The organism is Ruegeria sp. CDSC042 (genome assembly GCF_059610745.1).
In genome coordinates, this window is record NZ_JBXWOF010000001.1 from 558,045 (window position 1) to 612,436 (window position 54,392).

The following is a 54,392-nucleotide window of genomic DNA, read 5'->3' on the forward strand; positions in this document are numbered from 1 at the left end:
TTGACCTTCTGAAGGCCCACGGCATCGAAAAGCCGAAGGGAAAGACTGACGATCTGAAGGCTGATCTGAAGCAGATCATGTTTGTGGACGGGTGATGGTCTCTGTCGTCAAAATGGAAGCCCGCTCCGAAGATCGGGACTGTATCGTTTCGATTTTGGAGAACGCGCTTGAAGAAGCACGGCAGGGCCAAATTCTTGATGTAGCTGTCGTGGCTATCAGAAATGATGGCGAAGGTCCGGAAATGGCGATTAACTACTATGCAGAAGCACAATACGCCGCTTTGGTTGGTGCCGTATCTGCGCTTTCCTTTGACCTTCACTATCGACGTTACGAGGAAAGCTGATCCATGGCTCTTGACACCACCATTGGCGGCGCAGCGACCGACAGCTATGCAACGCTGGTAGAATATCAGACCTATGCCGCAAACATGGGCTGGACGTTGCTGGATTTGCACGCCACGCAGGAAGCCAATCTGCGTAGGGCTGCCATCTTCCTTGATCGGGAGTACAAATGGCTTGGCACCAAGGCTGCGCAAACCCAAGCACGTTCATGGCCCAGATTGGTGCCTGTTTTGGATCCTGATGGGTTTGCAATCCCCTCGAACGAGATTCCGCAGGCTATTATCGAAGCGCAGTTTGAGCTGGCCCATATCGAAAACCAAGGCAACGATCTGTTAGCTTTCAGCAGTGGCGCCGAGGTGAAACGAAAGAAAGTCAAAGGTGGGCCTGTTGAGGTGGACACCGAATATACCACGGGTAGCGGTGGCGAGGCCCGTATTCGTGCCATTGAGGGTTTGCTTCGCGGTTATGTTGATGGACCGGTTCCAGGCGCGCAGAGCGCTACAGTTCGGCTGGCACGGGGCTAAGTGATGGTTTCTGTTGCTGACATTGCCAAAGAGGCGTTCGACGCTGTAGCGGCTGAACTACAGGGTGTGATTCACGACGTGGAATTGATCGAGATCACCAGGGGGGCCTTTGACAGCGCCACGGGCACCCATACGTCGGTTCCCGTTTCTCGCGGTACCTGCCGAGCACTCATGGAAACGCAAAAGCCCATTGGTGACGTGTTTCCCGATTATGTGGCCGGGCCTGGTGAGATGCTGTTTTTCCTCGAAGGGATCAGCAACGTGCCGAAAGAAAACTGGATATTGCGCATGACCGGGCAATCCGACCGAACCATAACCAAAGCGCAGGATATTCTGCTGTCTGGTGAGATTGCGTATGTGGTGGTGCGCTGATGGGCAACGCACGCCAGTTCGCGATCGAAATAGACCGGGAATTTGCGGCGGCTCAAGAGCAGTGGCGGCTGATCGTACGTCGAGTGGCGTTGCAGGCGCTGGAGCGTGTGGTTCAAAAAACACCAGTGGACAGCGGCAGGGCGCGCATGAACTGGTATGTACAAATCGGCGGTTCCGGAACAGAGGTCACCACCGAAGTTGATCCATCTGGCTCCGTGGCTATTTCCCGCGGATCTCAGGTTATCGGAAGCTATCAGCAACGAGACGATTTTCCGGTCATCACGCTCTACAACAACCTGCCGTATATCGGGCGTCTGGAAGACGGATACTCGGGGCAGGCACCAGCAGGAATGATAGCTGTGACCATCGCGGAACTCCAAACACAATTCGGGTAGGGCCATGAGCTACGATAACGAGCGCAAGGTTCTGAACAATCACGTTCAGGCTGCAAGTTTCTATGGCATGAGCCCGTTTGCCCTGGATGGTGAGGCGATCAACGTTGAGGATCTGCCTGAAGAGGCCAAGGCGGGCTTTATGGCGATCCTCCCGGGGCAGGGGCGGCAGACCTCAACCGGGGCACCGGGATCGAACCTGCACGAATATGTAGGCGTCCTGTCGTTCACCATCATCACAGAAGGCGGCAAAGGTAGCAGTGAGGGCAAGGCAATAGCCGACACCATCATTGACGACCTGACGGGCCGGAAACTGGACGAGGCTGGCGCCGCGCCTTCAGGGTCGAGCACTGTAGTCATCGACTTCGCCCGCAACGGTCTTGCCCCATACATCTCTTCATCGCGGGGCGACGCCCCTCATCACCGCACTGTCGTCAGTGCCCCCTTCGTCAGAACCGAAAGGAAATAATCATGACTGGCGCAGCTAACGTCGATCTACAGGAAGCCTATGTGAACGAGGTCACCGCAGGCACCACGCCCGCCACTCCGGCCTTCACCAAAACCAGCTTTGACACCTTGTCCCTGACCGCCAACCCGCGGATCAGCGAGTCCTTTTCCCGTGCGGCCGGAGGGCAACGCAGCGGTGTCGGCCGCAACGGCATTGCTGTCTCGGGCAGTGCGCAGGGGAAATTGATCTATGGAGTTTACGATGATTTCTGGGCGTCCCTGTTCCAAGCGGACTGGGCTTCAGACGTTTTGGTCAATGCGCAAGCGCAGAACGCGATGACGATCGAGCAAGCCATCCCGCAGGGCGCAGGCGGGGCGTTTGCCTATACCCGGTTCCTCGGTGTTGAGGCTGTCACCGGCCAGCTGGCCCTGACAGCTGCGCAAGACGCGACGGTTTCCATGGACCTGATCGGCTCAGGGTCCGAGGATGCCACTCCCACGGCCATAGCAGGCGCAACCTATGCCGACCCGAGCAACACTAATATTATCGGCTCCGGTTCCGACATCGGTACCATCACCATGTCGGGCCTGACGCCTCTCGACTGCATGGAAAGCTGTACAGTGGACTTCGGCGTAACTGACAAGACCGAACAACCGCGCCTGTCCTCGGACGACGCCTGTGGCATCAACCGCGGGGCTATGCGGCCCACGGTCACCGGGCGGTTCTACATCGAAGACAATTTCATTGCCGTCTATAACGCTTCCCGCAACGGTACTGCCTTTGCTCTGACCATCCCTATCGGTCAGGTAGCCAACGAGAAATACGAACTGTTCTTTCCGGCCTGTGAATTCAGCGAAAGCCCGCTGCAGACCGGCGAGACCGGCCCTGCCTTCCAGACTTTCACCATCCTGCCGAAATACGACTCTGGTATCGGCGGAACCTGCCGTCTGACACGAGCGATTGCATGATGAAGAGCAAGGGATTCTCCATCAACAAAGACGGGCATAAGCAGAAGTTCCCGCCCCGTACCGACGTCTCGGACGAGATGATCGAAGAATTCGACTTGGTCACGAAAGGCCTGGTTGAAGGTGATCCGGAGGCGCCAGGCGGTCCTGCCTCCGGATCGCGCAAGCGCAAACCAAAAACCGCCGAATAACTCTCATAAGGACCGCCACACATGCTAAATCTCGACGGTGCCGCTCTGCACATGGACGGCAAGGAATTCACCTACGACATTCCCGCTCCATTTGGGCCAAAGCGAGGCCCGGCCACACTCAAGATCATCGCCAAGCCCGCTGCTTCGGTTAATATTGAGTTTCGCGCAGGGCTAGAAGCAATCATGCACGAAGCTAAGGTTCAGGACCTGAGGTCGGAAAAGGCATACAAAGCGAACGGCGACGAAGACGCGTTTGTCAAAGCGCGGACAGAAGGCGCCAAATGGGTGCAGAAATCCATTGCGAGTTTGAATTTCGATCACTGCATAGTGTCTTGGGAAACCACTATTCAGAACGCGGGGTCTAATCTTCAACCAACCCGGGAAAACTTCGTGGGTTTGGCGGAATTCGAACACCCCGTTATTGAAGGCCTTTTTGCCAAGATTCAGACCGACCTGACCGACCATGAAAAGTTCAGTCTCGATGCCGCCAAGGACGCACAGGAGCAAGAGGTGGGAAACTCGTAAAAGCCCTGCAATCTCATCTGAGATTCAGCAAGGGCAACGCAGATTACGAATACCTCAAGCGCAAAGCGGAGGCGGGCAGTGCGGCTGCCCTCGTAGACTTGTCTAAAATAACCCAGCCGGAAAACCAGCTGTTCTGGGACGCATTCTCCTACCTGAGCCGAACGCGATCGACCGGGTTTGGTGGGGCAGAACCGATCCAGCCCGGCGCGATACGCGACTATTGCGATCTATTTTGCATCACCAGCCAGGCACAGCGACTTAGATTGGTTCTTGCAATCGAGAAGATGGACGCAGCACTCCTGGAATGGGCAAGGGAGGATGGTTAGGGAGGTGAAAGGAGTTACCTAACTCAGTATGGGAGAACGAGTGCTAAGCTCGATCGAGAAAGCAAATACCTTGCTCTTCGTCCGGGCCCTCGACTTTCTCGTAAATAAGTACCCAACCTTCTTCCTGTCCGTTCTTGCCCCAATAGCGGACTTTCCCGAACTCTCCCACTTGAGCAAGCAATGTCGCAGTATCACCGGCCATCAGGCTGCTAATTTGTGTTCCACCGCGTTCCGGATCTGGCAGGACCTTGAGCCCACTGGTTGTGCCCACAATTTTGACCTGAACAGGAGCCGGGTCCACTTGCTGGAAAGCATCAATACCCTGACAAACTGAAGATTCTATTGCCGGGGGCGGAGTTGAATAGCCAGGATTGTAGCGTTCGTAGAGTTCAACCCCTCCATTTACGGCCGTTACACTTGCAGCCAAATAAATGGAAATTTTGCCTAACAATCGGCAAAGAGCCAAAACTACTTTCTTAGGCGGCTTACGTTGTTTTTTGGTTTGGTCGCTCTTTTCTATTGGCGCAAGATGTTGGTCGGTAAACGCAACCGTGCGATCATAGGCTTGGCGGGGCCCTGTTGCTGGTGCGCGTCTGAGTTCTTCAGTCAAAAAATGTTGCATCACCGGGCTAAGCGAGAGCATGTCCCGGACAGTTTTTGCATCTTCAGAGATTTCGAGGGAGAACCTGTGGGTAGCCGAATAGGGATCGTCGTTTGTAACTGAACGCACTGTTAGTTCAGGGGGAGTGCCTGAACTAGCGCTTGATCCAACAGCAGTTCCAGAGCCAGCAACAGCTGGAACTGCTCTGTCAGAAAATGCCAAAGCTATCTTCGCGGCTACACGCTGAGCGGCTTTAGCTGGGCGCGCAGCAGGATCAAGAAACTTTCTTCGCGCCATGACCAGAAAGGGTAGGGGGTGACTTTTGGGGACGCTGGAGGCGTCCCACGCTTGCGCAACAGCGGCCAGAAGTAAGGCTTCATTTGCTTCTGATAGAATTGGAAGTCTCGCGAGAGCAGGAACATCCGGGAATGCGCGGATCATATCCGCGCGAAAAGATTCTAAAGAAATATCCACGCTAATCACCCAACAAAAATACAGTGTTGGTAGTATAGCACAGCTGGGTTGAGTGAACCAAAAGTGGCCGGAATTTGCATTCCGGCCTTCAATACCAATACATGCTTCCGGAGGAACAGGCCCTACTTTAAGTCTTCGCCTACTGACAAGTCAGTCGTCAGGTTTGGGCAGCTTCTTCTGCTCTTCTGCTCTTCGGGTGCTTCGATCTGAATTATATGTACGTCTTGCATCGAAGCGTGGTTCCAGGGAGTCGAGATTCGTTTGGGTTTTGCAAAAGAAGATCAGGGAATTGGGTGGCAACCCGCCTGCTTGGTAGCAAGGTGAACCATTCCAGTCGGCAGAAAATCACCTCAATGGTTGGTACATATTTCCGCCCCAAATCAGAACATCGAATTTGGCCTGAAATTTTGATTCCAAATCAAGGGATCGCTGGTAGATTTCTTGGTTGGCCACGCCTTTTGCGCGTGGATCAGATATCTTGTCAACTGAACCAACCATTTCGACTAGCTCAACGGCATCGCGTATGGCCGTTCTGGCGCAAACCCACGCGCTTGCAGAATTGTCGTTAAGAGAAGCGCAGGCATCAGCGATTTCCGCTCCTGCAGCCCCAAACAGATCGTCTGAACCAATAGCGGCTAACATTCTGATGCCAACATCAGTTTCAGGAAGGCAATCTTTCACCTTCGGGAAATCGCTGAATCTGGCCTGACACTCGGCTAAGGCTTCATCGCTAACCGTCTGAGCCGCGACGGCACCCGCGCAGAACGCGAACAATACCATAAATCGAAACATCTGTCCTCCAATCGGTTCAAAGCAATGAGCCGATAAAGACGGATGTTCTCTTCGTGAGTCAACAGGAGGCTAGATGGCCTTACTTGAACTGAACATGAAGCCTGTTGGTCAGCGGGATGTTGACCAGGCGACTACATCACTTGATCGCATGAAGCGTTCGGCAGGCGGAACCGAGAAGGCGCTTGGCAGCTATGTCGATGCGTCTGGTAGGGTGCGTACTGCCAATGGTCGTCTTGTGAGCGCTCAGGATCAGGTAACGCAATCTCTGGGTCGGAGTGTAAAAGGATACACTGCGGTGTCGCGGGCGGCGGCTGTGGCTACGGCTGCAGTTCTGGCGACAGCAAGTGCTTTCGGCGCCAGAAGCGTTGGGGCATATCGTGAGCACAGCAAGGCTTTGTCCGAAGTATCGACGCTGATTACTGGTACTGCTGAAGAACTGGATGCGATCGACAAAGCTGCAAAAAGGTTTTCAGCCACGTTCGGCGGGTCGGCTACTCAACAGGTAAATGCCTTTTATCAAGCGATAAGTTCTGGCGCTGGTAGCGTTCAGGAGGCAACTGAATTCCTGGATGCGGCCAACCTGTTGGCGGTGGGTGGTGTCACCGATATTCGCACAGCTGTTGATGGTTTGACCACGGTTACAAATGCCTATCAGGCATCAGGTTTGAAGGCGGCTCAAGCCGCGGATATTCTCTTCACCGGCGTGAAAGCAGGTAAGACAACCGTTGATGAATTGTCTGGGGCGCTTGGCAGAATTGTTCCCATCACGTCTTCGGTCGGAATCTCCTTCGAAGAAACTGTTGCTGGCGTCGCTGCGCTCACCACACAGGGGCAGTCGACGGCTGAGGCAGTCACTGGTCTTAGGGCTGCCATCGCCGCGACCTTGAAGCCAAGCACAGAAGCTCAAAAACTGGCCAAATCTCTGGGGATCGAATTCACCACCGGCGCGCTGGCCTCTAAAGGGTTCGCCGAGTTTATCGGAGACATAGAGGAAAAAACCGGCGGGTCTCAGGAGGCCCTGACCACACTCTTTGGATCGATCGAGTCCATGCCGGCGGTAATGGCACTGGCTGGTGCTGCAGGTGACAAGTACACCGCTACAATGTCACTGATGGCAACCGCCTCCGGTGCGGCTCAGCAGGCGGCTGACAAGGTTGGTGCTAGTCTAGAAAACCGTCTCTCCAAACAGCTCGCTATTCTCAGCAATATTGGCCTCAAGGTGGGAGAGGCGCTTTTGACTGTGATTGTACCGGCCATGGAGTTCGCAACCTCCCGAACAGAAGAGTTCGGTATTGCGCTGGCCGGAATAGGGGCAGCAGTTTCCTTTGTCTTTCCGGTCATCGGCGCGGTTACTGCGCTTGCGGGTGCCGTGGTCTACGTATCGTCGCGTTGGGAACATTTTCAAGCTGTGGGAGAAGTTGCACTTGATAAAATATCTCGCGCAACCGGCATCACAACACAGGATATTTCTAAGGCGTGGGATGTGGCTACCAGTGTGATCTCAGGAGCCTGGGAAGTTCTTCAAGAGTCCGTCAGCTTTGTCATCAACAAGCTGATCGGTTCGGCCAAGGCGGCGCACACAGTCTTTACCGAGCTATTCCCACAGTTGCCTAAGGTCGTGGGATCGGCGGTCATTGAAGCTGTTAATTCAGTAATTGAGGGCGTTGAACGTATGATCAATGCCGCTGTCGAAGGTCTCAATAAAATTGTCACAGGAATAAATTCGGCAGGTGATTTCTTCGGAATTGAAAACCCGCTGACCCCCATTCCACCCGCTGATCTCGGAGGTATTCCAAACCCGCTTCAAGGCGCCGTGGAGGACTCCAAAAGCGTAATTGACACAGCTGTTGCTCAACTTGGTGAGGACTATGTTGGCGAGTTCTTCGAAGGGTTCGACAGGGCCGTACAGCGACGCAAGGGTCAAAACGCAGATTTACTGGACCCGCGAAACGGTCAGTTTGTACCCTCTGGTGCATCCGGTTCGACCGGCAGTGTTGATGTAGAAGTTCCTAGCGTCTCATCGGACATACAGAAAGTCCTAGAAAGCCTTGGAAACTCCGCAGCCGGTGGTAGCAATGGCGCCGCAAAGAAGGTCGATAAGCTCCGCGGTGCCTTTGACAGCCTCGTTGCCAGCATGGACCCGGCCTATGAGCGGTCCCTGCGTCTGAAGAACGGTTTGGAGACCATCAAAGAGGCATTGGACGCTGGCGTTATCAGCACGGAAGAGGCTGCCAGGGCGACAGACCTTTTGCGCGAGAAGGTTGGTGCGATTGATCTGTCCGAGGCACAGAGTGGGTTTACAGGGTTCTTCAAGAGCATCCTGAATGGCTCGAAATCCGCCATCGGGGCTCTTGGCGATCTGGCTGCAACTATAGCTGATCGGAGGCTCACAGAAGGCCTTGATCAGCTTTTCGCGCAGCTGTCGAACTCGGGTTCGGCTGGCAGTGGTGGACTTATATCCAGCCTTCTCGGGTTCTTGTTCTCGGCCAACGGCAACGTCTTTAACAACGGCTCGCTGGTTTCTTCCGCCAACGGCAACGTTTTTGACTCAGGTAATGTTGTGCCTTTCGCAACCGGCACAGTAGTCAGCAGCCCGACCTTTTTTCCTTTGCGTGACGGTCGTACCGGCCTGATGGGTGAGGCTGGGCCAGAAGCAATCATGCCGCTCAAGCGCGGATCTGATGGCAAGTTGGGCGTGGAGTCTGGCGGTCAACAGCAATCTCCGCCGGCATTGGGTGTGTTTCTTGACGAGGGGTTGTTTGAAACATGGATCAGGCGCAATCGCGCGCAGTCCATGATTATTCGGACTATGGAAGAGGCGGGGTTCCGTCGTGCCTGACCTGTGGCCTTTCATGCCTGAGCATCAGATCACTGAAGAACTGGTTTGGGCGACAAACATCCAGCAATCGCAAACAGGCGAATACCGGAATTCACTTTCCGAGGGGCGGCAATATCTGAACAAGAGCTATCGGATGAACGCCAATGAATTGACTATTGCAGAGGCGCTGATCGAGGCAAACCCGACGTTAGAGTGGTATGTGCCGCTTTGGTTCGAGGAAAGTCTGGGTGAGGTCATTTCGTCAACAGACACGAACGTAATCTGTGACACGAATGGTTCCTATAGGGCCGGTGGAAAAGCGGTTATCTATCAGAACCGTGAAACCTTCACTGTGGTAGAAATCGACACTGTCAATGTGGGGTCGATTGATTTGGCAACCCAGGTCGGCGCCAATTACACAAATCCGGTGATTGCGCCCATTGTAACGGCATTTACTTTGACCGGGCTTGAGTTTGACCGCTTGTTCCATGACGCAGTGGCAAATTCGGTGCGGTGGCAGGTTCGGGATAGAGACCAGACAGCTAACAGCCCATTCAGTCAATTCAACGGGCTGGACGTGGTGACCGATGTTTCTCTGGCGATACAGTCGGTAAAGGGCGGCGTTCGCTTTGAGGTAGATGTTCTGGATAACGGCTTCGGTGTGGTCGAATTCGAGCCAATCCGGGATATTCCCGAAAAGACTTACGAGATGAATTTCCAAGATGAAGGGCTGGCAGCCAAAATGCGTCGCCGCGAATGGCTGAATGCAGTCCGGGGCCGCGACCAGGCTTTTTACATGTCGACCAGATCACGGGAAATCATTGCCGCAAACCCAGTCGGCGCCGCAGATGGCGTAATCTCGGTAAAGCCTGTGCTGCCGAACATTGCTGACTATGTCGGTCGGTCGATATCCATAGGGGGAGCGATCTATCGAACAATCACGGGCGCGGCCGTCAACGGCACCAATCATGATTTAACGATTACCGCCACAGGCGAAGCCTTCAGTGACCCGGAGATATCTTTCCTGCGCAAGTTTCGCTTTGATCAGGATGACATTTCAATAGAGCACACGGGCACCCGTTCCTTTGGCCAGATAGTGCTTAAAGAGGTTCCCGCATGAGTTTCCCCGAACTTCTCGCATGGATCAGCGGCAAGCAGCCAATATTCTTCTATCGCATCAGGCTAGGCACTAAAGAGGAATTCCTGGTCTCGCGCGCAAGCGACTTTAGCACTGTTCCGGATTTCTTTGATCGTGCGGATTTCTTCGGTGAAGAAGACTTCTTTTCACGGACATGGAAAGGTTCACCTGCGCGGCACACGCTGATCCGGGAAACGGCTGCGACAGAGCGTGCAGAAACGCGATTGATAGTGAGCAGAAACAGCAACATTGCTCAGGCCATTTCTGCCGACGCGGGGTTTTCGGAAACCGAAGTGACCATCTATCGCGCCTTTGCCAACGATCCGGATGAAGAACTTGTGCGTGTGTTTGTCGGACGCGTTTCCGGTGTCGAACGCAAGTGGATCAGATATGAGTTGATCTGTGAGAATGAGTTCACGGCTTTCAACGCCAAGGCGCAAAATCAGGTGGCGCAAAGACCGTGCCGATGGGCGCACTATCACAAGGGGTGCGGTTTGAACCTGGCTGAGTGGCAGGTTGCTGGTACCGCAACCGCATTCGCCGACAATGTGCTGACTGTAACCGAGGCAGCGGCAGAAGTGGATGGCCACTATTCTGGTGGGATCGTTCAATATGGTTCTGCCATGGCAATGATCCGATCCCACACAGGTGACCAGCTTCTGATTTCCGGGCTGTTGCCGGGATTGGAGGCACAGATCGTTAGCAGTGGGTCCGAAGCTGTTTTTATAGCACCCGGCTGCGATCTTTCCCCGTCAGATTGCGCGGGCAAGTTCAGTAATCTGTTGAATTACGGGGGCTTTGAACGCCTCAACGAAAACCCATTTGATGGCCGGAGAATAGACTGATGCCGATACTGATTAACTTGGCTATTGGCCTGATCTTTTCGGTAATTGCGTCTTACTTCGTGTCCCAGCCTGAAGGTCCAAAGCCGCAGGACTTCGATAAAAACAGCGTCAGAAAGGAAGAGGGCGCGGATATTCCTTACATAGTGGGCACGGCATGGCACTCTGTGCAGCCCCATTGGGATGGTCATGGTCGTCGTTCGGAAATCAAATCCAAAACAGGCAAGAAATGACTCTGATCAGGTTCTGTGATTTCCGAACCGTGGGTATCTGCAAGGATGCGCGTGTGATGTTTTTTGAGCGCCATGCTGACAAGCTGGGGATCACCTGGCGTGAATTCGTACTGCATGGGGCGACGGCGGAAGATCTACGCAAGGCGGGCGACCAACTCGACCAAATAGATGAGTTGGAGCGGGCAGCAAAGAAACGGGGGGCTGAACGTGGGCGGTAAAGATTCCGAACAGACGATTGGCTTTAAGCACTACCGTGGGTTTCACTTCATCGGCCCGACTGATTGCGATGCACTGCTTGCAATCCGTATGGATGACAAGATGGTCTGGCAAGGTGTGCAGGGGCAGGGGCGTCTAAGGATAAATCGTCCCTACATCTTTGGCGGAGACGATAAGGAAGGCGGCTTTTCCGGTAACATCGACGTTCTTCTGGGCGGTGACACGCAAATGGAAAACGGTTACCTCCAGCGGGTCTGGAAGACGGACTCGATCCCCGCATTTCGGGGCGTTGTGTCTTATGTCTGGCGGCGGGTGTATATCGGAAACAGGCCCATTCTGAAGCCATTGCGCCACAAGTCGGTCGCGATCAACTCGAAATACGACAACTGGTATCCGGAAAAAGCGCGCCTGAACGCCGAAGGGCGCATCCGTAATACCGCGATCTATATTGCCATGGATGGGTCGTTTTCGATGAACGGCACGCGGATGCAGACGCAAAAAGCCGCCGTCCAGAACTTTCTGGAGTCGCTCAAAGGGTATCGGAACGATGTCCGTATTGTTCTTTGGTCAGGTTCGGTGATGAGTTCCATCCAGCGACTTGATGCAGGGAATGCCGACTATAACGATCTGAAGGATTGGGTTGCTGCTCTGTCAGATGAGCCAAGCGGCAACGGCACGGATTTTGACGCTGCGGTTTCGCAAGCAGCCTCGTTCTTTAATGTTGCGGATGGTTCAGATCAGTATGTTCCAAACTCCTTTAGCGGCTTGGTTACGCAGCTTGGAGTGGGTTCCGCCACGGTGGGTAAAGACCGGGTTTTGATCTTTGTCACGGATGGTGAGCCTGCGCCTATTTCATCGGCGACTGATGCTGCGGCGACCCTGGCGGCTATTTCGAACGTGTCTGTCTACTGTTTCAACATTGACCTTGATGATACGACCTACACGGATCTGCTCGACAACACGTCGATTGACGGAATACCCATCGTTTCAGGATCAAACCCCAACGACCTGAGCGCAGCCATGGCCAACGCGTTTGCATATTGGGCCGATATCAATCCCGCGCATGCATTCCGCGCGCTTGTGGTTGACCCAAAGATTGGCGGGAACGACGATCCAGAATCCATCGGGGACAGCTTCAAAACAGCGGCAGACATGTTCGTCTCCGAAGGGATGGGCGTAAACTTCAACTGGAGTGGTGGTACTCGGGCTGATTACAGGCGCCAACTGGAAGAGCACACAAACACGATCCTCTATCGCAGCCGTCAAACCGGAAAGTGGGAACTTTACCCAATTCGCGCTAACTATGTGAAGTCGGAATTGCCGGTCTTTGATAAGTCGATCATCGCCAAAGGGGATTGGTTGGATGGTCCAGTCAAGCCGTGGCAGAGGGAATTGCCCAACCAGGTGACGTTGCAATACACGCGGCGCAGCAATGGCGAATTGGACTCAATAACAAAGCACAACATTGCGGGCATCCAGATGACCGGCAAAGTGGTTCCGGTGACAGTTGAAATGAAAGGCTTCAGCTATCCACCGCTGGCAACCCAGATTTGTGAGCGGGAACTGAACGCAAGGACCGTTCCGGGCATCCGTGGTGCGTTCAGAGTGGCCTATCTTGATCCCAGCCTGCATCGTGGATCTCCGATTGTTGTCAATGAGCCGCAACTCGGCATCGACAATGTCGTGTTTCGGATTAAGGAGATCGAAGGGGACCAACTGGATGACTATTCCGTCGTGCTTCGCGTGGAGCAAGACAGGTTCGACCAGCTCACAGATGTTCCGGTTCCTGACCTGCCGGATACGCCTGATGCCGAATATGCTGAAGCATCAGAAACGCGGCTTGTTGAGGAAATCCCGTACTATGTCCTGGTTCAAGATCAGGGGCAGGGCGCGGTAGACGATGAGCTGACGCGTGAACCAGATCTTGGCCTGTTCCATGCCACCGGAAACCAACCGACCGACGATCACACGGATATCGATATAGCTGTCGACAGCGGGGCGGGATGGGTTCAGGGGGGCAACGCCTTCTATTCACCCGTTTGCAAGACCCTGACGCCTCTAAAGCGTGATGCCGATGATATTGTTCTGGATATTGAATGGTCCGATGGGCTTGAAGACGTTGCCCCGGGATCTCTGGCTTATATCGGCAGGGAATACATCCGGATTGACGACATGACGCGTGTCGATGATGTCGTGACCGTCACTGTTGGGCGGGCATGTCTGGACACTGTGCCAGCAGAGCACCCGGCGGGCACGCAGATGATCTTCTGGCATTCCAACGCCGGGTCGGACGAAATCCAGTACCTTGTTGCCGAAGAAATTGACATCCGGTTGCTTGGCAAGATTTCGAGTGATGTCTTGAATCTGAGTTCTGCGCCAACTGATGAGATTACCTTTGCCAGTCGCGCGGTGCGACCTTATCCCATCGGCCAGTTGAAGGTTGAGGGGAGTTACGCGCCATCGGCGATCATCCCGGCGATTTCAACCATCACCTGGGCACATCGGGACCGGCGGCAGCAAACCACCGGAAACATTGAGGATCACACGCACGGTTCAATCGGTCCTGAAGCTGGTGTGACCTATGATGTTGAGGTGCGGGCGGTTCTGCCGAAAGACGATTTCTTTGCAGCGCCCGACTTCTTTGCCGAAAAAGACTTCTTCTTGCAGGACGGGCCAGGGGTTCTTGTGCACACGGAAAACGTGGGGGCCGTCGACACCTGGGCATATGACGAAACAGCACCGGACTTTTTCAGCTTTGATAATTTCTTTGCACGGCCGGATTTCTTTGGGGTCGTGGGTGGTCGTGCTGCCCGGGTGGAACTTGGGGTCAAGGCCACAAGGGATGGCTATGAAAACTGGCAGACACCAAGTGTCCGTGCCCGGTATCTGGCCGCGCCTGGCAATTTGACGGGGGAGGGCTTCTAATGGGGGTTCGGTTGAAATGGTCGCCTCGTGTCATCGGTGATAGCCAGAAAATCTATCGCGACACGGCTCCGTTTTCGGCTTCGAACTTGCCATCCGTTCTTGCGACAGTTGCGGCGGATGCGGGGCGCTACGAAGACGAAACCACAACGGAAGATGTCGAGTACCACTATGCCGTCAGTGTCGTCTCTGGCGGGCGCGAAGCTTTGTCGGAAGTGATCAGTGTAAAGGCTGGGGCAACAGTCGTTCAGCCAGCTTACCCACCGCTTGATATTTTTGCTGGTGGCGAAGATGGATTCCTGCTGGATTTCAGCGACACGGCAACGTTGTGGCAGGATACCGGCAAGACAACGCCTGTCGTGTCGGACGGCCAGACCATTGCGTCGGCAGACGACAAAACGGACAACGGATATACGTTCGATGGTAACCAGGCAGGAACTTGGGGATCGCCGGACAAGTTGATTGTTGACGGCGTGAATGATGCCTATGACGCCACGGGCGGTGGTGTTTTGATGCCAGCAGGCGCGGGAACCTATGCTGCCCGCGTACGCGCCTCTCTCAGCTCTTCCGGAACAAATACAATAGTTGGTGCAACGCTGTCGGGCAGCGCAACGGCGCGAAACTGGATGAGTTTTACCAACGGCAAGCTGTCGATGGGGATTGGCACTCTGGGCAGTAACAGCTTCCAGGATTCAGTAGATCGCAGGTCGGCCACAGATTTTGTCAATGTCGCCGCTGTCTATGACAATGGGGATTGCGAGCTTTTCGTAAACGGGGCCTCTGTCGCCACATCGACCTATGGCGGGACACCGGTTTCGACCACGCCAGTTGCAGTCGGTTGTCGTTTGATCTCGGGAACCTTCAGAGATTTGTTCTGGCAGGGCGATATCAAGCACGTTCTGGCGATTGATCGTGCACTGACTCCAACGGAAATTGCCGACCTTCACAGTTTCTGGGCCAGCTAAGCGGCCAACTTCCACTGAAAGGAGAATAAGATGTCTCAACCCACCACGTGGGGTGTGCCGCGCATTGCGGATGCCCCGGTAGATCCAGAGGCTTATGCTGATCGGGATGACGCCAGCCTTGATGCGCTGCTGGACAGCCACTCAGGGGCTGCACGTCCCACTTATGCTGTTGCCGGTACTGTCTGGCGCGACACTGATACCAACCGTTGGTACATGTATGACGGCACCGATGATCACGAAATCCCGATCCTTTCGCGGTCGCCTGCTGTCCTTGGTTCGGTTTCCGGTGCGGACACCATTACCGCCGCGCTAACCCCCGCTCTGACGGCTTATACCGAATTGGTTGAGGTGCTGTTTGTTACTGCCGGGGCCAATACAGGCGCTGTGACCCTCAATATCGACAGTCTCGGAGCAAAGTCCGTGGTGAAGGCAGCAGGCACCGCCCTGGCGGCGTCTGATCTTGCGTCGGGTGAAGCCGTCAAGCTCTGGTACGACGCCGGGAACGATCGGTTCCAGGTCATAGGAAAATAACGGCGTCTCTGCGCCCTGCATTTGCCCCCGCTTTCAAGGTGCAGGGCGCAAATGCGCTGAAAGCAACGACCATAAGCTGGTGAGTTGAGGCCAAACAGCGGCCTGTTCTTGATCGGGAATACGATGACAAAGCAACAATTAAAGAGCCAGGCGCAGCGCTTTGGTGAGTGGATGGAGTATGCCCGGAAGGTGCTGCAAGCCACTCTCCTGATTGGCGGTCTCTTCATATCTCTCTGGGCTCAGTTTCTCGGGCCGGGCATTAAAACCGGGGTGCAGAACTTCGTTGGCATCACGGAAATTGTGGATCGGCTGGAATATGTTGAGCAGAACATGCCGCCGCCAGATGTGGTCGAGTGGAATGAGCGCATTGCCCGACAAGTGGGGGCCTGCAGCTCGTCCGGCTGTCTGTATGTCCTGAGCGGTGCCAAAACACGATATGGCGAGAACTGCGGTGCGTCGGCTTCGATGGTCCCTTTTGTGCGCACTTCAGCGGGCCAGAACATACAGGCTTCCTTTGACCTCAACCAAATGACGCCTGTGGAACTGACCAGATCCCCAACCAATTTCACGGTCTACCTGCGCATCCCAAGTTATCTGCCCGATGGCGACCATAGCTGGCGGGCCAAAGTGATCTATCCGGGCTGTCCGGGGATCGGTGAGCCCGTGCCACGCTGGACGCCCTGGTTCCCGCTCAAGGTCACAACACCAAGCGATTGAAAGGTTTAATCAAGGGTGAAGCTGATGAATTTCAAAGGTGAAGCTAAGCGGCTGGATGATATTGATCTGTCTCGCATCGGTGCCGTAATCGGCGTTGGTGAAGACGAGATTCACGCGGTTCTGGATGTGGAAACCCGAGGTGGTGGCTTCTTTAAGGACGGGCGTCTAAAGATGCTTCCAGAGCGCCACATCTTCTATCGCGAACTTGGGCCGGGTGCAGAGCGCGACGCGGCAGTGCGCCGTGGTTTGGCCTATCGCAGGTGGGGAACCAAGCCTTACCCGAAATCGACCGAGGCGCGCTATCAGCTTCTCGCGGAGATGATGAGTATCAATAAAGACGCGGCACTGCGCAGCGTTTCATGGGGTCTGGGCCAAATCATGGGTTTCAACCACCGACTGGCCGGATATCCAAGCGCCCGGGCCATGGTTGAGGCCTTTGTCGATGATGAAGAAACTCACCTGCGCGCCATGGTGAAATTCATCGTTTCAGCGGGGCTGGATGATGAACTTCGGAACCACGATTGGCCGGGGTTCGCCAGAGGATACAACGGCTCAGGCTACGCCAAGCATGGATATCACACCAAGTTGGCCGCAGCGTTTCGCAAATGGAAGGCAATCCCGGACACGCCTTTCGACATCGATCGCACGGAGCCCGAACAGGTCACCGACACAAAGGCGGTCAAACGCAAGGACCAAGTCAGGGATGGCGCGGCAGCAGGGGTCGGTCTGGCCGTCGTTGCAGCAATCAAGTGGTGGGAACAGATTCAGTCGGCAGTCTCGTCCAAGGCCTGTTCCATCAGTTTCATAAACGATCTGTTTTGTGGGGGAGTGAACCTATGAATATTCTCAAGGGGTGGCGCACCATACTCGCTAATATTGCTTTGGCTGGCCCGATTGTCTGGGACCTGTTTTGGCAGATTTTGCAGACGCCCGAGTTTCACGCGGTGATCCCAGCCGAATATCTTCCGTTCTATTCTCTCGGCATGGTCATCGTGAACATGTGGCTGCGCAAGATCACCACAACGCCTGTGGGGCAGCGCTTCTGATGTTTGCCGCAATCGCTTCTTGGTTCATAGGTGGTGGCGCGAACGGTCTGGCCTCTCAGCTCCGCGGCGCCTATGCGGATCGACTGGCGGCGAAAAACGATGAGCAGCGGATTGCGTTGGACGAGAAGATTGCAACCCTGACCGCCCGCGTTGAGGCTCAGACACGAGGGGCGGGGTCGTTCTGGCCAAAGGTGGTTCGGGCAGCCTTTGCGCTTCCATTCATCATCTACAACGCCAAGCTGATTGTCTGGGATAAGGTCTTGGGGTGGGAAGCAACCGACCCGCTCAGCCCTTATCTGGAAGGGATCGCGTGGACGATCATCACCTTCTATTTCTTGGATAACACCATCCGATATCTGCGCTCTTAGGTCGGGCGTAAATCGACTGACGAACCGTCGGTGACCCATTGCAATCCCTGCGCCGGGGTGCGGCGCGTATCTTAACTGAAAAGGAGTTCGATCAACTTGTCTGGGCTCCCTCGCCCTAAGGCTTACTCAGCCCGGCCCCTGTGGTCGGGCTTTTTTGTTTCTGGGCTGTCGCTGTTTGGGGAGTAAAAAAGGGGCCCCGCTATGCGATGGGGCCCTTCTTTGTTGCGAACTAGTTAACGTCTTAAGGCTCGTGAGAATGCAGCAACTGCGAAACGCGGGGCCATAGGTGGGCGTAAACGTACATCAAGGCAAGTACCAACGGTACGAGCAGTGACATCATTACGAATACCAGGCCCGCCTTGGAGAGTAGAACTCCAATGATCTCCATCGACATTTCCTCTTTTCTGCTACTGTAAAGAACGGCTCGGGTCTCTCTTGTAGATAAGAGCTCGAAAGAAAGCTCCAACCATCAATGGTATGGTAAAGTGTGGGTCATTTGCGATCTCAAACCAGTTCTTAACCATCGACATGATTATTTTACTACCGACTTCACCATTTTGACCAGAGAACTTTAGGCTTTCGTTAAGCGCAAACAAGTCAGGGGCGCGTGAGATTAGAAAAATATATGCCCCGATAACAAGCACTTGCGCGAACACGATACGCCATGCTCGGCCGAACCTGAAATCCTGGTTGTCGCCTTTTGCATTTGGATTCAATGGCTTGGACATAATAGCTATTGTCTGAGTGTTTTCCATCCACCGGATCAAAGACTCCGCGGCTACACCTATCCAAAAAGTGACAATGAACAACAGGGGAGTTGTCTCAACATCCATCACCCATGTCACCATAAAGAAAGTAAAAAACCAAATTCCTACCCAGAATAAGCTCAGTATAAGAGCTGCAAACCACGTAGAAAGCCTGGGAAAGTTACATGAGATAGAATGTACAAAGCCATGAAAAGGTGTCATTTTTAACTTTTTAATAAGATTGTTCTGAACTCGCAATTTCTGAAAAGTTAGTTTGAAAATCAATGCTTTGTCAACTTTTTACCACCCACAAGTGTCAGGGTGATCCTTCAAAAGTTGTCGGCAATAAACCGCTTGCTGGGGTGCATTCAAGGACTCTACAACGCAGGCGCATTCTACATTGTTGGTCGAACCGCTGGTTGCGTTATGATCAAGGGTATGACAGCCGGTGCACTGATGGCCGAGGCCAACGCCGCCGATCCTGACGCCAAGCCGGTGAAGAACACCGAAAGCGTTCGTCGGTGGCTAAGGGCGGGGGCTAAGGGCTTGGAGTATTCGATTGGCGAGCAGGAGTAATTTCGTTTGTGTTGGATTGCAGAAGGCATTGCGTGGGTTAACAGCTTAGAAGGTTTTTGGGCTGATTTGGTCAAGTCATTGCTGTCAATTTTTGTGGGTGTGTGGATATCAATTCGGGTTGCTCTGAGGAAATTCGTTACCGAAAAATGGTGGGAACGCCGCGCAGACGTCTATGAGGATGTCATCACTGCCACCTATCATGCATTTCGAAAAGTCGATGAAACGCTTCACGCTGAAACTGTTGGACACACCATCTCAGAGGACTTGCAGCGCGAATTGGAGCAGATGAGTAAGCGAGCCCATGAGAAAATTGTAGAGGCGAAAACCATTGGCTCTCTCAAGCTTTCAAGTGATTTCTTGGACAGGTTACACCAGCTTGACAGGGATCTTGAGGAGGCGGGCAACATTCCCGGTGAGACATTTAGTTGGAACGTACGCCTCGCGGAATCACATGACGCTTACAGAAAATGCCTGGATGATTTGAAGACTATCGCCAGAAAAGATTTGAAGATTGTGTAGACGACGAATTGGAGAACCGAAGTGGACGATTGCCAGTATTTTGAGGTCTTTAGAAAGACCATTCAGCGTAAGCCAATTAGTGCTAACCGTCAACGACGCGCGCCGCAACACATTAGGGCGCCGTGGTGCAGCCACCCGAATTCGCCGGTGGACCGCGATATCGCCTTGTCGGCGGGCGGCGGCAGTGCATTGAAATGCGAGGGTGACTTGGATAAGTGCCCCTTAATTGAAGCCGGAAACTTTTTCGTAGACGACAAATAGGAGCCCGGCTTGAGGACCTTTATCCAGTACTTAACGGGGTACGACTACGCAAAGCCCGACGAAAGACGGGAAGTAAACAAGTTGTTCCGGTCTCTTGGATTAGCTGTTCTGTGCCTGATCATATTGATCGTTTTCAAAGATCAGTTTCTGTACCTTGCGAGATTTGAGTATTAACAAATAGGAGCGGCGCATGGGCAAGAATACCAGCAAGGCTGAACGAGTCGCGGCAGTCAAAAAACTAGAAGAAAAATGGCTTTCTCCAGGGGACCTCAAGCTTGTTCGGAAGGGTAAGAAGCCAAAGAAAAAGAAGCCACTTAACAACTCAGCGCCAGGTCAAACTGCAACGTTTGTTCAAGGCGGGAAAGTAAGTCCACGATAAGGAGTGCTTGTGGCCAAGAGTTTCGAACATACCAACCCGAGGGCCCGCAAGCCGGATGAGTTCAGGGGTACGTGGAAAGGGCGGAACTACCGCCGTGGTATATTCAGGGTCTTGGCCGTGAACTTGCTGATTTTCTGCGCGATCCTTGGTTGTGCAATCTATGTTGTTCACCTCAAGGATGAGGCGAGACAGAACCCTAGAGTTTGGACACTGGGTTTACAATAGGAATTTCGATGACCGACGAACTCAAATTTCCGATCAATTTCTTGCGGAACAATGACGTTTTGACGAAGGATGGTGAATTCATCGGAACATGGGATACCGATGAGACCGACGCCTTTTACGAGTTCACGCCGGATGGTGCCTCCGAGCCGCTGTTCAGTGATCCGTTCATGGGCTCACTTGCTGAATCGATCCTGGAGTGGCTCGATTCAGATAGTTCACAATAGGGAGAGAGCATTGAGCAATTCTGGATTTTCACTGAGCGAAGGCGCAAAAAACTTAGTTCTTAGCCGCTCGGACGAAATATTGAAACGAGCGCGTGAACTAATGCAGCGCCATGGCATAAACCCCATTGAGCCGAAGAATGGATTTTCTTTAGATGATTTCGATACAGCGATGGAGGTCATCACCTCTTTGGAAGAAGGTACAGAGGTAGAAGTAACTGAAGAAAACGCTGCGGCAGTTGAAAACTGCCTAACGACTTTGGTTGCCGTTTGCGTATCGGACGTCGATTAGAGTTTCACAATAAGGAGCGGAGAATGACCGAAGAACAGAAGCGTATCTTGGAAATCTATGACGATGTTGAGGACAGGATGCCTGACAAGAGCTTGCTGATGCTTGTGGAATTCACCGCAAACGAAGCAGAAGTCGATTCTGGTGACGTTTGGGTTGCGCTTGAAGCCCGCAGTGGAGCGCAAAACTGAAGTACACAGTATGGAGCATGGCAGATGCCAAAATTACAGATCGATGAGGTTGCGATTGTTGAGTTGGACGCCCAGCAGGCAGCGACCTTGAAGCGTCAATTTGCCAATGCAACGAGGACTTGGGTAAATCGGATCGTGCTAGAACTCAAAGAGCCAGCGGTGGATGTTTCAGGTACGATGGAAGCGCCCAAAGAGTTGTCCTACGAAAACGGCATTGCCACCATTGAAGTGCGCTGGGAATCGATAACCGGTAGTTCACAATAGGGAGGCGCCATGAAGCACCTACTAGCCATCGCCGCCCTTGTTCTCGCCACCGCTGCCCAAGCGGGCGGCACCTATGTTCGGGACGCTGACACCATCGTTGTTGACGGAACACCTGTCCGGCTGAACGGCGTCGATGCACCTGAACTCGGCACTCGATCTGGTCAGAACGCGAAACGGTGGATGGTGAACTATCTGCGCGGCAAGTCCATCGCCTGCGACCTGAACGGCGAACGTACTCACGACCGCTGGGTGGGTGTCTGCTATGCTGACGGACAGGACATAGGCGCGGCAGTCATTGCCGCCGGTCATGCTCTGGACTGCGCCCGATATTCGGGTGGGCGGTACAGGCACTTAGAGACGCGCGCGGCCAGGTCACGGCTCAAGCGGGCAGGGTATTGTAGATCACGATAAGGAGAAGGCATGGGTAACTGGAAGGGTTTCAGGCTGTGGTTAGTGGTTGCGGCCAACTTGGGATACGCAGGTTGGTCGGTAAACACGGGTGATGCCCTGAGTGCAGCTGTTTTTTCTGCTATTGGAGCGTTCTTGGCAGCTATCCTTTTGTCTCGATGGATTTGGGCCATTAGTGACGAAGAAGCGGAGATGCGTTTCGATAGGCTTTGGAGCAATGTCAACAAATAGGAGCCAAGGCCGAATGACGTATGAAGAGTGCTTTCAATCCACGTTCTTTGATTGGCAAGGCTGGACGATAGCATTCGCTGGCTTACTCGGGTCTCTAGCCTTGGCGAAATACGGAAAAAGGCGTCTCGCATTCGCAGCTGTTTGTACTGGCCTAATAGTAGGTGTTGTGTGGGGGTATTTGTACTACGAGATGAACTGCGTTGAAAAGATCCGCCCGTATGGTTTGAGTTTCGCAGCAATTTTTTGATAGTCCACAATAAGGAGGGCGAGCAAATGGGTCGCTACAGGGGAAAGTGCGTGGATTGTGGTTGGACAGCACATCCCAACGCTAGGGCTATCAATACTAAACGCTGCCCAATGTGCGGAGGGGGAGTTTACATCCCCGATGAAGACCGACCCTTGGTTGTTAAGTTTACCCTGTTTGTGGTTTTGTTTTTGCTACTTATCGCGGCTTGGACTTTCAGTCGATAGTTGCAGTACAGCCTGTAGTTCACAAAAAGGAGTGCCTGATGTCGGCTTGGCGGACTTTCCCGTCTTTCGCTGCGGCTGCGCCAATGGCGCCTTTGGATAATGGGCTGGTTCAAAAACCGTCGATTTGGGCCGTTGCTAGAGATACAATCATAGCCTGTTCATTGGATATATTGTGGCCAAGCTGTTTTGTCTGCAATGGTGCCTCCTAGCGCTTGATCGCCAACAAGCCTTCAGATACGAGCTTCCTCACAAGAATTACGTTGCTTTCTAGGTCCAGGGGCCCGGGCAGTTCATTCGCTGAAAGCTCCCGACCGCCGCTCTGACAAATGGCTAATATTGCTTCCTGAGAAATCTCCGGCGCACTGAAAACTTTGCCATTAAAAGTCACATTAATCTTGCCGTGCTCAACGAAGCTAGTTGCAGGAATGTTTTTTCTCAACAATACAGCTGTGTTTGGGCCAATTGAGTTGACGTTAAGAAGGTCAAGGAAGTGGTTCTCCAGATCGGGCTCAATCAGGCATGAGGCATCTTTAAGAACATTTTGGTGGATCTTATCCGGATCAATGCGCTCTCCAATTGACCTCAAAAGCTCTTTCACATGTGCTCCAATCCCACTCGTAGGATCATCGTACTCGAGACACCCGGCCGGTACTGCCTCGCGAAGCGGCGACCACTCCTCCGCAAGCTCATCAATCGAGCCTTTGATGACATCGAACCATGATAACTGACTCAAACCAATCGTTAGATGTACCGAAACTGACTCCTCTGTTACTGCTTCATGAATGTATCCTCTAGGAATATAGACTACTCCACCCGGCTTAAGTGTGAACTCCTGCTGGACCGATCCCGGGTCTGGTTTGTATCTAGAATGCCGTTGACTGGGCAGCGGCAGTTCAATGGGGCTGTCGTATAACGTCCATTTCTTCTCCCCGACGAGCTGCACGACAAACACATCATGCGTATCGTAGTGCCGCGACAGGCCCTGCTCTTCCGGAGGCGTTATGTACGCGTTGACATGGGTTCTGCACGTTAGTTGTCGACTAAGATTCCGGCATAGAGTCTTCAGAGCCTGGTTTCGTTCGTGAATGGCCTGCAGCGCAATTGTGCATCCATCACGGAACGCGCTGAACACATCCTCTACTGCCAATGCACGGCCTCGAGAATTTAGGCTTTCTATATGATACTCTTGGCCGGGTTTCAGCAGCCGAATGGTCGAGTTGACATGTCTTTGACAGGTAATCAGACTATCAACATCCAAATCTTGGATCAGTTGGTCCAATTCTGCGGATGAAGCCTTTTCAATACAAACTGGTTTGACTTGCCAGTAGTCGTCCATAAACGACTTCTTGGGTAACGGATCTAAGATGCTATTTAAATCCATGCCACACACCAAGACGTCTATTCATCCTTATCTGGCTTATCGTCGTCATTGCCGTCTGGCTCGTCTCCCCCACTTCCGTCCCTCTCATCTGACGATCTGATCATCGTACGACCGGCTGAACCTGATGACCTCAGCGGAATTCTCACCTCAGTCTTCACCACGGCGAAATCTCCTTCATCTAAAGACGCTGTAGAAGCTGAGAATTCTTGATCTATTCCACCATTTTCCAAATCTTCGCTAGACATGCTATATCTCCAAGTGTCAGTACTAATTCAGTAAGCGAAATCTGCGCGTCGCAAGGCATTATGACGTGCAGGAACCAGCCTGTTCCGACACTGTCCTACGGATTCGCTCACACTGCAAGAGATTGGGGCAAGATGTGTCGCTCAAGCATTTCTTACAACGAATTTATTAAGTCGCTCAGGTCTGGCTTCGAACGCGAACTTAGCACGTCTGGGCAAATTCGTTCCATCTACATATCAGGCAGCTACGCACTCGGCGACTACATCTACGGGAAGAGCGACCTTGATCTGACCGCGATTGTAGATGGTGAAAATACCAAGCACATACAAGAGCGAGACTTGGAATGCTTGGAGGCCGTGCTCAGGCCTTTTGATCTATCAGTCGACCTAACGGTGAGGCATTTAGACGAGTTGAAGGCAGTTTCATTGGGGCATACATCTCATCGTGCTGAGTGCTTTTGGAGGCTTCGACACGCGAGTCTGCGAGTCTTTGGCGTGGACGATATTGAACAAATGCGCGAGCCGCATTTTCGGTTGTTCCTGAGAGATACCTTGTATGCCCCGTTCTTCTTCATGAAGCGAGCTCGCGATCTGAAGTCGATGCCAACAAAGCTCGAGTACCCTCAGAAGGATTCTATTGGCTTTGGATACTTGCGGACCAAAGGAGGAAACGACCTCCCTACGAAGAATCTTCATTCGATTTTATCTCGGATACTAGTTTCATTATATTGTCATCGAGAGGGCCGTTACATAAGTGACGGCCGCGCTGCCGCAAAATTTTTTCGAAATAATGAGCCGGATCAGTTTTCTGGGATTTCAGATGCGGTTGTGCGGCTCAGAGAAGATTGGAGATATGAGGTCCCGCTTGCCGATGAGGAGGTAATCTTGTTCAATGAGATTTGCCGGATAACGTTATTTTGGGAGAATGCATATCTCGCATTTGTTTATTCGACTGACCTTCGCAGTTGACAAAATTCGCTTTGCAGAAGTCTTGCGACGCTGCGAAGCTCGCGGTGAATTTCTTTCTCTCCTGAAAATCGTTCATCACTGAAAGAGCACCATCTTTCAAAGTTGGACCAAATCCAAACCGTCTTTCAAGCTCGTGTGACAAAATCTGTCCTTCTTGTCACCGGCGGTGGTGCACCCTTAAGCGTTAAAAAATATTGTGCCACAAACCCTTAGCGAAACTCGGTTTGATTTTGTCGCGTTTTTGGCCGCAGCGCGAGGAGCCGACATTGGTACACGGTGCAGCATCGAGTAGCTTGGGCTCAGACCGGTCATCCGACATTTTCAGTAGGACATTGAGCCGGTTCTGAGGGTTTCAAGGTCTGCTATGCGGGACGAAGCAGTCATTGATCTTCGGCTAACCTCTCCGCTGCAAACTCGGCAACACCCTCAGCGGTCCCATCTGTAAACGAGGCCACAGTGATTGGATCAGTAACGTCAGGAAAATGATAGACTGCGTTTACGCTAAACGGTCCACCACCGGAATGCCCTACCGCCTTACCCACACTATTCAAAGCACCAGACATCAGGCCAAGAGCATATCCACATTCTGTCCATGGACGGTTGGGAATAGCACCGCCAAGGATTTTTGCATCTAACATTTGGCGCATGGTAACTGGCTGCAACAGATGACCAGACATAAGCGCGTGCAGTAGCCGCGCGGCATCTGGCGCGTTTCCGATCAAACACCCATGGTAGACCCATTTTGGGTCGTAGTCAGTCGCGGCCTCCCAATGTACCCTCCGAAATTGTTCGCATGTTTCTGCAAGCACAATACTGTTCAGGCCCAACGGCTTGCACACCATATCGGCAATAACCTCACGAAGCGGCGTCTCCAGCGTCGCTTCGATTAGCTCGACTACAAACATGTAGCCTATGTTGGAATAAGACCAACCTTGTACCGGCTCAAACAACATTCCTTTTGCAAGCGCCACATCAAGTAGTTTGTTGCGTGTCCAAGGTGTTTCCTTGGCCGCAACGGCTGAGTGATATTCAGAAAACTGCCCGTAATCTGGGAGACCAGAGGTGTGCTTTAGAAGTTGGCGAAGGGTGTAACGTTCGCCCTTCAGCGTGGCGTCCAGGTCGAGTTTCCCGCGTTCAACCAGTTTCAAAGCACAGATTGAAATTACAGTTTTGGTGAAGCTCCAATAGGGAAAGCAGGCCTCAACCGAACCAGAGAATCCTTCTCGGCCAGAGGCTGTTATCCAATAAGAGTGAACTGTTTGAACGGTCATTTTGCATATGTCTGGCATTGCTTTGCCGGTGTCAATTTGGGCTCTCAGCGGACATTCGAGAGTTCACAATAAGGAGCGGTAAAAATCGAATTGGATAAGTTGGGAATGTTCTCTACATGTTCTCATCATGCCCGCCGCGAATCCGCCGATACGAGAACACCCGGGAAAGCCGTCTCGAAAGATGGTCGACGCGGCCCGTGCGCATCAGTTAATCACGCTGCGCTGTAACCTCTGCCACAAGTGCATGAACTACCTGGCCTCGGATCTGGTTGAGATAGTGGGGCCGGATTGGCCACTGAATCACGCACCTTTTCCTTGCCATAAGCACGGTCGCGAATATCTCGACGTCAAGGTCTGGTCGCCAACGGCTGAGGATCTTGGCCGCGTGGCAATCAGGCGACCGGCCCGGGTTATCCAGACTTGGAAGACTGTGATGTTGGGGGATTGAAAAGATCGAAACAGTTTCCAAAGTCCCTTGTAAGCTATTGATACTTGGTGGCCACCACCAAACTCGGTTTCCAATGCAGGCCTTTGAAAAACAACAATATGCGCATACCTCTCAGGTGCGCCATTTCTTGAATATTTGGGCTCGTATTGAAAATCACCTGCAACAGCCGGTTTGCGCAGGGTTTATGAGGCTGCCTGAGTAGAATAGGCACCTCCACAATGGCAGATAAATCTGCTCATTCAAACGGTTACGTGAGCGACAAAGTTTTCTTGACGACGGGCGGGGCGGATCAACCGCCCCAGCTTCTTACCACACCGCAATCCATATGCACGAAGTTCGAGCGGTGGTATTTGCCAACACCACCAGCACGGCAAGACATCGCCGCTTTGGCCATTTGCGAGACCGAACGAGATGACAGGCGGAGGTCGGCTGCCTGGCCTTTCATGTGCAACGAATTCTTGGCAACACGTCGCGACCGTGACCGCAGCATCGCGTTGGTCTGCGGCGAGCGATAGCCCGACAGCAGCATATAGGGTTCGTTGACATCCAACAGATTATGCGACGCCGCCATGATGTCGATCGTGCGGAGGTCCATATCTTTGGCCTGGTCGGTGCGCCAATCGCGCATGAAGTGGTTCACTTCTTTGACCGCGTCTTTGATGTATTTTCCGTCAACCCAATAGATCATATCGATCCGCTCGCCAGTGCGTCCGGAATACATGCGAATACGGCGAATATCACCACCGCCACGAAGAAATCCTGCTGCATTGGAGTAGGTTGGAGTTGCTACAACTGCTGTAGCTGCGAATGCGCCCAATAAAGCACGCCGGGTCAAACCCGAGGAACTGCTCGTCGTCATTTTGTGTTTCGTCCCGTACTGTTCCTGCCTGCACACGATGTTACGCGCGCTGTATTAATTTATTCCCATCCCAGATGAGGGATTTATGACACAGTCGTGAAGGGCGGCCAAGAAGTCTTTCGAATTCATCTTTTCAAGGGGGAATTTTCGGCAGTTTTTTGCGCAGGTGGTGCAAAATGGCAAAGATCCAACGTCTTAGGCCGTCGCGGAAACCTGTCCGATGCAAACAAGCATCACGCTTGGGTATAAGCACGAAATTGATGCATTTGTGAATAGACAATGGGTTTCAAGCAAAACCATAATTGTTCGGCATTGCCTGAAACGGCGTATTATATAGAAAATTCAAGGGCTCCAAATGTTCTCTGTTCTTCGTGCAAGCACCGGTATTGCTTTGGCCGCATGTTTTCTGACGTCTTCGGCGATGGCGAACACTGAGGCCAAGCCTGAAACCGCATTCCAGATGGCGGTTGCCGAATTTGCACCTTCCGGGTCTGAGATTGCCGATTTCTACCGTGAAAGAGGATTCGTGCCTGTTTGGGTTGGCGACACGGCTGCACATGCTGAACGTCGTCAACGGTTGATTGAGGGGCTTTCTGCGGTCGAATTACACGGGCTACCCGCGAACGCCTATGATGCGCAGGGCTTGGTTGACCGGCTTCAATCAGCAAAATCAGCGCGTCAGCTTGGGGCCGTCGAGGTCGAGTTGACACGCGTTTTTGCAGCCTATGCTCAGGACATGAGGACAGGCCTTTTGCGACCATCCGATATAGACGATGGATTGGTCAGGAAGGTCGAGCCGACCTCGACAGCAGGGCATCTGCGTGGACTGACGACCTCGGAGGATGCAGCCTATTTCGATCAGTTGGCGCCAAGCTCGACCCAGTACCGGGCTTTGATGAAGCAGAAACTTGCGCTAGAAGAATTGGTTCGCCAAGGCGGTTGGGGAACTACTGTTCCACAAGCAAAGCTAGAGCTGGGAAACACGGGACCCGCCGTAATAGCGATGCGTAACAGATTGGTTGAAATGGGTTTTATGAACCCAACCGCCAGTCCGGTTTTTGACGATGCCTTGCTGGCAGGTGTTCAACGGTTTCAGACCGCACATGGTCTTGCCGCAGATGGCGTCGCGGGTCCGGGCACAATTACTGAGCTGAACCGCACTGCCTCGGAACGTCTGAAGGCCGTCTATGTCGCGCTGGAGCGTGAGCGCTGGTTGCCGCGCGAGCGCGGTGAACGCCACATTCTGGTCAATCAGGCTGATTTCTCAGCCAAGATTGTTGATGACGGCTTTATTACCTTTGAAACCCGCGCTGTGATCGGCAAGAACACCCATGATCGTCGGAGCCCCGAGTTTTCCGACAAGATGGAGCATATGGTCATTAACCCCAGCTGGTATGTTCCACGCTCGATCATCACCAAGGAATACTTGCCAAAGCTGCAGTCCAATCCAAATGCCGTCGGGCATATTCAGATTACCGATCGCAGTGGTCGCCAGGTCAATCGCGGGGCAGTAGATTTCACCCAGTTCACCGCAAGAAACTTCCCTTTTGCGATGCGCCAACCGCCCAGCAAAAGCAATGCCCTGGGGCTGGTGAAGTTCATGTTCCCCAACAAGCACAACATTTATCTGCATGATACACCGCAGAAAAGTCTGTTCGCTCGGGAATCCCGTGCCTTCTCGCATGGTTGTATCAGATTGGCGCAGCCTTTCGAATTCGCTTACGCACTGTTGGCGAAGCAAGAAGAAAACCCAAAGGCGTTTTTCCATCGGATTCTCGCGACTGGAAAAGAGACCACAGTGAAGCTTGAGCAGCATGTTCCTGTCCACTTGATTTACCGCACTGCCTTTATTGGCCCGAAAGGTGAGGTACAGTACCGACGCGACGTCTATGGCCGTGATCAGAAAATCTGGAATGCTCTGCAGAAAGCAGGGGTGGTCCTGCCGGACGTTCGGGGGTAATCACCGGGGGCAGGTCCTAGTTCCGGGAAGCCCCACATGAAATATACAGTTCAACAAATCGCAGATGCCCTTGACGCTGAGTTCCAGGGCGACGCCAGCTTGGTCGTACATGCTGCTGCTGAACCGTCGGATGCAACTGCCACTGATCTGGCGATGGCGATGTCGCCGAAATATGCCGAGGATCTGGGATCGGGTTCGGCGCAGGTCGCCATCCTTTGGGAAGGTGCTGACTGGCAGGCGTTGGGACTTAAGGCAGCAATATTCGTTCGACGACCGCGCATGGCGATGGCCGGGATCACCTCCATGCTGGATAAAGGGCAGGGCTTTGGATCAGGGGTTCACCCTTCTGCAGTCATCGACCCAACTGCGGATGTGGCAGATGAGGTCTCAATCGGCCCTCTGGCAGTCATTGGTGCACGGGCCCGGGTCGGCAGAGGGGCGAATATCGGACCGCATTGCGTCATAGGCATGGATGCTGTGTTGGGCGAAGACGCCGTTCTGCGCGAAATGGTCAGCATTGGTGCCCGTGTGCAGATCGGGGATCGTTTTATCGCGCAACCAGGGGCAAGGATCGGTAGCGACGGGTTCAGTTTTGTTACGCCCGAAGTATCGGGGGTAGAGAACGCGCGCAAGACCTTGGGGGATGCAGGAGACGCCAGCGCGCAAAGCTGGCTGCGCATTCATTCACTTGGTTCTGTGGAAATTGGCGACGATGTCGAGATCGGCGCGAATTGTACGATCGACAACGGGACCATTCGTAATACTCGCATCGGGAATGGCACAAAACTGGATAATCAGGTCCATATCGGCCACAACACGCGCGTTGGTAATGACTGTCTGCTGTGTGGTCAGTCTGGTATTTCCGGTTCAGTTGAGCTTGGCAATAACGTGGTTCTGGGTGGGCAATCAGGCGTCTCGGACAATATTTTCGTTGGCGACCGGGTGATTGTCGGCGGTGGTACCAAAATCCTGTCAAACGTACCTGCCGGTCGTGTGTTGATGGGCTACCCGGCTGTGAAGATGGAAACCTTTACTGATGTCTATAAGGCGCAGCGCAGATTGCCGCGGATGCTTCGTGACGTGGAGGCGTTGAAAAAGGCTGTTTCCAAACAGCCTCCGAGCGATTAAATCACATTCAACGTGATAATCAGAGGATCGATATGAGCATCACCGACCGCGTCATTGCCATCATTGCCGAACAAGCCGTGTTGGAGCCTTCGGATGTGACGCCCGAAAGTACGCTCGAAGATCTGGGGATCGACAGCCTTGGGCTGGTCGAGAGTATCTTTGCCATCGAAGAAGAGTTCGACATTACCGTTCCGTTCAATGCCAATGAACCAACGGCCAGTGACTTTGACATCTCAAATGTCGCCGCGATCATTGCTGGGATCGAAAAGCTTGTGGCAGAAAAGGTCTGACCCAAGCAAATGAAACGGGTAGTAATAACCGGGGCAGGCACGATCAATTCGCTTGGTCATTCAGTTCCAGATACGCTTGAGGCGATGCGGGAAGGCCGTTGTGGCATTTCGGAACTTGAATTTCGAGACGTCGACAGGTTGGCGATCAAGATCGGTGGGCAGGTCCGGGGGTTCGAAGCCGAGGGTCGGTTCAACCGCCAACAGATGACTCTGTATGACAGGTTTACACAGTTTACCCTGACCGCGGCCAAAGAGGCCATAGATCAGTCCGGGATCGAATTCCACGGTGAGTTGGCTGCACGATCTGGCGTGGTTCTGGGAACAGCAGGTGGTGGCGTTTCGACCTGGGACGACAACTACCGTTCAGTCTATGAGGACGGGAAGAACAGGGTCCATCCATTTGTTGTACCAAAACTTATGAACAACGCGGCGGCAAGCCACGTATCGATGGAACATAACCTCAAAGGTCCCAGCTTTACCGTATCGACTGCTTGTGCCTCATCGAACCATGCGATGGCGCAAGCCTTTCAGATGGTGCGCAGCGGGGCGGCCCCTGCGATGATCACCGGCGGCTCAGAATCCATGTTGTGCTTTGGTGGCGTTAAGGCCTGGGAAGGGCTGCGGGTGATGTCCAAGGATGCCTGTCGTCCTTTTAGCGCCAACCGAAACGGTATGGTGCAAGGAGAGGGAGCGGGCATCTTCGTGTTCGAGGAATACGAACACGCGAAGGCGCGTGGGGCAGAAATTTTGTGCGAAGTTGTTGGTTTCGCGATGACCTCGGATGCATCAGACATTGTAATGCCCAGCAAGCAGGGCGCTGCCCGTGCGATGTCAGGGGCGTTGTCTGATGCTGGCCTGAATGCCAATCAGGTGGGTTATATCAACGCCCATGGCACAGGTACTGCGGCCAATGACAAAACGGAATGTGCCGCTGTAGCTGGCGTTTTCGGCCCGCATGCGGACGAACTTTTGATCTCATCCACCAAGTCGATGCATGGTCACTTGATTGGCGGAACCGGCGCGGTAGAGCTTTTGGCCTGTATCATGGCCCTGCGAGATGGGGTGATTGCACCGACGATTGGCTACGAAGAACCAGATCCGGAATGTGCTTTGGACGTTGTGCCCAACGAGGCACGCGATGCGAAAGTCGAGGTTGCGCTAAGCAACGCTTTCGCTTTCGGAGGTCTGAACGCAGTACTTGCCTTGAAGCGGGTTTGAGAAAGCCGCTGGGTTAAACGGCTTTCTCGAAATGTAGTCTTCAGTTGGTTGCGACATCAACAATGTCGTAGCCTGCAGTAAACCCGGACAAAGACAGGTCAAGTTCGATCACCTGATCCGGCGCGGGCGCTGGAACGATGGTCAAAGTCGCCTTGCTACCCTGCTTCATTGCGTCGATATCCCCTTGGGTCAGGCCGATTTGGGCAACACAGCCAACAGGGTTACAAAACGAATAGTTGTAGCGTTTGGCAGGCGCCCCGTCGATTGAGAGGGTCAGCTGCGCTTGCAACAGGGTTTCAAGCGGAACCAAGATATTTGCTCCGGCTACAGCCGAACCGCCTTCGGGTAGGCGGAACATGGAAAACTCAGCCATAGGCACATCTTGCGGGCCATTTATGACTTGCAGCAGCGAACACAGATCTTTGCCCGCGTTCATCTTCAAACAGTTCAGGCTCCAGTCGCCGAATTTTTCTTTGTCATAGCGCTGTCCGACCTTGACGGTTTCATCGACCGGCTGCCCCAGGTCGAGACCATTGTCCACCCGCTCGGTCGTAGGGGATTCGGTGGCAGGTTCTGCCGTGTCGGTGGTCTCTTGCGCCAGGGCGGCGCCGTTGAAAAGAAAAGCTGCCGCAACAAGCTTTATCGGTGTCCTGAACATAATTGCCTCGTGATTGTTGATGTGGCTTTTCGCCGGGTCTAGCACCACTGGCGCGCAGTGTCAGGCATTATGCAGCGTAAAAAGACAGAAGTGATCGGAATCTCGCCTGAGGCCCCGTGGGCAACACGTGTGGCCAAGATAAAAGGGAGCCGGTGGAGCGGCTCCCTTTCATGAATTTTTCTCCCCGTCGGACCGGCCGACTTAATTATGAGCAGACGTTACGAGAGGGCGGCGCGGTGGTCAACTGCTAACCTGAAAATTTAATTATGAAGCTATGGTGAAAAAAGGGCCGCGCGTGAACGCGCGGCCAGTCGACAGGGAGGAAGTTTGTTGACCGCGGAATTCTCATACACGAACAACCAGAAAACTATCGCAGCCAAAGGTTAACTTTGTATGCTGGGCGGAGATCGGTAGGAAACAGGGCCTTAAGCATATGAGTGAGAACATATTTCTTGGCGGTGGTGGCGCAGATTACAGCCAACCGCAGACGTTGTCGTTGAAATACGCCAACCGCCACGGCCTGATCGCCGGTGCGACCGGCACTGGCAAGACCGTGACGCTTCAGATCCTGGCCGAGGGGTTTTCCAAGGCCGGGGTGCCGGTGTTTCTGTCTGACGTCAAAGGTGATCTGTCTGGTTTGGCGCTGGCGGGCAGTGAAAGTCACAAGCTACATGGGGCATTTCAGAAGCGTGCCGAAACCATCGGATTCACGGATTACGAATATGCCGCTTGCCCGGTCACTTTCTGGGACCTGTTCGGTCAGCAAGGCCATCCGGTTCGAACCACAGTATCCGAGATGGGACCTTTGTTGTTGTCCAGGCTGATGGACCTGAGCGAAGCACAAGAAGGCATTGTAAACATTGCATTTCGGGTTGCCGATGAAGAAGGTATGCCCCTGTTGGATATGAAAGATCTGCAAGCCCTGTTGGTCTGGATCGGAGAGAACAGAGCAAATCTTTCGCTGCGCTATGGGAATGTCTCAACCGCCTCGATCGGTGCCATCCAGCGACGGTTATTGGTTCTTGAAAATCAAGGGGGCACCAATCTGTTTGGCGAACCTGCCCTGGAACTGGCCGATCTTATGCGCACCGATGCCAACGGGAATGGCATGGTGAACATCCTGGCCTCTGACAAGCTGATGGGATCACCTCGTCTGTATGCGACGTTCCTGTTATGGCTGCTGAGCGAACTGTTTGAAGAGTTGCCCGAAGTCGGCGATCCGGACAAACCCAAGCTGGTATTTTTCTTTGACGAAGCGCATCTGTTGTTCGAAGACGCGCCCAAAGTGCTTGTGGACAAGGTCGAGCAGGTCGCCCGCCTTATCCGATCAAAGGGCGTAGGGGTCTATTTCATCTCGCAAAACCCGGCAGACATCCCAGAAGACATTCTGGGTCAGTTGGGTAACCGGGTACAGCATGCTTTGCGAGCTTTCACCGCCCGAGACAGGAAAAACCTTCGCCTTGCGGCTGAAACCTACCGCGAGAATCCAACCTTTGATACTGAGGCCGCCATCCGTGAGGTTGGCGTGGGCGAGGCGGTTACATCCATGCTGCAAAAGAAAGGGGTTCCGGGCATCGTCGAACGCACTTTGATCCGTCCCCCTGGGTCACAGTTGGGGCCGATTACCGCTGCCGAACGGCAAACGGTAATGAATGCGTCTCCGATGAAAGGCAAATACGAAACCCGCATAGATCGCAGATCAGCCTTTGAGATGCTCCAGGCGCGGACTGATGCCGCAGCACAGGCCGCAGCCGAGGCAGAAGAACAGCTTGAGTCTCAATCGATTGCAGAACGCGAATTTGCCACGGCTCGCCGATACTCAGGTAGCAAAGTATCGCGGTCTTCTTCGCGGATCGTGCGAAAGAAGGACACCTTTGCCACCGCCATGAGCGAGGCCGTCATTAAAGAGCTTAAGGGAACAACCGGGCGCAGGATCGTCCGAGGCATTCTGGGCGGGTTATTTCGTAATCGTTGAATGGCGGGCCGGGCTGATTGCCCGGCCACACAACGGTTACTTCAGGCGGCGTTGGCCTTCTTGTCTGCAATATGCATCAGCCTCGGGGACGGACATTTTTGTTGCCGGAAAGTCGATTGCCCGGTCCCAGTCCACGCGGTTCTGCCGGTAGAGCTGGCATGTCACCACGCCCTTGGGGGTCTGGACCTTGACCGGAGTGGTTTCCAGATCTTTTGGTGACGGAATACATGCGGTCAAAGAGGCAAGAACCGGCAGCAGAATGAGTGTCTTTGTAAGAGTGGTTTTCATCGGTGTTTTCTATTCCCTGCGGGCAAATGGTAGTAGTCTGCACAAAGGCAAATATTTGGTGAACACGACTGTGAAACTTGTCAGGCCGATGATTTGCTCTAGTAAGTTCCTCACTCAAAAGCAAGAAACCGCACCAATTTCTTGACGCGGTTCCATATATTGGAGGTTCTGTGGCCCTATTTCTCGGGGATCAGCCCTCTTGGACTGAATCTAAGAACAATCAGCAGAATCAACCCCATCGTGAACAGTCGCATATGGGCCGCGCTGTCGATCAGATGCGTCTTGAGCGCACTGCCATCGGGCATTCCGGACGTGATCAGGTTCATAATCCACAACCCAATCGGTTCGACCTGGACCCACAGGAACCAGATGAGGAATGCGCCCAGCACAGCACCAAAGTTATTGCCCGATCCGCCCACGATCACCATGACCCAGACCAGAAATGTAAAGCGCAGAGGGTTATAGGTACCCGGCGTCAACTGCCCGTCCAGCGTTGTCATCATCGCGCCCGCGATACCGCAGATGGCAGAGCCCAGAACGAAGATTTGCAAATGGCGGCGGGTGACATCTTTACCCATCGCCTCGGCTGCAACCTCGTTGTCACGGATGGCGCGCATCATGCGGCCCCAGGGGCTGCGCAGCGCCATCTGGGCCATCCACAGCAGGATCAGAAGAACAACCATGAACAGCAGGGAATAGCCCAGCTTGACCGACAGGGTCGAGGCGATGACAGGGTCCAGCCCAAACCAATCGGCACGGGCAATGAAGGATGGATCCTGCTGCAGCTCAACCTCATAGCCGACCACGGGCGAGGGGCGTGGGATGCCGTAGACATTCTTGACACCTCGGGCCAGCCAGTCCTCGTTTTTCATGATTGCGATGATGATTTCGGCAATCCCAAGCGTCGCAATCGCCAGATAGTCCGAGCGCAGGCCAAGGGCTGTTTTGCCGATCAGCCACGCGGCACCGGCGGCTAGCACGCCACCCGCGGGCCAGGCCAACAGAACCGGCAGATTCAACCCGCCAAGGTTGCCCGCAACGGCTGGGTCAATGGCTTCGACACCAGCAACGCTGGGGTCAAACACCGCACGGTAAATGAAAAACCCGGCGATCAGAATCGCGACGATGGCAATCGTCTGTACACGGCCCCTCGGTATTTTTGTTGCCACCAGAACCGCCGCAACGACGGTCGCAGCCCCCAACAGCAACGCAAGGACGATCCCGTATCCTCCGGATGACCACGCGCCGGGTGTCGGCGGGGTTGAGACCAGCACAACTGCCAGCCCGCCCAGCGCAACAAAGCCCATAACACCAACGTTAAACAGGCCCGCAAAGCCCCATTGCAAGTTCACCCCAAGCGCCATGATGGCCGAGATCAACCCCATGTTCAGGATCAGGATTGCTGTGTTCCATCCCTGCACCAAGCCAGTTGCCAGTATTAGAACGGCGACCGCAGCAAAAAGAACCGAGTTTTTCAGCCGCTCGTTGTCCGTTTGCACAGCATATCGGTAAGTCCATCCTAGGGCGACCTCCGCGATTCCGGCAATCAGTCCGACGGTGCCAATAGTTGCTCCGGCGATCAGAGGAATAGCAATCGATGCAATGAGACTTAGGATCATACTGCTTTCCCCTTAAACAGACCTGTGGGCTTAAACAGAAGCACGATAAGCAAGATAACAAAGCTGACCGCGAATTTGTAATCGGTGGATAGGAATTGGACCAACCCCGAGGGCTCCAGATGTTCCGGTGCCAGATAGGTCAGCACCTTTTTCCACGCATAGGTGATCGTCACCTCGGAAAACGCGATGATGAACCCGCCCGCGATAGCGCCCAGCGGGTTGCCGAGGCCGCCGACGATGGCTGAAGCGAAGATTGGCAGCAGAAGCTGGAAATAGACAAAGGGCTTAAAGCTCTTGTCCAACCCGTAAAGCACACCCGCAGTTGTCGCCAGCGCCGCGACAAGGATCCAAGTGATCATCACCACACGTTCCGGGTTGATGCCGGACAGCAGCGCCAGATCCTCGTTATCCGAATAAGCGCGCATCGACTTGCCGGTGCGGGTTTTGTTCAAAAACCAGAACAAAAGTGCCACGGCGACTACGGCCACAACCACGGTGATGCCCTGAGAGGTCTTGATCGCCAACCCCTCACGCAGCCCGGTCATTGCCTTGAATTCCCGCGCTGAAACGATGAACCGCTCACCGTCCGAGAACCTTTGATCATCCGGCCCGATTATGAACCGCACCAGCCCGTTCATGATGAACATCACGCCCATCGAGACGATCACCAGAATGACCGGTTTGGCCTTTTGTTCCCGGTAGAAACGGTAAACCAGCCGATCCGTGATCAGAACCAGAACGATACAGCCCAGAATGGCAAAGGGCAGGGCCAGCAGAGCAGTCGGTAACGGCCCGAAACTGACCCCGGCGGCCTGCAGGCCCCATGTGACCAGCACCGCGATCATCGCACCAAAGGCCATCGTGTCGCCATGGGCAAAGTTCGAGAACCGCAGGATGCCATAAATCAGCGTCACCCCCAACGCGCCCAGCGCTAACTGGCTGCCATAGGCGATTGCGGGAACAAGGACGAAGTTGGAGAGCGCCACAAGGGCGTTGAGGAAGTCCATTATTCAATGACCTCACATGTACCGATGCTGGATTGAACTGAGAGATCACCGAGCGCGTTGTAAATCTGTGTACGTACGCTTCGGCCATCAGGAAACACCGTTATGGTCAATCCTGCAAGTGGCCCCATTGAAGGGACCAGAAAATGCCGTGCCCCGCCAACCCCAATTTGCTCGATTGGGTTGTTCTGAATGGCGGTGTCAAGTTTGATGGGTTTGGAAGACGACGAATAAGCGAGTGTGGGTGTTCCAGAAAGCGTGCCGGCACTTTCGAGCGAATTTTCGTTAGACCAATCACATTCTATTTCGAATACCTGAGGTATAGTGTTTGCTGCTTCGGCCAACGCAAAATTGTCTGTTAGACCGATTGCGCAAGCCATGGCAGTAATCCTAACGATCTGATTCATTGGCTTTTGAACCACGGCAGACCTATGCCAATCAAGTGAACGGGATGTTGAGCTCAAAATTTGCACTGTGCTCATCCCCCCAAGAAACTCTTACGAACTTCGGGATCGGCCAGCAGTTCCTTGCCCGTGCCGGTGTAGGCATTCCGCCCTTGAACCAGCACATATCCCTTGTCCGCGATCTCCAAAGCCTGACGGGCGTTTTGTTCCACCATCAGGATCGGCAACCCGGTGCGGGAAACCTCGATAATCCGGTCGAACAGCTCATCCATAACGATGGGTGAAACACCGGCGGTGGGTTCGTCCAACATCAGCACTTTGGGCTGGGTCATCAATGCGCGGCCCACGGCGACCTGTTGGCGCTGACCGCCCGACAGCTCTCCGGCGGCTTGGTTGCGTTTGTCGCGGAGAATGGGGAAGAGGTCATAGACCTGTTCCATCGTGTCTGAAAAGTCGTCACGACGGATGAAGGCACCCATCTCAAGGTTTTCTTCGACCGTCATCGATGTGAAGATGTTCGAGGTCTGCGGAACAAAGCCCATCCCCTTGATCACCCGATCCTGGGGCGACAGGTTGGTGATGTCTTCTCCGTCCAGTCGCACAGAACCCGCGCGGACATCCAGCATCCCAAACACCGCCTTCATTGCAGTGGATTTACCGGCGCCGTTGGGGCCAACGATTACAGCGATTTCACCGGCATCGACTGAAATCGTGCAATCATGCAGGATATCCGGGCCCTTGCCGTAGCCTCCGGTCATGGTGTCGCCGATCAGGAATGGGCCACCTTCGACGCGGTGTGTCTTTCCGCTTTTGCGATGTGCGGGCGTCATCGTGCCCATGCCTTGGGTGTTGGTGATCGAGGCATCCTTGTTGCCGTGGTCATCCTGATAAGGATTATCGCTCATGCCCCGGCCTCCAGCTTGTCTTTGTTCTTGAGGCCGGTGCCCAGATAGGCTTCGATCACATGCTCATTGGCTTTGATCTCGTCCAGAGTGCCCTGGGCCAGAACCTTGCCCTCGGCCATACAAATGACCGGGTCGCAGATTTTGCCGATGAAATCCATGTCGTGTTCGATGACTACAAACGTATAGCCGCGTTCCTTGTTCAGGCGCAGGATTGTGTCGGCGATGGTCATCAGCAGGGTGCGGTTCACACCCGCGCCGACCTCGTCCAGAAATACGATCTTGGCGTCGACCATCATGGTGCGGCCAAGTTCCAGCAGTTTTTTCTGCCCGCCCGAGACCTGACCGGCCTTGTGATCGGCCAGATGTTCGATGGTAAGAAACTCCAGCACCTCATCGGCCTTAGCCATTAACGCGCGCTCTTCATTAGCGATGCGTTTGCGGCCGAACCAGGTGTTCCAAAGTGATTCCCCGGATTGCGCGCCGGGCACCATCATCAGGTTCTCTCGGCAACTCATCGAGGAAAACTCATGCGCGATCTGAAAAGTGCGCAGCAGACCTTTGTGAAACAGATCGTGTGGTGGCAAGCCGGTTATGTCCTCGCCATCCATGAACACGCGTCCAGAGGTGGGCGGGAGCACACCCGCGATCACGTTGAACAGAGTTGTCTTTCCGGCCCCGTTCGGCCCAATCAGGCCGGTGATCGAACCCTTCTGGATTTCCAGCGATGCCCCATCCACCGCATGAAACCCGCCGAAATGCTTATGCACGTCCTCGACGACGATCATCTTTTCCCCTAGCCGCCGTTTTCGGCGTTCTTGTTTTCACACCCTCATTGAAGAGGTGCGGTCTTTTTTCACTGAAGCAGCCCGGACACAAGGTCCGGGCTGCTTATTTTCAGGTCTTCTTAGGTCAAAATCAACGGAAGTTGACGGTCTTGTTTTCGCCGTCGGTGACTTCGATCTCGCGATACGAACCTGCGCTTTCGCCGGGGCCGATCAGCTCAACGCCGGACGCGCCGACATAGTCGATGTCCTGACCAGCGGCCAACAGTTCCAAACCTTTGGCCAGCTCACCCGGATAGATCTTCTCTCCTGGAGCGTTGGCAACATCTAGGATCTTGCTGCCGTAGTCGGCCGGGTTGGTCGAACCAGCGGCCTGCATCGCCAGCATGAACAGCGCTGCGGCGTCATAGCTTTCAGGCGAATAGGGCGACGATCCGTCAAAACCGGCGGCTTCGGCCATGGCAAAGTACTTTTCAGCACCTTCACCACCTGAACCGGCGATCTGACCGAACGAGCCGTTCAGGTCGGGGCCGACATTTGCGGGTAGCGAGTCACCGATCATGCCGCCGGGCAAGCCGAACGTGTCGAATGCACCGCTGTCCAGCGCCGACTGAATGATGCCCAATCCGCCCTGATCGAGATACCCGGCTACAACCAGAATGTCGCCACCGGCCGAGGCCAGCGCGCCAACTTCGGCCGAGTAGTCCGCTTTGCCATCTTCATGCGCTGCCACGATTGTGACTTCGCCGCCCGATGCCTCGAACGAGGACTGGATCGCGTCTGCCAGACCCTTGCCATAGTCGTTGTTGGTGTAGGTCAGTGCGATTGAAGTGATACCGCGATCATTCAGGATATCTGCCATCACCTGACCTTCACGTGCATCCGACGGGGCGGTGCGGAAGAACAGGCCGTTATCCTCCATGGTCGACAGACCGGGCGAGGTGGCCGAGGGCGAGATCATGACCATCCCGTTCGGGATCGCGACATTCTGCAGGATCGCTCCGGTCACGCCAGAGCAGTCGCCGCCAATGATGCCGGCAACGCCGTCGGCAATCATGCGTTCACCGTTCGAGGTGGACAGGCCGTTGTCGATACAGCCGGTATCAGCGCGCGATGCAGTGACGGTAGAGCCATCCAGCAATTTGCCGGATTTGGTGACTTCGGCCATCGCCATCTCGGCGCCTGAACCCATAGCGGGTGCCAGCGATTCAATCGGTCCGGTAAAGCCGAACAGAACACCCAATGTGACGTCTTCGGCCATAGCTGCGCCCGAAAGAAGGGCGGTTGCTGCAGTTGCTGTAAGCAGCTTTTTCATATGGTTACTCCCAGTTGTGAACGTATTCGTTCTGGGCACGACCCTAGGCAAGCTGTTCGAAAAAGAAAAGTCCTAACGCAAACGTGTTTTTGTGGCGCACAGTTCTAGTTGTTCAGATGTGCCCGGCGCGGTGTTTTCGGTAAGGAGAACGAGATGTTTAGACTAGCTTTGATCTTCATCTTTTCTGTTGTTTCAGGGTTGGCAGGGGCAGAATCGCTAACTACCAACTCCGGATCGGCGCGTGTGACGGCGATGGTGAAGGGGCTCGATACGCCCTGGGCAATCGGCATCCTGCCTGACATGTCTTTTCTGGTAACTGAGCGCGAAGGTGAACTTCTGTTTGTGTCGGAGGGAAACATAGTTCGCGTCAAAGGCACTCCCAATGTGGTTGCAAAGGGGCAAGGCGGTTTGCTGGACGTAACCGTTGCCAGGGATTTTTCGCAAAGCCGTGAGGTTTTCCTGACCTATTCCAAGCCTCAACCAAAGGGGGCAGGCACTGCACTTGCGATTGCGCGCCTGTCCGAAGACGGATCAGAGCTGACCGATCTGCGCACGATTTTCGAAGCTGAAAATGGTGGGGATTCTGGGCGTCATTTTGGCTCTCGTATTGTCGAGGCAAAGGACGGGACATTACTTGTCACTATCGGCGATCGTGGTGATCGCCCGACCGCACAGGATCAATCGAGTCACAACGGCTCGGTGATCCGTGTGAACCGGGACGGCTCGGTGCCGGCTGATAATCCATTTGTCGGACAACCGGGAATTCAGCCAGAGATATGGTCTTATGGCCACCGGAATCCCCAAGGTGCAGGGCTGGATGCACGGGGGCATCTATGGGTATCGGAACATGGAGCCAAGGGCGGTGATGAAGTGAACCTAATCCGGCCGGGGCGGAACTATGGCTGGCCGGTGATTTCCTATGGCAAGCACTATTCCGGACAAACAATCGGCGAGGGGACGGCGAAACCGGGGATGGTGCAGCCTGAATTCTATTGGGACCCTTCCATCGCCCCATCCGGCCTTTTGATTTATTCAGGCAAGCTTTGGCCCGAATGGAAGGGTGATCTATTCGTCGGGTCGCTCAAATTCGACTACATTGCTCGGCTTGAAGGCACTCCATTGACTGAGGTCGAGCAGATCAAGGGCCCTCAGACGGAACGCGTCCGCGACATTGTCGAGGCACCGGATGGATCAATCTGGTTTATTTCCGTCGGGCAGGGCGCTGTCTTTCGCATGACCCCCAGCGATTAAACAGACAAGCGCCCGCTTTGCGCACCGCGCTCACGATAGGGCGTGGTGTTATAATGCGCCCGGTAGCATTTCGAGAAATGGCTAGGCGAGGCAAACCCGCATGCCAGCGCCACGTTGATCACGCTCATGTCGGTCTGCATCAGCAGGTTCCGGGCCTTATGCAGGCGCAGCTCCATATAATAGCGTTTAGGCGACCGGCTGAGGTAACGGCGAAACAGACGCTCTAGCTGCCGTGTGGACATGCCGACCTCTTTGGCCAGAATCGAAGGCGAGATCGGCTCTTCGATGTTCTTCTCCATCATCAGGATGACCTGGCTCAGCTTGGGATGGCGCACCCCAATCCGTGTCGGGGTCGACAGACGCTGGGTGTCCTGATCAGTACGGATCGAGGAATAGATCAGCTGATCGGCCACCGCGTTCGCAAGATCTTCGCCAAAATCCTCGGCGATGATTTTCAGCATCAGGTCGATAGAGGAAGTACCACCGGCTGTTGTCATCCGGTTTCCGTCAATCTGGAATACGGATTTGGTCAGTTCGACCTCATCAAATTCTTCGGTGAAACTGTCTGAGTTTTCCCAGTGAATTGTCGCACGCTTGCCATCCAGTAAACCGGCCTTGGCCAAGGTATAAGCTGCCGTACACAGCCCACCAATGCGTAATCCCCGGCGTGCTTCGCGGCGGACCCAGTTCAGAATTTTCTTGGTGGTAGCGGCTTGTACATCGACACCGCCGCAGATCAGCACGACGTCATCGCGCTGCAGCTCGGCTAGATCAGCGTCCAGTTTGAACTCGGTCCCGGCGGAGCATTTGATCGTCTCGCCGCCTTCGCCAGACAGGCTCCAACTGTAAAGCTCTTTGTCGGCCATGCGGTTTGCGATGCGCAGGCTATCCAGCGCGGATGCGAAACACAGCAGTGAGAATTTGTCCAACAGGACAAACACGAAATGTCGAGGGCTGGCCGCAGTGGTTTCCACCGTGACAACTTGGCGTTGCTCTTGCATGGCGAGGTGTCCTTGATTCGGCGCCGTTTGACCCTACGTCCGGCGACAGATTTGACCGCCACCATGATCAAAGCTTGTTTGCGACGTCAAGAGGTCCAAATCGTATATGGCCTCTCATCAAACGTTTTTGTATAGAGGCGACTTGAATACTTCAGCGGAGATCAAAGCTATGACCGAATGGCAAAAAACGAACTGGCGCAACAAGCCCCGGGTTCAGATGCCAGACTATACCGACGCGGCCGCGCTGGCAAAAGTCGAGGCTCAGCTTTCGCAGTATCCGCCGCTGGTGTTTGCAGGTGAGGCACGTCGGCTCAAGCAACATCTTGGTGCTGCGGGGCGGGGTGAGGCTTTCCTGCTGCAGGGCGGCGACTGTGCTGAAAGCTTTGAACAATTCAGCGCGGATGCGATCCGCGACACCTTTAAGGTGATGCTGCAGATGGCCATGGTTTTGACCTATGGCGCAAAGGTGCCGGTGGTCAAAGTGGGCCGTATGGCTGGACAGTTCGCCAAACCGCGCAGCGCACCGACAGAGGTGGTGGATGGCATTGAGCTGCCCAGCTATCGCGGCGATATCATCAACGAGCTGGATTTCACGCCCGAGGCGCGGATTCCGAATCCGTCCAAGATGTTGCAAGCCTATACGCAGGCAGCGGCAACATTGAACTTGTTGCGCGCCTTTTCGACCGGTGGTTTCGCCGATATGAGCCATGTGCATTCGTGGACACTCGGCTTTGCCGATGGCCAGGATGTTCAGAAATACTCTGAAATTGCTGACCGAATTCAGGATTCGATTGATTTCATGGGGGCTGCGGGCATCACCGCGGACACAACGCATGAATTCTCGTCGGTTGAATTCTATACCAGCCACGAAGGTCTGCTGCTTGAATACGAAGAGGCGCTGACCCGTCTTGATTCTACATCGGGCAACTGGTTGGCCGGGTCCGGCCACATGATCTGGATTGGCGACCGCACCCGTCAACCTGATGGCGCGCATGTTGAATTCTGTTCCGGCGTTCTGAACCCGATCGGTCTGAAATGCGGTCCGACGACATCTGCCGAAGACCTCAAAGTTTTGATGGCCAAACTGAACCCGGAAAACGAAGAAGGGCGTCTGACCCTGATCGCGCGGTTTGGTGCAGGCAAGGCGGGAGAGCATCTGCCGCGTCTGGTCAAAGCTGTCAAGGAAGAGGGCGCCAAGGTGACCTGGGTCTGTGACCCAATGCACGGCAATACGATCAAATCGGCCACCGGCTATAAGACCCGGCCTTTTGATTCTGTGCTGCGCGAAGTACGCGACTTCTTTGGTGTGCATCAGGCCGAGGGCACGATCCCCGGCGGTGTGCATTTTGAGATGACGGGGCTAGACGTGACCGAATGCACTGGAGGTGTACGCGCTGTAACAGAAGAAGATCTGTCAGACCGTTACCATACAGCCTGCGATCCACGTTTGAACGCGTCGCAATCGTTGGAACTGGCCTTCCTTGTTGCGGAAGAACTGACAGATCTGCGCCGGAACCGCGGCAAACGCGCAGCCTCCTAACCACTTGGTCAGACGATTTTAAAAAGGCGGGTCTAATAGGCCCGCCTTCTTTACATTTAACACGCGTTACTCGTTACTTATCCCGTGATACGACCAATCGAAGGTGAGATCCGGGACGTTTGTACTCTTGTTGTTCTTCGGCAAATCCTTCGACAACAGGCTGAACCGGTTGTTGAGGCGCCTGTATTTCTGACACAGCACGCAGTTTATGATGGCTTAAATCAAAGCGCCGGGGGGTTGCCCCAATCGCCCCGACACTGACCATAACGCCAAGAACACGGCTGACATCGCCCAAATCGCTTTTCAGCGGCAAAAGGATCATTCGCGCCTGAAGATCCGTGCGCCCAAACCCACCGGTCGAGGCCAATTCAAGTTCAGCAATGGCAGGACCGGCAAAAACCTGTTCAAGGATCTCGGTAACCTGAGTTCGCGCGCTGGGTTCGAAAAAAGCGGTCAGAGGCATTCCCCGAACCTCCATACCCGCCAGTGTGTTCAAGTGACTGCCGGCCAGACGAAACCGGGCCAGACCGGGTGCAATGCGTTCAAGGATGAAGGTGTTAGGCAGGATATTCTCAAGCCCGCGCGGGTCGATCTGAGATCGCATAGGAACACCATCGCCGGACAGCAAGGCTGTCCAGTACGCTTCGGCCTGTTGTATGGGCGATAGACTGCGCCCACTGTCAAAACGATCCATTGCGACGATCTTTCCAAATTTAGTCCCGGAACCGTTACCGAAAAAGATCTTCATTTTCATCACCCTAACTGCAATCGACCGTCATTTTCCTAAAATGCAAGATACCGGGAGCTTTTGCGCCTTGTCGGTACTTGCCTAGACGAGATTGGCACGGGTTGAGTCAATTTTGGAGTAATTCTTTAATGAATGGTTAACCTCTGTCCGACGCTGTCATTCTCAGCAAACTCTTGCCCTGCACACGAGGATGGCATTAGGTGCGGACAAGAACATTAGGCGGGCAAAGCGGAGAAGACAGGCATGATCAGATCCATGACCGGATTTGCCTCGGGCAAGGGAACACATGGTCCACATAGCTGGACCTGGGAGTTGCGCAGCGTAAACGGCAAAGGGCTGGATATGCGTCTGCGGGTGCCTGAATGGCTCACCGGGCTCGAAGCCGCGCTTCGTTCGCGGATTTCGAAAAGCCTGGGCCGGGGGAATGTGACGCTTTCGCTCAAGCTGAGCCGCGAGGAAACGACAGCCGATCTCGTGCTGAATCCAGTTGCGATGGCCGCTGCTCTGGATGCTCTGGCGCGAACGCAGACGATGGCAGAAGAACGGGGACTAGCGCTGGCCCCGTCGACGGCGGCCGAGCTTATTGCTGTCAAAGGCATGTTGGAAACCGGCGGGGATGCGGATGATCCGGCCCCCTTGGTCAAACATCTGACCGGCGCGTTTGACGATTTGCTGAGCGATTTCATTAAGATGCGTGAATCCGAAGGCCGGGCCCTGGCCGATGTGCTTGAGGCGCAGCTATCGCAGGTTTCAAGCCTTACGGAGCAAGCCGCCAAGCTCGCTGAAGAGCGCCGGGATAAAATCGCTGAAAACTTACAAGAAAACCTGCAGCGCGTGATGGATAATGCGCAAGGCGCGGATCCGGATCGGGTTGCACAGGAGTTGGCTCTGATCGCAGTCAAGTCGGATATAACGGAAGAAATTGACAGGCTGAAAGCCCATGTCACTGCCGCACGCGATTTGCTTGCACAGGATGCCGCTGTGGGGCGCAAGCTTGATTTTCTGATGCAAGAGTTCAACCGCGAGGCCAATACGCTGTGTTCCAAGGCACAAAGCGCCGATTTGACATCGGTTGGGCTTGAGTTGAAGGCGGTAATAGATCAGATGCGCGAGCAAGTGCAGAACGTAGAATAATGACAGGAGCGCCCTGATGGCGGATCGACGCGGCCTATTAATCATTCTGTCCTCGCCTTCGGGCGCAGGGAAATCCACGTTGGCCAAGCGTCTGATGCAATGGGACACGGATCTGGAGTTCTCGGTTTCGGCCACAACACGCGCGCCCCGGCCTGGGGAAGAACATGGGCGTGAGTATTATTTCCTGACAGAAGATACCTTTCGACAGCAGGTGTCCGAGGGACAGATGCTGGAACATGCCCATGTGTTTGGCAATTTCTACGGCTCTCCGGCTGGGCCAGTTCGCGAGTCCATCAATGACGGCAAGGACGTTCTGTTCGATGTCGACTGGCAGGGCGAGGTGCAGATTAGGAACTCGGATCTGGGCAAACACGCCCTGTCGATTTTCATCCTGCCACCGTCGATCCCCGAATTGCGCCGCCGACTGGAAAGCCGCGGTCAGGACAGTGAAGAGGTTATTTCCAAGCGGATGCTTAAAAGCTGGGATGAGATCAGTCATTGGGGATATTACGACTACGTGCTGGTCAATGACGATCTGGACGAGACCGAAGAAAAGCTGAAAACCATTGTCAGTGCCGAGCGAATGCGGCGTATCCAGCAACCCAAGCTTCAGGATCATGTCCGTACGCTGCAAAACGAATTCGAGGATCAGTCATGACCATCTATGCCCTTGGCTCTGATGTACCGGAAATCCACGAGGACACCTGGGTCGCCCCAGACGCCAATCTGATCGGCAAAGTCGTGCTTGAACAGGGGGCCTCAGTCTGGTTCGGCTGCACGATCCGCGCTGATCACGAAGAAATCCGGGTTGGTGAGGGCAGCAATGTTCAGGAAAACTGCGTCATGCATATTGATGCGGGGTATCCTCTGACCATCGGGAAGAACTGCACGATTGGGCATAAGGTCATGCTGCATGGCTGTACGATCGGGGATAATACCCTGATCGGAATGGGGGCCATCGTGTTGAACGGTGCCAAGATCGGCAAAAACTGTCTGATCGGGGCAGGGGCTTTGGTGACCGAAGGAAAAGAGATACCGGATAACTCTCTGGTCATGGGCTCACCGGGTAAAGTCGTGCGCGAGATCGACAATGCGACCGCCCAGAAGCTGACCTTCAGCGCCTTGCATTATCAAGAAAACATGCGTCATTTTCGCGATACAATGCGAGAGCTATCCTAGCGTCCAACTGCGTTGCTAAGAGAACTGCCCCTTTATGACCAACGACCAACTTGAAGAAATTGTAACCGCCATCCCGATGCCCGCGCTGATGGTTGACCAGACGGAACGGATTATTGCGGTCAATACCGAAGCAAAGACGTTGTTGGGCCAGAATATCCTGCAGCGGCATTTCGCGACCATCCTCAGACAGCCGCAGGTTATCGAAGCGATTGAACAAAGCCTGCGCACGAAGGGAACGTCCAACACTCGGCACCTGTCCAATGACGGTGCCCAGGATACAACTTTCGAAGTTCAGTGCCGGTATATGAATGGGGTCGGTGCAGTATCCGGCGGTGCGTTGCTTGCTGTATTTCAGGACGTTACGCATGTTGAGCAAGTAAATCAGATGCGACGTGATTTCGTCGCGAATGTCAGCCATGAATTGCGGACCCCGCTGACGGCATTAATGGGCTTTATTGAAACCTTGCGCGGTCCGGCCCGAGATGACGAGGTTGCCCGGGATCGTTTTCTTCAGATCATGAACGACGAGGCAAATCGCATGAACCGGCTTGTCGGCGATCTTCTGTCTTTGAACCGCGTCGAAAGCGAAGAGCGGGTTCGCCCGAAAGAACAACTTGAGCTGACTGCACTTCTTAAATCGACCCTCAATTCTCTGCGTCCATTGGCAGATGGCGCGGATGTAGTGCTGAGCCTGGATGCGCCCGAAGACAAAATAATGCTAGTTGGCGACAGCGACCAGTTGCTCCAAGTATTTACCAACCTGATCGAGAACGGAATTAAATACGGCGGCAGTGGTGGTCGGGTAGAAGTTCGCGTCAAATCTTCGGATCACGATACTGCTATGCGCGGTCCCGGTGTTCGCATTCAGATCGTGGATAGGGGACCTGGAATCGACCCGAAGCATGTATCGCGTTTGACCGAACGATTCTATCGCGCGGACAGTCATAGGTCACGGCAACTGGGTGGAACCGGGTTGGGCCTAGCGATTGTAAAACATATTCTAAACCGCCATCGCGGCAGATTGCGGGTGGAAAGCGATCTTGGAAAAGGCGCTGTTTTTACAGTGATTTTGCCGCGCTGATCGTTTGGATCAAGCCAGTTGTCGGATCTGTTTTGTTTCTTTCACAGCATATGTTCCCTGGCGTATCGGCTGAAAATCCAAACGTGTCATGAAACCGTTACACACTTGTCACAAAAGGCTTACGCACGACTTTTAGAGGTTCGGCCAAGATCATCATGAGGATGATCCAGAAACATATTTCTCAAGGAGACTGAAATGTCCTTTGTAAAACTGTCGGCTTCGGTTCTGGCTATCGCTGCTGTTTCGGCCACTGCGGCCACCGCGCGTGATCAAGTTCAGGTTGCTGGTTCTTCCACCGTTCTGCCCTATGCTTCGATCGTTGCAGAAGCCTTTGGCGAAAACTTTGACTTCCAGACCCCGGTTGTTGAATCGGGCGGATCTTCGGCCGGCCTCAAGCGGTTCTGTGAAGGTGTTGGCGAAAACACCATCGACGTTGCGAACGCTTCGCGCCAGATCCGTGAAAAAGAGATCAAAGCCTGTGCCGAAAACGGTGTTACCGACATCATCGAAGTTCAGATCGGCTATGACGGCATCGTTTTCGCATCCGACATCAACGGCAACTCATTCGAGTTCACGCCGGAAGATTGGTACAAAGCGCTGTCCGCCCAGATCGTGGTTGATGGCCAGCTGGTCGACAATCCCAACAAGACCTGGGCCGACGTGAACCCTGCATTCCCAGCGCAGCCGATTGCAGCCTTCATCCCCGGCACCAAGCACGGCACGCGTGAAGTGTTCGAAGACAAGGTGATCCTGGCCGGTTGTGAGCATCTGGGTGACTTTGATGTCTACAAAGCCGCAAATGGCGACGACAAAAAAGCCGCTGAAAAAGCCTGTATCGCTCTGCGTACCGATGGCGTTTCGGTCGACATCGACGGCGACTATACCGAGACCCTGGCTCGTATCGACAGCAACAAAGACGGCATCGGCGTCTTTGGTCTGGCGTTCTACGAGAACAACACCGACAAACTGCAGGTTGCGACCATGGCAGGCATCGTGCCTTCGACCGAATCCATCGCAACTGGCGAATACCCGGTATCGCGCCCGCTGTTTTTCTATGTGAAAAAAGCACATATCGGCGTTATCCCCGGGCTGAAAGAATATGCAGAGTTCTTCGTCGCTGATGAGGTTGCAGGCCCCGATGGTCCTCTGGCTGCATACGGTCTCGTATCAGACCCAGAGCTGGTCAAGGTTCAGGAAATCGTAGCCAGCGAAACCACTTTGGGCGGCGGTTCCTAAGCTTTCACACGACTGAACCGGGGCGGTGTCTACGCCCCGGTTTTCTTAAATCCACTCCTGCCGCTTGACGGAGTTCTCATGGCACTAACCTGGCTGCTGCTCATTTTGCTGGCGATTGCTGTTCTTGGCTATTTTGCGGGCCGGTCCCGCGCGATGGCCAGCGCGGACGGAAACCTGCGCAATCTGCACTCACTTCCATCCTATTACGGCTATAACGTTGCTTTGACGGCGCTGATACCGGGGTTCGTTTTGCTGGTCATCTGGTTGCTGGCGCAGCCCTTGATCGTCAGCAATTCTGCCTCTGGGTTGCTGCCGGACTCGGCAATCCCCGAGGGGTCGACCCGCGGCTTGCTGATGAGCGAAGTGCGCCGGGTCGCCAACGGCCTGGACGGCGCGGTTGCCTCAGGCACCATGACCGAAGACTTTGCCCGCAGCGCGCATGAGGATTTTGCCGATGTGACCGCGCGACTGAAAGAGGCTGGCCAGATCATTACGCAAGAGGTAACCGCACCCATTCTGCTGGCGGCGCAGAAATATCGCTCGATGAGCGCAAGCGGAACCATTGCGATGCAGATCGCGGTTTTGGTTGTGACGCTGATCGGGGCCTCATTTGCCTATATCCGCACTCATAAAGAATTTCGCGCCCGAAATGTTGTCGAACAAGGCATTCTGGCGCTGCTGCTGCTGGCCGCTTCGATCGCAGTTCTGACCACAGTCGGCATCGTCCTGTCCATGTTTTTTGAAACGATGAATTTCTTCGAACTTCATTCGTGGAAAGACTTTTTCTTTGGAAGCACCTGGGCCCCGAACTTCCGGGGCGGAAGTGAACTGTCGATCCTCCCACTGCTGTGGGGGACTTTGTATATTTCTCTGATCGCGTTGCTGGTTGCGGTTCCGATTGGGCTGTACGCTGCGATCTATCTTTCCGAATATGCCTCGAGCGTGGCAAGGTCTGTGGCCAAGCCTTTGCTGGAAATCCTCGCCGGTATCCCAACCATCGTTTACGGTCTTTTCGCGCTGCTGACGGTCGGTCCGGCACTGGTATCTGTGTTCGGGCAGGGGGGAGCTTTGGGCGTTGGTTGGATGGCCAGTTCGAACGCTGTACTCACGGCGGGTCTGGTCATGGGCATCATGCTCATCCCGTTCGTGTCGTCACTTTCTGACGACATCATCAACGCGGTGCCCCAGTCGATGCGAGACGGATCGCTAGGCCTAGGCGCAACGCATTCCGAAACTGTCAGGCAGGTCGTCCTGCCGGCAGCTTTGCCCGGGATCGTAGGGGCAATCTTGTTGGCCGCCAGCCGCGCAATCGGTGAGACGATGATTGTCGTGATGGCCGCCGGTGCGATTGCCAAATTCTCGGGAAACCCTTTCGAAGCCATGACCACAATCACCACTAGGATCGTCAGCCAGCTGACCGGGGATACTGATTTCGCAAGCCCGGAGACTCTTGTGGCCTTTGCCCTGGGTCTGACCCTGTTCATCATCACGCTGGGGCTGAACATCTTCGCCCTCTATATCGTGCGCAAATACCGGGAGCAGTATGAATGACTGACATGTCCCAAAAACAAGACGCAGCACCTGCCGCTAAACACAAAGGGGCTTCGCTGTTCAATCAGGACACGCGAACCAAGCGTCGCAATGCGGCCGAAACCCGGTTCAAATTGTACGGCATCGCGGCCATTGGTATCGGTCTTGTGATGTTGATTGTGTTGGTGACTAATATCGTCACCGCTGGTACGGGAGCTTTTCAACAAAGCTTCCTAGAGCTGACGGTAGAGCTGAAGGCAGACAAGCTCGACAAGAAAGGTAACCGTAACATCGACGACATCAGGAAGGTTTCGACCTTTGGATACGCGCCCTTGATCGCATCTGCGCTGGAAGTCGAAGTAAAGAAACTGGGTATAGAATCCGATCTACCGCCGAAGGAGATGGGGCAAATCCTTTCCAAATCCGCACAGGCGGACCTGCGTGATTACGTCATCTCGAACCCGGATGAGATCGGAAAGTCGGTCAGCTTCCGCTTTTTGGTGAACAGTCGCGTTGATGGCTATCTGAAGGGCCGTGTGACACGTAATTCAATCGCAAATGACAAAAGCATCTCTGTCGCACAGCTGGACTTCGTGGATCAGTTGCGTGCTGCTGGTGTGCTGTACAAGGCGTTCAACCCTGACTTTATCTTCGGGGCGGACGCCTCCGATCAGCGGCCCGAGGCTGCCGGGATCGGAGTATCCATGCTGGGTTCTCTGTTCATGATGCTGGTCGTGTTGGCGCTGGCCCTGCCGATCGGGGTTGCTGCCTCGATCTATCTGGAAGAATTCGCGCCTCAGAACCGGTTTACCGATATCATCGAGGTGAACATCTCGAATCTGGCGGCCGTTCCTTCGATTGTATTTGGTATTCTGGGCTTGGCCGTGTTCATCAATTATATGCATTTACCGACCTCTGCGCCGCTGGTTGGTGGTCTGGTTCTGACGCTGATGACGCTGCCAACAATTATCATTTCGACCCGAGCTTCACTCAAGGCGGTGCCGCCGTCGATCCGGGACGCTGCGTTGGGGGTAGGGGCCTCGAAAATGCAGGCGGTGTTCCACCATGTGCTGCCGCTTGCGGCACCCGGCATCCTGACGGGCACCATCATTGGTCTGGCACAGGCGCTTGGCGAAACCGCTCCGCTGCTGCTGATCGGGATGGTGGGCTTTATCGCCTCGAACCCGCCCGACGGGATTGTCGAGGGCTTTCTGTCACCAAACTCGGCCATGCCCGCACAGATTTACGAGTGGTCCAAGCGCGCGGACCCGGCCTTTTACGAGCGCGCATGGGGGGGCATCATTATCTTGCTGCTTTTCCTTGTCACTATGAATGCAATCGCAGTTATCCTGCGCCGCCGCTTTGAACGCCGCTGGTAAATGGGGGCCATTATGAACGATATGACACGAGTGGAGAGAACCGTGGACGCCAAAGACATCAAGATCGCCGCGAACAAGGTTCAGGTTTATTACGGTGAAAATCACGCCATCAAAGACGTCGACGTCAGGATCGAAGACAAGACCGTCACCGCCTTTATCGGCCCCTCGGGTTGCGGAAAATCCACCTTCTTGCGCTGCCTGAACCGGATGAACGACACGATCGACATCTGCCGTGTCGAGGGCGATATCCTGCTGGATGGCGAAGATATCTATGACAAACGCGTCGACCCGGTTCAGCTGCGTGCCAAGGTTGGTATGGTGTTTCAGAAACCGAACCCGTTTCCCAAGTCGATCTATGACAATGTGGCCTACGGCCCGCGTATCCACGGGTTGGCCAGAAACAAAGCTGAACTGGACGAGATTGTTGAGAAATCACTGCGCCGCGGCGCCATCTGGGATGAGGTCAAAGACCGTCTTGATGCGCCTGGAACCGGCCTGTCCGGCGGTCAGCAACAGCGCTTGTGCATCGCCCGTGCGGTGGCTACGGAACCTGAGGTCCTGCTGATGGACGAGCCGTGCTCGGCCCTTGATCCGATTGCGACTGCGCAGGTCGAGGAACTGATCGACGAATTGCGGTCGCGATACTCGGTGGTGATCGTTACCCACTCGATGCAGCAGGCCGCTCGCGTCAGCCAGAAGACCGCGTTTTTCCATTTGGGCAACCTTGTCGAGTTTGGTGAAACCGGACAGATTTTCACCAACCCCGAAGATCCCCGCACCGAAAGCTACATCACCGGCCGTATCGGCTGAACATAGGTATTCAGAGATGACAGAACAACATATCGCATCCGCCTTCGACCGGGATCTGGAAGCCATTCAGGCGCATATCATGAAAATGGGAGGCCTCGTCGAAGCCGCAATCATGAGCGCGGCACGGTCGCTTGAATCGCGCGATGTCGAGCTCGCGCAAGAGGTGCGTCAGGGCGACAAGGCCATTGATGCGTTGGAAGAGCTGATCAACGAAGAAACGGCGCGTTTGATCGCGCTGCGTGCGCCAACAGCAAGCGAT

The 54,392-nt window shown here is 54.3% G+C and carries 66 protein-coding genes (2 of these 66 cut by a window edge); 49 read left to right on the forward strand and 17 right to left on the reverse strand.

Annotated features, from left to right (window positions below):
- The 10 genes from AC2FHX_RS02835 to AC2FHX_RS02880 all read left to right on the forward strand — a co-directional run.
- Positions 1-95, forward strand: partial view of a hypothetical protein gene (locus AC2FHX_RS02835; protein ID WP_496700352.1) — the final stretch only. 295 nt of this gene lie to the left of the window's left edge; only the last 95 of its 390 coding nucleotides appear in the window; the start codon falls outside the window, past its left edge; the stop codon is at positions 93-95.
- Between the two features lie 17 nt (positions 96-112).
- A complete protein-coding gene (locus AC2FHX_RS02840; protein ID WP_496730424.1) occupies positions 113-343 on the forward strand; it encodes a hypothetical protein in 231 nt (76 codons plus the stop codon).
- A gap of 3 nt (positions 344-346) precedes the next feature.
- Complete coding sequence (locus AC2FHX_RS02845) at positions 347-865, forward strand: DnaT-like ssDNA-binding protein (protein WP_496700350.1); 519 nt, start codon at positions 347-349, stop codon at positions 863-865.
- A 3-nt stretch (positions 866-868) separates the two neighbouring features.
- A complete protein-coding gene (locus AC2FHX_RS02850) occupies positions 869-1,237 on the forward strand; it encodes a hypothetical protein (RefSeq protein ID WP_496700349.1) in 369 nt (122 codons plus the stop codon).
- Positions 1,237-1,632, forward strand: a complete 396-nt coding sequence (locus tag AC2FHX_RS02855; RefSeq protein WP_496700348.1) for a hypothetical protein — start codon at positions 1,237-1,239, stop codon at positions 1,630-1,632. The genes AC2FHX_RS02850 and AC2FHX_RS02855 overlap by 1 nt, the downstream gene beginning before the upstream one ends.
- Positions 1,633-1,636: 4 nt before the next feature.
- Positions 1,637-2,098, forward strand: a complete 462-nt coding sequence (locus AC2FHX_RS02860) for a hypothetical protein (RefSeq protein WP_496700347.1) — start codon at positions 1,637-1,639, stop codon at positions 2,096-2,098.
- A 2-nt stretch (positions 2,099-2,100) separates the two neighbouring features.
- Positions 2,101-3,045: a phage tail tube protein gene (locus AC2FHX_RS02865; protein ID WP_496700346.1), complete on the forward strand. Its 945-nt coding sequence runs from the start codon at positions 2,101-2,103 to the stop codon at positions 3,043-3,045.
- Positions 3,042-3,233 (forward strand): hypothetical protein, encoded by a 192-nt coding sequence (locus AC2FHX_RS02870; RefSeq protein WP_496700345.1) that lies wholly within the window; start codon positions 3,042-3,044, stop codon positions 3,231-3,233. The genes AC2FHX_RS02865 and AC2FHX_RS02870 overlap by 4 nt, the downstream gene beginning before the upstream one ends.
- 21 nt (positions 3,234-3,254) lie before the next feature.
- Positions 3,255-3,758, forward strand: a complete 504-nt coding sequence (locus tag AC2FHX_RS02875) for a hypothetical protein (RefSeq protein WP_496700344.1) — start codon at positions 3,255-3,257, stop codon at positions 3,756-3,758.
- 98 nt (positions 3,759-3,856) lie between these two features.
- Positions 3,857-4,084 (forward strand): phage tail assembly chaperone, encoded by a 228-nt coding sequence (locus AC2FHX_RS02880; RefSeq protein ID WP_496700343.1) that lies wholly within the window; start codon positions 3,857-3,859, stop codon positions 4,082-4,084.
- A gap of 43 nt (positions 4,085-4,127) precedes the next feature.
- On the opposite strand, the gene AC2FHX_RS02885 is transcribed toward AC2FHX_RS02880, so the two are convergent.
- Both AC2FHX_RS02885 and AC2FHX_RS02890 read right to left on the reverse strand, forming a co-directional pair.
- Positions 4,128-5,159, reverse strand: a complete 1,032-nt coding sequence (locus AC2FHX_RS02885; protein ID WP_496700342.1) for a hypothetical protein — start codon at positions 5,157-5,159, stop codon at positions 4,128-4,130.
- Positions 5,160-5,504: 345 nt separating this feature from the next.
- Positions 5,505-5,951: a hypothetical protein gene (locus tag AC2FHX_RS02890; RefSeq protein WP_496700341.1), complete on the reverse strand. Its 447-nt coding sequence runs from the start codon at positions 5,949-5,951 to the stop codon at positions 5,505-5,507.
- A 73-nt stretch (positions 5,952-6,024) separates the two neighbouring features.
- Here AC2FHX_RS02890 and AC2FHX_RS02895 point away from each other — a divergent pair, with 73 nt between their 5' ends.
- From AC2FHX_RS02895 to AC2FHX_RS02950, 12 genes are all read left to right on the forward strand, one after another.
- On the forward strand, positions 6,025-8,790 hold the full coding sequence (locus tag AC2FHX_RS02895; RefSeq protein WP_496700340.1) for a phage tail tape measure protein: 2,766 nt from the start codon (positions 6,025-6,027) through the stop codon (positions 8,788-8,790).
- Positions 8,783-9,889 carry an RNA-binding protein gene (locus AC2FHX_RS02900; RefSeq protein WP_496700339.1) on the forward strand — a complete coding sequence of 369 codons (1,107 nt, stop codon included), beginning with the start codon at positions 8,783-8,785 and terminating at the stop codon, positions 9,887-9,889. The genes AC2FHX_RS02895 and AC2FHX_RS02900 overlap by 8 nt, the downstream gene beginning before the upstream one ends.
- Positions 9,886-10,752 carry a phage BR0599 family protein gene (locus AC2FHX_RS02905; RefSeq protein WP_496700338.1) on the forward strand — a complete coding sequence of 289 codons (867 nt, stop codon included), beginning with the start codon at positions 9,886-9,888 and terminating at the stop codon, positions 10,750-10,752. Before AC2FHX_RS02900 ends, AC2FHX_RS02905 begins: the two co-directional genes overlap by 4 nt.
- Complete coding sequence (locus tag AC2FHX_RS02910) at positions 10,752-10,982, forward strand: hypothetical protein (RefSeq protein WP_496700337.1); 231 nt, start codon at positions 10,752-10,754, stop codon at positions 10,980-10,982. Before AC2FHX_RS02905 ends, AC2FHX_RS02910 begins: the two co-directional genes overlap by 1 nt.
- A gap of 56 nt (positions 10,983-11,038) precedes the next feature.
- Positions 11,039-11,200 (forward strand): hypothetical protein, encoded by a 162-nt coding sequence (locus AC2FHX_RS02915; RefSeq protein ID WP_496730429.1) that lies wholly within the window; start codon positions 11,039-11,041, stop codon positions 11,198-11,200.
- On the forward strand, positions 11,190-14,123 hold the full coding sequence (locus AC2FHX_RS02920; RefSeq protein WP_496700335.1) for a vWA domain-containing protein: 2,934 nt from the start codon (positions 11,190-11,192) through the stop codon (positions 14,121-14,123). Before AC2FHX_RS02915 ends, AC2FHX_RS02920 begins: the two co-directional genes overlap by 11 nt.
- Complete coding sequence (locus AC2FHX_RS02925) at positions 14,123-15,085, forward strand: LamG-like jellyroll fold domain-containing protein (protein ID WP_496700334.1); 963 nt, start codon at positions 14,123-14,125, stop codon at positions 15,083-15,085. Before AC2FHX_RS02920 ends, AC2FHX_RS02925 begins: the two co-directional genes overlap by 1 nt.
- Before the next feature lie 30 nt (positions 15,086-15,115).
- Entirely contained in the window at positions 15,116-15,616 is a 501-nt protein-coding gene (locus tag AC2FHX_RS02930; RefSeq protein ID WP_496700333.1) for a hypothetical protein, read from the forward strand.
- A 123-nt stretch (positions 15,617-15,739) separates the two neighbouring features.
- A complete protein-coding gene (locus AC2FHX_RS02935) occupies positions 15,740-16,333 on the forward strand; it encodes a hypothetical protein (RefSeq protein WP_496700332.1) in 594 nt (197 codons plus the stop codon).
- Between the two features lie 24 nt (positions 16,334-16,357).
- Positions 16,358-17,173, forward strand: a complete 816-nt coding sequence (locus tag AC2FHX_RS02940; RefSeq protein ID WP_496700331.1) for an N-acetylmuramidase family protein — start codon at positions 16,358-16,360, stop codon at positions 17,171-17,173.
- Positions 17,170-17,379 carry a hypothetical protein gene (locus AC2FHX_RS02945; protein ID WP_496700330.1) on the forward strand — a complete coding sequence of 70 codons (210 nt, stop codon included), beginning with the start codon at positions 17,170-17,172 and terminating at the stop codon, positions 17,377-17,379. Before AC2FHX_RS02940 ends, AC2FHX_RS02945 begins: the two co-directional genes overlap by 4 nt.
- Positions 17,379-17,747, forward strand: a complete 369-nt coding sequence (locus AC2FHX_RS02950) for a hypothetical protein (protein WP_496700329.1) — start codon at positions 17,379-17,381, stop codon at positions 17,745-17,747. The genes AC2FHX_RS02945 and AC2FHX_RS02950 overlap by 1 nt, the downstream gene beginning before the upstream one ends.
- A 407-nt stretch (positions 17,748-18,154) precedes the next feature.
- Here the strand turns inward: AC2FHX_RS02950 and AC2FHX_RS02955 are convergent, their stop codons facing one another.
- Entirely contained in the window at positions 18,155-18,715 is a 561-nt protein-coding gene (locus AC2FHX_RS02955; RefSeq protein ID WP_496700328.1) for a hypothetical protein, read from the reverse strand.
- 216 nt (positions 18,716-18,931) lie between these two features.
- On the opposite strand from AC2FHX_RS02955, the gene AC2FHX_RS02960 reads away from it, so the two are divergent.
- The 9 genes from AC2FHX_RS02960 (at position 18,932) to AC2FHX_RS03000 (ending at position 22,057) form a co-directional block, all read left to right on the forward strand.
- Positions 18,932-19,069, forward strand: a complete 138-nt coding sequence (locus tag AC2FHX_RS02960) for a hypothetical protein (protein WP_496700327.1) — start codon at positions 18,932-18,934, stop codon at positions 19,067-19,069.
- 6 nt (positions 19,070-19,075) lie between these two features.
- Positions 19,076-19,588 carry a hypothetical protein gene (locus AC2FHX_RS02965; protein WP_496700326.1) on the forward strand — a complete coding sequence of 171 codons (513 nt, stop codon included), beginning with the start codon at positions 19,076-19,078 and terminating at the stop codon, positions 19,586-19,588.
- 451 nt (positions 19,589-20,039) lie between these two features.
- A complete protein-coding gene (locus AC2FHX_RS02970) occupies positions 20,040-20,228 on the forward strand; it encodes a hypothetical protein (RefSeq protein WP_496700325.1) in 189 nt (62 codons plus the stop codon).
- A 233-nt stretch (positions 20,229-20,461) separates the two neighbouring features.
- Positions 20,462-20,677: a hypothetical protein gene (locus AC2FHX_RS02975; protein WP_496700324.1), complete on the forward strand. Its 216-nt coding sequence runs from the start codon at positions 20,462-20,464 to the stop codon at positions 20,675-20,677.
- Between the two features lie 10 nt (positions 20,678-20,687).
- Positions 20,688-20,966, forward strand: coding sequence for a hypothetical protein (locus AC2FHX_RS02980; RefSeq protein ID WP_496700323.1), 279 nt, complete (start codon positions 20,688-20,690; stop codon positions 20,964-20,966).
- Between the two features lie 23 nt (positions 20,967-20,989).
- Positions 20,990-21,154 (forward strand): hypothetical protein, encoded by a 165-nt coding sequence (locus AC2FHX_RS02985; protein WP_496700322.1) that lies wholly within the window; start codon positions 20,990-20,992, stop codon positions 21,152-21,154.
- Positions 21,155-21,178: 24 nt separating this feature from the next.
- Entirely contained in the window at positions 21,179-21,418 is a 240-nt protein-coding gene (locus AC2FHX_RS02990; protein WP_496700321.1) for a hypothetical protein, read from the forward strand.
- Positions 21,419-21,427: 9 nt separating this feature from the next.
- Positions 21,428-21,829 (forward strand): thermonuclease family protein, encoded by a 402-nt coding sequence (locus AC2FHX_RS02995; protein WP_496700320.1) that lies wholly within the window; start codon positions 21,428-21,430, stop codon positions 21,827-21,829.
- A 9-nt stretch (positions 21,830-21,838) separates the two neighbouring features.
- On the forward strand, positions 21,839-22,057 hold the full coding sequence (locus AC2FHX_RS03000; RefSeq protein ID WP_496700319.1) for a hypothetical protein: 219 nt from the start codon (positions 21,839-21,841) through the stop codon (positions 22,055-22,057).
- 676 nt (positions 22,058-22,733) lie between these two features.
- Here AC2FHX_RS03000 and AC2FHX_RS03005 read toward each other — a convergent pair.
- Positions 22,734-23,864: a cupin domain-containing protein gene (locus AC2FHX_RS03005; RefSeq protein WP_496700318.1), complete on the reverse strand. Its 1,131-nt coding sequence runs from the start codon at positions 23,862-23,864 to the stop codon at positions 22,734-22,736.
- 62 nt (positions 23,865-23,926) lie between these two features.
- Positions 23,927-24,154: a hypothetical protein gene (locus AC2FHX_RS03010; protein ID WP_496700317.1), complete on the reverse strand. Its 228-nt coding sequence runs from the start codon at positions 24,152-24,154 to the stop codon at positions 23,927-23,929.
- 132 nt (positions 24,155-24,286) lie between these two features.
- Here AC2FHX_RS03010 and AC2FHX_RS03015 point away from each other — a divergent pair, with 132 nt between their 5' ends.
- Complete coding sequence (locus AC2FHX_RS03015) at positions 24,287-25,120, forward strand: nucleotidyltransferase domain-containing protein (protein WP_496730437.1); 834 nt, start codon at positions 24,287-24,289, stop codon at positions 25,118-25,120.
- 380 nt (positions 25,121-25,500) lie between these two features.
- On the opposite strand, the gene AC2FHX_RS03020 is transcribed toward AC2FHX_RS03015, so the two are convergent.
- Positions 25,501-26,391, reverse strand: coding sequence for a serine hydrolase domain-containing protein (locus AC2FHX_RS03020; RefSeq protein ID WP_010443740.1), 891 nt, complete (start codon positions 26,389-26,391; stop codon positions 25,501-25,503).
- A 127-nt stretch (positions 26,392-26,518) separates the two neighbouring features.
- On the opposite strand from AC2FHX_RS03020, the gene AC2FHX_RS03025 reads away from it, so the two are divergent.
- Positions 26,519-26,839 (forward strand): hypothetical protein, encoded by a 321-nt coding sequence (locus AC2FHX_RS03025; RefSeq protein WP_496730439.1) that lies wholly within the window; start codon positions 26,519-26,521, stop codon positions 26,837-26,839.
- Positions 26,840-27,128: 289 nt separating this feature from the next.
- Here AC2FHX_RS03025 and mepK read toward each other — a convergent pair whose 3' ends face one another.
- The gene (gene mepK, locus AC2FHX_RS03030; protein ID WP_142633747.1) at positions 27,129-27,698 is read right to left on the reverse strand and encodes a peptidoglycan L,D-endopeptidase MepK; all 570 of its coding nucleotides are present in this window, start codon (positions 27,696-27,698) and stop codon (positions 27,129-27,131) included.
- A gap of 355 nt (positions 27,699-28,053) precedes the next feature.
- On the opposite strand from mepK, the gene AC2FHX_RS03035 reads away from it, so the two are divergent.
- From AC2FHX_RS03035 to AC2FHX_RS03050, 4 genes are read left to right on the forward strand one after another with little or no spacing between them, the layout of a single operon-like run.
- Positions 28,054-29,658, forward strand: coding sequence for a L,D-transpeptidase family protein (locus AC2FHX_RS03035; RefSeq protein ID WP_496700315.1), 1,605 nt, complete (start codon positions 28,054-28,056; stop codon positions 29,656-29,658).
- Positions 29,659-29,694: 36 nt separating this feature from the next.
- Positions 29,695-30,786 carry a UDP-3-O-(3-hydroxymyristoyl)glucosamine N-acyltransferase gene (gene lpxD, locus AC2FHX_RS03040; protein ID WP_496700314.1) on the forward strand — a complete coding sequence of 364 codons (1,092 nt, stop codon included), beginning with the start codon at positions 29,695-29,697 and terminating at the stop codon, positions 30,784-30,786.
- Between the two features lie 32 nt (positions 30,787-30,818).
- Positions 30,819-31,076, forward strand: a complete 258-nt coding sequence (locus tag AC2FHX_RS03045; RefSeq protein WP_142633752.1) for an acyl carrier protein — start codon at positions 30,819-30,821, stop codon at positions 31,074-31,076.
- Between the two features lie 9 nt (positions 31,077-31,085).
- On the forward strand, positions 31,086-32,294 hold the full coding sequence (locus AC2FHX_RS03050; protein ID WP_271947157.1) for a beta-ketoacyl-[acyl-carrier-protein] synthase family protein: 1,209 nt from the start codon (positions 31,086-31,088) through the stop codon (positions 32,292-32,294).
- A 40-nt stretch (positions 32,295-32,334) separates the two neighbouring features.
- On the opposite strand, the gene AC2FHX_RS03055 is transcribed toward AC2FHX_RS03050, so the two are convergent.
- On the reverse strand, positions 32,335-32,952 hold the full coding sequence (locus tag AC2FHX_RS03055; RefSeq protein WP_496700313.1) for an invasion associated locus B family protein: 618 nt from the start codon (positions 32,950-32,952) through the stop codon (positions 32,335-32,337).
- Between the two features lie 433 nt (positions 32,953-33,385).
- On the opposite strand from AC2FHX_RS03055, the gene AC2FHX_RS03060 reads away from it, so the two are divergent.
- Positions 33,386-34,927, forward strand: a complete 1,542-nt coding sequence (locus tag AC2FHX_RS03060; RefSeq protein WP_496700312.1) for a helicase HerA-like domain-containing protein — start codon at positions 33,386-33,388, stop codon at positions 34,925-34,927.
- Between the two features lie 36 nt (positions 34,928-34,963).
- On the opposite strand, the gene AC2FHX_RS03065 is transcribed toward AC2FHX_RS03060, so the two are convergent.
- The 7 genes from AC2FHX_RS03065 to AC2FHX_RS03095 form a co-directional block, all read right to left on the reverse strand.
- On the reverse strand, positions 34,964-35,215 hold the full coding sequence (locus AC2FHX_RS03065; RefSeq protein ID WP_142633761.1) for a hypothetical protein: 252 nt from the start codon (positions 35,213-35,215) through the stop codon (positions 34,964-34,966).
- A gap of 176 nt (positions 35,216-35,391) precedes the next feature.
- Positions 35,392-36,834, reverse strand: a complete 1,443-nt coding sequence (locus AC2FHX_RS03070) for a branched-chain amino acid ABC transporter permease (protein ID WP_496700311.1) — start codon at positions 36,832-36,834, stop codon at positions 35,392-35,394.
- On the reverse strand, positions 36,831-37,841 hold the full coding sequence (locus AC2FHX_RS03075; RefSeq protein WP_282021241.1) for a branched-chain amino acid ABC transporter permease: 1,011 nt from the start codon (positions 37,839-37,841) through the stop codon (positions 36,831-36,833). The genes AC2FHX_RS03070 and AC2FHX_RS03075 overlap by 4 nt, the downstream gene beginning before the upstream one ends.
- Entirely contained in the window at positions 37,841-38,245 is a 405-nt protein-coding gene (locus AC2FHX_RS03080) for a hypothetical protein (protein ID WP_496700310.1), read from the reverse strand. Before AC2FHX_RS03080 ends, AC2FHX_RS03075 begins: the two co-directional genes overlap by 1 nt.
- A gap of 71 nt (positions 38,246-38,316) precedes the next feature.
- Positions 38,317-39,147 carry an ABC transporter ATP-binding protein gene (locus AC2FHX_RS03085; protein ID WP_271947146.1) on the reverse strand — a complete coding sequence of 277 codons (831 nt, stop codon included), beginning with the start codon at positions 39,145-39,147 and terminating at the stop codon, positions 38,317-38,319.
- Positions 39,144-39,932, reverse strand: a complete 789-nt coding sequence (locus AC2FHX_RS03090) for an ABC transporter ATP-binding protein (protein WP_142633770.1) — start codon at positions 39,930-39,932, stop codon at positions 39,144-39,146. Before AC2FHX_RS03090 ends, AC2FHX_RS03085 begins: the two co-directional genes overlap by 4 nt.
- Positions 39,933-40,062: 130 nt before the next feature.
- Positions 40,063-41,244 carry an ABC transporter substrate-binding protein gene (locus tag AC2FHX_RS03095; RefSeq protein ID WP_496700309.1) on the reverse strand — a complete coding sequence of 394 codons (1,182 nt, stop codon included), beginning with the start codon at positions 41,242-41,244 and terminating at the stop codon, positions 40,063-40,065.
- Positions 41,245-41,397: 153 nt separating this feature from the next.
- On the opposite strand from AC2FHX_RS03095, the gene AC2FHX_RS03100 reads away from it, so the two are divergent.
- Positions 41,398-42,495, forward strand: coding sequence for a PQQ-dependent sugar dehydrogenase (locus tag AC2FHX_RS03100; RefSeq protein ID WP_496700308.1), 1,098 nt, complete (start codon positions 41,398-41,400; stop codon positions 42,493-42,495).
- Here the strand turns inward: AC2FHX_RS03100 and AC2FHX_RS03105 are convergent.
- Positions 42,492-43,496, reverse strand: a complete 1,005-nt coding sequence (locus tag AC2FHX_RS03105; RefSeq protein WP_496691228.1) for a GlxA family transcriptional regulator — start codon at positions 43,494-43,496, stop codon at positions 42,492-42,494. The genes AC2FHX_RS03100 and AC2FHX_RS03105 overlap by 4 nt on opposite strands.
- Before the next feature lie 169 nt (positions 43,497-43,665).
- Here AC2FHX_RS03105 and AC2FHX_RS03110 point away from each other — a divergent pair, with 169 nt between their 5' ends.
- The gene (locus AC2FHX_RS03110) at positions 43,666-45,036 is read left to right on the forward strand and encodes a class II 3-deoxy-7-phosphoheptulonate synthase (RefSeq protein WP_142633778.1); all 1,371 of its coding nucleotides are present in this window, start codon (positions 43,666-43,668) and stop codon (positions 45,034-45,036) included.
- Between the two features lie 73 nt (positions 45,037-45,109).
- On the opposite strand, the gene AC2FHX_RS03115 is transcribed toward AC2FHX_RS03110, so the two are convergent.
- The gene (locus tag AC2FHX_RS03115) at positions 45,110-45,784 is read right to left on the reverse strand and encodes a PAS domain-containing protein (RefSeq protein ID WP_496700436.1); all 675 of its coding nucleotides are present in this window, start codon (positions 45,782-45,784) and stop codon (positions 45,110-45,112) included.
- Between the two features lie 243 nt (positions 45,785-46,027).
- Between AC2FHX_RS03115 and AC2FHX_RS03120 the strand changes: the two genes are divergently transcribed.
- From AC2FHX_RS03120 to phoU, 9 genes are all read left to right on the forward strand, one after another.
- Positions 46,028-46,918 carry a YicC/YloC family endoribonuclease gene (locus AC2FHX_RS03120; RefSeq protein ID WP_281972091.1) on the forward strand — a complete coding sequence of 297 codons (891 nt, stop codon included), beginning with the start codon at positions 46,028-46,030 and terminating at the stop codon, positions 46,916-46,918.
- 16 nt (positions 46,919-46,934) lie between these two features.
- Positions 46,935-47,576 carry a guanylate kinase gene (gene gmk, locus AC2FHX_RS03125; protein ID WP_142633784.1) on the forward strand — a complete coding sequence of 214 codons (642 nt, stop codon included), beginning with the start codon at positions 46,935-46,937 and terminating at the stop codon, positions 47,574-47,576.
- Positions 47,573-48,097 carry a gamma carbonic anhydrase family protein gene (locus tag AC2FHX_RS03130; protein ID WP_282027405.1) on the forward strand — a complete coding sequence of 175 codons (525 nt, stop codon included), beginning with the start codon at positions 47,573-47,575 and terminating at the stop codon, positions 48,095-48,097. Before gmk ends, AC2FHX_RS03130 begins: the two co-directional genes overlap by 4 nt.
- A 34-nt stretch (positions 48,098-48,131) precedes the next feature.
- Positions 48,132-49,178 carry a sensor histidine kinase gene (locus tag AC2FHX_RS03135; RefSeq protein ID WP_496700307.1) on the forward strand — a complete coding sequence of 349 codons (1,047 nt, stop codon included), beginning with the start codon at positions 48,132-48,134 and terminating at the stop codon, positions 49,176-49,178.
- A gap of 195 nt (positions 49,179-49,373) precedes the next feature.
- Positions 49,374-50,414, forward strand: coding sequence for a substrate-binding domain-containing protein (locus AC2FHX_RS03140; RefSeq protein ID WP_142633790.1), 1,041 nt, complete (start codon positions 49,374-49,376; stop codon positions 50,412-50,414).
- A 78-nt stretch (positions 50,415-50,492) separates the two neighbouring features.
- A complete protein-coding gene (pstC, locus tag AC2FHX_RS03145) occupies positions 50,493-51,965 on the forward strand; it encodes a phosphate ABC transporter permease subunit PstC (protein WP_496700306.1) in 1,473 nt (490 codons plus the stop codon).
- The gene (pstA, locus tag AC2FHX_RS03150; RefSeq protein ID WP_496700305.1) at positions 51,962-53,323 is read left to right on the forward strand and encodes a phosphate ABC transporter permease PstA; all 1,362 of its coding nucleotides are present in this window, start codon (positions 51,962-51,964) and stop codon (positions 53,321-53,323) included. Before pstC ends, pstA begins: the two co-directional genes overlap by 4 nt.
- A gap of 12 nt (positions 53,324-53,335) precedes the next feature.
- Positions 53,336-54,133: a phosphate ABC transporter ATP-binding protein PstB gene (gene pstB, locus AC2FHX_RS03155; RefSeq protein ID WP_142633794.1), complete on the forward strand. Its 798-nt coding sequence runs from the start codon at positions 53,336-53,338 to the stop codon at positions 54,131-54,133.
- A gap of 16 nt (positions 54,134-54,149) precedes the next feature.
- Positions 54,150-54,392, forward strand: the start of a protein-coding gene (gene phoU / locus AC2FHX_RS03160; protein WP_271947126.1) for a phosphate signaling complex protein PhoU. The gene runs 459 nt beyond the window's last position; only the first 243 of its 702 coding nucleotides appear in the window; its start codon is at positions 54,150-54,152; its stop codon lies beyond the right edge, outside the window.

Bases quoted from the DNA above. Each gene is read 5' to 3' on its own strand.
- AC2FHX_RS02840 (WP_496730424.1), top strand. From the start codon at position 113: ATGGAAGCCCGCTCCGAAGATCGGGACTGTATCGTTTCGATTTTGGAG.
- AC2FHX_RS02845 (WP_496700350.1), top strand. From the start codon at position 347: ATGGCTCTTGACACCACCATTGGCGGCGCAGCGACCGACAGCTATGCA.
- AC2FHX_RS02850 (WP_496700349.1), top strand. From the start codon at position 869: ATGGTTTCTGTTGCTGACATTGCCAAAGAGGCGTTCGACGCTGTAGCG.
- AC2FHX_RS02855 (WP_496700348.1), top strand. From the start codon at position 1,237: ATGGGCAACGCACGCCAGTTCGCGATCGAAATAGACCGGGAATTTGCG.
- AC2FHX_RS02860 (WP_496700347.1), top strand. From the start codon at position 1,637: ATGAGCTACGATAACGAGCGCAAGGTTCTGAACAATCACGTTCAGGCT.
- AC2FHX_RS02865 (WP_496700346.1), top strand. From the start codon at position 2,101: ATGACTGGCGCAGCTAACGTCGATCTACAGGAAGCCTATGTGAACGAG.
- AC2FHX_RS02870 (WP_496700345.1), top strand. From the start codon at position 3,042: ATGATGAAGAGCAAGGGATTCTCCATCAACAAAGACGGGCATAAGCAG.
- AC2FHX_RS02875 (WP_496700344.1), top strand. From the start codon at position 3,255: ATGCTAAATCTCGACGGTGCCGCTCTGCACATGGACGGCAAGGAATTC.
- AC2FHX_RS02890 (WP_496700341.1), bottom strand. From the start codon at position 5,951: ATGTTTCGATTTATGGTATTGTTCGCGTTCTGCGCGGGTGCCGTCGCG.
- AC2FHX_RS02895 (WP_496700340.1), top strand. From the start codon at position 6,025: ATGGCCTTACTTGAACTGAACATGAAGCCTGTTGGTCAGCGGGATGTT.
- AC2FHX_RS02905 (WP_496700338.1), top strand. From the start codon at position 9,886: ATGAGTTTCCCCGAACTTCTCGCATGGATCAGCGGCAAGCAGCCAATA.
- AC2FHX_RS02910 (WP_496700337.1), top strand. From the start codon at position 10,752: ATGCCGATACTGATTAACTTGGCTATTGGCCTGATCTTTTCGGTAATT.
- AC2FHX_RS02915 (WP_496730429.1), top strand. From the start codon at position 11,039: ATGTTTTTTGAGCGCCATGCTGACAAGCTGGGGATCACCTGGCGTGAA.
- AC2FHX_RS02925 (WP_496700334.1), top strand. From the start codon at position 14,123: ATGGGGGTTCGGTTGAAATGGTCGCCTCGTGTCATCGGTGATAGCCAG.
- AC2FHX_RS02930 (WP_496700333.1), top strand. From the start codon at position 15,116: ATGTCTCAACCCACCACGTGGGGTGTGCCGCGCATTGCGGATGCCCCG.
- AC2FHX_RS02935 (WP_496700332.1), top strand. From the start codon at position 15,740: ATGACAAAGCAACAATTAAAGAGCCAGGCGCAGCGCTTTGGTGAGTGG.
- AC2FHX_RS02940 (WP_496700331.1), top strand. From the start codon at position 16,358: ATGAATTTCAAAGGTGAAGCTAAGCGGCTGGATGATATTGATCTGTCT.
- AC2FHX_RS02945 (WP_496700330.1), top strand. From the start codon at position 17,170: ATGAATATTCTCAAGGGGTGGCGCACCATACTCGCTAATATTGCTTTG.
- AC2FHX_RS02950 (WP_496700329.1), top strand. From the start codon at position 17,379: ATGTTTGCCGCAATCGCTTCTTGGTTCATAGGTGGTGGCGCGAACGGT.
- AC2FHX_RS02955 (WP_496700328.1), bottom strand. From the start codon at position 18,715: ATGACACCTTTTCATGGCTTTGTACATTCTATCTCATGTAACTTTCCC.
- AC2FHX_RS02960 (WP_496700327.1), top strand. From the start codon at position 18,932: ATGACAGCCGGTGCACTGATGGCCGAGGCCAACGCCGCCGATCCTGAC.
- AC2FHX_RS02970 (WP_496700325.1), top strand. From the start codon at position 20,040: ATGGGCAAGAATACCAGCAAGGCTGAACGAGTCGCGGCAGTCAAAAAA.
- AC2FHX_RS02975 (WP_496700324.1), top strand. From the start codon at position 20,462: ATGACCGACGAACTCAAATTTCCGATCAATTTCTTGCGGAACAATGAC.
- AC2FHX_RS02985 (WP_496700322.1), top strand. From the start codon at position 20,990: ATGACCGAAGAACAGAAGCGTATCTTGGAAATCTATGACGATGTTGAG.
- AC2FHX_RS02990 (WP_496700321.1), top strand. From the start codon at position 21,179: ATGCCAAAATTACAGATCGATGAGGTTGCGATTGTTGAGTTGGACGCC.
- AC2FHX_RS02995 (WP_496700320.1), top strand. From the start codon at position 21,428: ATGAAGCACCTACTAGCCATCGCCGCCCTTGTTCTCGCCACCGCTGCC.
- AC2FHX_RS03000 (WP_496700319.1), top strand. From the start codon at position 21,839: ATGGGTAACTGGAAGGGTTTCAGGCTGTGGTTAGTGGTTGCGGCCAAC.
- AC2FHX_RS03005 (WP_496700318.1), bottom strand. From the start codon at position 23,864: ATGGACGACTACTGGCAAGTCAAACCAGTTTGTATTGAAAAGGCTTCA.
- AC2FHX_RS03010 (WP_496700317.1), bottom strand. From the start codon at position 24,154: ATGTCTAGCGAAGATTTGGAAAATGGTGGAATAGATCAAGAATTCTCA.
- AC2FHX_RS03015 (WP_496730437.1), top strand. From the start codon at position 24,287: ATGTGTCGCTCAAGCATTTCTTACAACGAATTTATTAAGTCGCTCAGG.
- AC2FHX_RS03020 (WP_010443740.1), bottom strand. From the start codon at position 26,391: ATGACCGTTCAAACAGTTCACTCTTATTGGATAACAGCCTCTGGCCGA.
- AC2FHX_RS03025 (WP_496730439.1), top strand. From the start codon at position 26,519: ATGCCCGCCGCGAATCCGCCGATACGAGAACACCCGGGAAAGCCGTCT.
- mepK (WP_142633747.1), bottom strand. From the start codon at position 27,698: ATGACGACGAGCAGTTCCTCGGGTTTGACCCGGCGTGCTTTATTGGGC.
- AC2FHX_RS03035 (WP_496700315.1), top strand. From the start codon at position 28,054: ATGTTCTCTGTTCTTCGTGCAAGCACCGGTATTGCTTTGGCCGCATGT.
- lpxD (WP_496700314.1), top strand. From the start codon at position 29,695: ATGAAATATACAGTTCAACAAATCGCAGATGCCCTTGACGCTGAGTTC.
- AC2FHX_RS03045 (WP_142633752.1), top strand. From the start codon at position 30,819: ATGAGCATCACCGACCGCGTCATTGCCATCATTGCCGAACAAGCCGTG.
- AC2FHX_RS03050 (WP_271947157.1), top strand. From the start codon at position 31,086: ATGAAACGGGTAGTAATAACCGGGGCAGGCACGATCAATTCGCTTGGT.
- AC2FHX_RS03055 (WP_496700313.1), bottom strand. From the start codon at position 32,952: ATGTTCAGGACACCGATAAAGCTTGTTGCGGCAGCTTTTCTTTTCAAC.
- AC2FHX_RS03060 (WP_496700312.1), top strand. From the start codon at position 33,386: ATGAGTGAGAACATATTTCTTGGCGGTGGTGGCGCAGATTACAGCCAA.
- AC2FHX_RS03065 (WP_142633761.1), bottom strand. From the start codon at position 35,215: ATGAAAACCACTCTTACAAAGACACTCATTCTGCTGCCGGTTCTTGCC.
- AC2FHX_RS03070 (WP_496700311.1), bottom strand. From the start codon at position 36,834: ATGATCCTAAGTCTCATTGCATCGATTGCTATTCCTCTGATCGCCGGA.
- AC2FHX_RS03075 (WP_282021241.1), bottom strand. From the start codon at position 37,841: ATGGACTTCCTCAACGCCCTTGTGGCGCTCTCCAACTTCGTCCTTGTT.
- AC2FHX_RS03080 (WP_496700310.1), bottom strand. From the start codon at position 38,245: ATGAATCAGATCGTTAGGATTACTGCCATGGCTTGCGCAATCGGTCTA.
- AC2FHX_RS03085 (WP_271947146.1), bottom strand. From the start codon at position 39,147: ATGAGCGATAATCCTTATCAGGATGACCACGGCAACAAGGATGCCTCG.
- AC2FHX_RS03090 (WP_142633770.1), bottom strand. From the start codon at position 39,932: ATGATCGTCGTCGAGGACGTGCATAAGCATTTCGGCGGGTTTCATGCG.
- AC2FHX_RS03095 (WP_496700309.1), bottom strand. From the start codon at position 41,244: ATGAAAAAGCTGCTTACAGCAACTGCAGCAACCGCCCTTCTTTCGGGC.
- AC2FHX_RS03100 (WP_496700308.1), top strand. From the start codon at position 41,398: ATGTTTAGACTAGCTTTGATCTTCATCTTTTCTGTTGTTTCAGGGTTG.
- AC2FHX_RS03105 (WP_496691228.1), bottom strand. From the start codon at position 43,496: ATGCAAGAGCAACGCCAAGTTGTCACGGTGGAAACCACTGCGGCCAGC.
- AC2FHX_RS03110 (WP_142633778.1), top strand. From the start codon at position 43,666: ATGACCGAATGGCAAAAAACGAACTGGCGCAACAAGCCCCGGGTTCAG.
- AC2FHX_RS03115 (WP_496700436.1), bottom strand. From the start codon at position 45,784: ATGAAGATCTTTTTCGGTAACGGTTCCGGGACTAAATTTGGAAAGATC.
- AC2FHX_RS03120 (WP_281972091.1), top strand. From the start codon at position 46,028: ATGATCAGATCCATGACCGGATTTGCCTCGGGCAAGGGAACACATGGT.
- gmk (WP_142633784.1), top strand. From the start codon at position 46,935: ATGGCGGATCGACGCGGCCTATTAATCATTCTGTCCTCGCCTTCGGGC.
- AC2FHX_RS03130 (WP_282027405.1), top strand. From the start codon at position 47,573: ATGACCATCTATGCCCTTGGCTCTGATGTACCGGAAATCCACGAGGAC.
- AC2FHX_RS03135 (WP_496700307.1), top strand. From the start codon at position 48,132: ATGACCAACGACCAACTTGAAGAAATTGTAACCGCCATCCCGATGCCC.
- AC2FHX_RS03140 (WP_142633790.1), top strand. From the start codon at position 49,374: ATGTCCTTTGTAAAACTGTCGGCTTCGGTTCTGGCTATCGCTGCTGTT.
- pstC (WP_496700306.1), top strand. From the start codon at position 50,493: ATGGCACTAACCTGGCTGCTGCTCATTTTGCTGGCGATTGCTGTTCTT.
- pstA (WP_496700305.1), top strand. From the start codon at position 51,962: ATGACTGACATGTCCCAAAAACAAGACGCAGCACCTGCCGCTAAACAC.
- pstB (WP_142633794.1), top strand. From the start codon at position 53,336: ATGAACGATATGACACGAGTGGAGAGAACCGTGGACGCCAAAGACATC.